A 52,120-nucleotide genomic window follows, 5' to 3' on the forward strand; every position below is an offset into this window, starting at 1 on the left:
CCCCTGCACGTCGCCCTCGTTGGCAGCCGCGCGCGGGGCGGAGACACCGATCAGTGCAACCCCGAGCAGGGCAAGCAGGATGGTTGTCTTCACAAGAGTCAGCCCGCTCTTGCGCTTGGCGGCCACCCGATACACAGCGAGAATGTAACCAGCCCGGCTGTTGGAATACTCGGGAACCGGGAAATCGATCCCGTCCGACGCCTGATGCTCACAGTGATGCGGTCAACCGCAGCGATGCCACCTCGCACCGCCACGTCCACCAGGGCAGGCGCCGGACCCTGACCCCTGAGCGCAGACCCGCCGTTCCGGCTCGGACCGCGGCCGGTCGTGCTGGGAGCAGTCTCGACCGCCACGGTCACGGTGATCGCGAGCATCGGGGTGCTGGCGATCGGCTGAGCCGACCGCCCCCCGGGGCTGGTGCGGGCGCGCCTGTCGGCTTGCCCTCAGCCGCCCAGCGCGGCGCCGACGACCTCCTTGGCCTCGGCCTGCACCTGGGCGAGGTGCTCCTCGCCCTTGAAGCTCTCGGCGTAGATCTTGTAGACGTCCTCGGTGCCGCTCGGCCGCGCCGCGAACCACGCGGAGTCGGTGACGACCTTGAGCCCACCGACCGCGGCGCCGTTGCCCGGCGCCTCGGTGAGCTTGGCGGTGATCGCCTCGCCCGCAAGGGTCTCGGCCGTGACCGCGTCGGGGGTGAGCGCGCCCAGCCTGGCCTTCTGCTCGCGGTTGGCGGGCGCGTCGATCCGGGCGTACGCCGGCACGCCGTGCTTCGCGGTGAGCTCGGCGTAGTGCTCGCTCGGGCTCTTGCCGGTGGCGGCGAGGATCTCGGAGGCGAGCAGCGCGAGGAGGATGCCGTCCTTGTCGGTCGTCCAGACCGAGCCGTCCATGCGCAGGAACGACGCACCCGCCGACTCCTCGCCGCCGAACGGTCCGGAGCCGTCGAGCAGCCCTGGGACGAACCACTTGAAGCCGACCGGCACCTCGACGAGCCGGCGCCCCAGGTCGGCGGCGACGCGGTCGATCATCGAGCTCGACACGAGCGTCTTGCCGACGAACCCGTCGTCGCGCCACTGCGGGCGTGCGCCGCCGTAGAGGTACTGGATCGCCACCGACAGGTAGTGGTTGGGGTTCATCAGCCCCGCGTCCGGGGTGACGATGCCGTGCCGGTCGGAGTCCGCGTCGTTGCCGGTGGCGATGTCGTAGTCGTCCTTGCGCGTGATGAGCGAGGCCATCGCGCTGGGGGAGGAGCAGTCCATCCGGATCTTGCCGTCCCAGTCGAGCGTCATGAAGCGCCACGTGGCGTCGACGAGCGGGTTGACGACGGTGAGGTCGAGGCCGTGACGGTCGGCGATCGCGCCCCAGTAGTCGACGGCCGCGCCACCGAGGGGGTCGGCGCCGATCCGGATGCCCGCGTCCTTGATGCGGGCGATGTCGATGACCGAGGGCAGGTCGTCGACGTAGGTCCCCATGAAGTCGTATGCCGTCGCGCCGGCTCGCGCTCGCGAGAACGGGATGCGCTTGACGTCCTTGAGGCCGCCCTTGATGAGCTCGTTGGCACGGGCGGCGATGACCTTGGTCGCGTCCGAGTCGGCCGGGCCACCGTGCGGCGGGTTGTACTTGAACCCACCGTCCGAGGGCGGGTTGTGCGACGGCGTGACGACGATCCCGTCCGCAAGACCGGCACCGGACGGCATACCGTCCACACCGGTGACCTTGCCGCGGTTGGCGACGAGGATCGCGTGCGACACCGCGGGGGTCGGCGTGTAGCGGTCGGCGGAGTCGACGAGCACGGTGACGTCGTTGGCCGCGAGGACCTCGAGCGCCGAGGACCACGCCGGCTCGGAGAGGCCGTGGGTGTCGCGTCCGAGGAAGAGCGGCCCGTCGAAGCCCTGCGCCCTGCGGTAGTCGACGATCGCCTGGGTCGTCGCGAGGATGTGGTCCTCGTTGAAGGCGGTGTTGAGCGAGCTGCCGCGGTGGCCCGAGGTGCCGAACGCGACCTGCTGGTCGATGTCGTCGGGGTCGGGCTTGTTGGCGTAGTAGGCCGTGACCAGGTGTGGCAGGTCGACGAGGTCGGCGGGCTGGGCGGGCTGGCCCGCGCGGGAGTCGGTCATCGGTCGTCCTCCTCGGTGGGGGTGGTGCTCGGCCTGGCCACTGCCGGGTTCACGGCGGGTGGCTCGGCCACCGGCTGCTCGTCGACCGGCGAGTCCGACTTCGGCGGCGCGGTGTCGACGGGACCCGCGTCGAGGTGCGCGTCCTCGGCCTGCGGGACCTCGCCGTCGACGACGGGTGCGAGGTAGATCGCGGTCAGGCCGGCGAGGCGCACGACGACGTGGAACGGCTGGTTGTTCCAGCCCTCCTCGACGGCGTCGAGGACGAGGTCGGCCTGGCTCGGCGTGCCGTGCTGGTCGTAGCCGCTCGTGTCGAGCACGACGCGCCACCTGCCGCCGAACGGCACACCGACACGCAGCCACTCCTTGGGGTCGCCGCCGAAGTTCACGACACACGCGACGACGTCACCGCCCTGGCGTGACGGCTCCGAGAACCGCACGAACGAGTAGGTGTTGCCGGTGTTGTCGTCGGCGTCGAGCCACTCGAACCCGGCCGGCTGGCTGTCGAGCGCCCACAGCGCCGGGTGCTCGCGGTAGACGCGGTTGAGCTCCTTGACGAGGTTGTGCACGCGGTAGTGCGCGGGCTGGTCGAGCAGCCACCAGTCGAGCGACTTCCCGTCGGCCCACTCGCTCGGCTGGGCGAACTCGCAGCCCATGAAGAGCAGCTGCTTGCCGGGGTGCGCCCACATGTAGGCGAGGAACGCACGCACGGTCGCGAGCTGGTCGGTCCGGTTGCCCGGCGCCTTGTTGACGAGCGAGCCCTTGCCGTGGACGACCTCGTCGTGGCTGATCGGCAGCAGGTAGTTCTCGCTGAACGCGTACATGAGCGCGAACGTCAGCAGCCCGTGGTGGTGCTGGCGGTTGTAGGGGTTCTCGCCGAGGTAGCGCAGCGAGTCGTTCATCCACCCCATGTTCCACTTGAGCCCGAAGCCCAGGCCGCCCTCGCTCGTCGCCTTGGTGACGCCGGGCCACGACGTGGACTCCTCGGCGATCGTCACGATGCCGGGGACCCGCTTGTATGCCGTGGCGTTGGTCTCCTGGAGCAGGCCGATGGCCTCGAGGTGCTCGCGGCCGCCGTGGACGTTGGGCAGCCACTCGCCGTCCTTGCGCGAGTAGTCGAGGTAGAGCATCGATGCGACGGCGTCGACGCGCAGCCCGTCGACGTGGAACTCCTCGAGCCAGTAGAGCGCGTTGGCGACGAGGAAGTTGCGGACCTCGAGCCGCCCGAAGTCGAAGATGTGCGTGCCCCAGTCGGGCTGGTCGCCGCGCCGCGGGTCCGGGTGCTCGTAGAGCGGCAGCCCGTCGAAGCGCGCCAGAGCCCACTCGTCCCGCGGGAAGTGGCCGGGCACCCAGTCGAGGATGACGCCGATGCCGGCCCGGTGCAGCGCGTCGACGAGGTACTTGAACTCGTCCGGCGTCCCGAAGCGCGAGGTCGGCGCGTAGTAGCCGGTGACCTGGTAGCCCCACGACGGGCCGTAGGGGTGCTCCATGACGGGCAGGAACTCGACGTGGGTGAACCCGAGGTCGGTGACGTAGTTGACGAGGTGCTCGGCGAGCTCGCGGTAGGAGAGCCCCTGCCGCCACGAGCCGAGGTGAACCTCGTAGGTGCTCATCGGCCCGCTGTGCGGGTTCGACTGCGCGCGCGCCGTCATCCAGTCCGAGTCGCCCCACTCGTGCCGGGCCTCGTCGACGACCGAACCGGTCCGCGGCGGCACCTCGGTGCGACGCGCCATCGGGTCGGCCTTGGTGCGGACGATGTCGTCGGCGCCGCGGATCTCGTACTTGTAGACCGCGCCCTCGCCGACGTCGGGGATGAACAGCTCCCACACGCCGCTGGAGCCGATGAGGCGCATCGGGTGGACGTGGCCGTCCCAGCCGTTGAAGTCGCCGACGACCCGCACGGCCTTGGCGCGCGGGGCCCACACGGCGAACGACGTGCCGCGCACGGTGCCCAGCGGACCGGGGTACTCGTGCACGCGTGCACCGAGGACGGTCCAGAGCTGCTCGTGCCGGCCCTCGCCGACGAGGTGCAGGTCGATCTCGCCGAGCGTCGGCGCGAACCGGTAGGGGTCGTCCTGGACGTGCTCGTAGCCGTCGCCCCAGTCGACGAGCAGCCGGTAGTCCATCGTCTCGGTGACGCCCGGGCGCACCGCCGTCCACACGCCCTCGGCCTCGTGCTCGAGGGTGAGCTCCTCGCCGTCGGCGAAGCGCACGCGCACCGTCGCGGCCATCGGGCGCATCGCGCGCACGCGCAGCCCGTCGGCCTCGAGGTGCTGGCCGAGGAGGTCGTGCGGCTGCTGGTGCCGCCCGTGGATGAGGGCGTTGATCGCACCGCTGACTTCGTGGGCGGGGGTCGGGGTCACGGGGTGTCCTCCTGGGGTGCGGTTGCGGTGGTCGAGAGATGCTCGAACCCCGAGGCCAGCCGCTCGACGGCGGCGAGCGGGATGTCGACCCACGACGGTCGGTTGCGGACTTCGTAGACGACTTCGTACATCGCCTTGTCGAGCTCGAACGCGGCGAGGAGCGCGCCCCTGCTGCGGGGGTCCTCACCGGCGGTGGCGGCGTAGCCGTCGAGGAACGCCTGCTGCGCGCTCGCCACCCAGTCACGGGCGGAGCCGCCGGTGGAGTGCTCGACGGCGCCGCCGGCGTAGTCGAAGCTGCGCAGCATGCCCGCGATGTCGCGGATCCACTGGTCGGGCTGGTTGCGCTCGGAGAGCGGCCGCAGCGGCTCGCCCTCGAAGTCGAGCAGGACCCAGCCGCCGTCGGGCGTGTGGAGCACCTGTCCGAGGTGGTAGTCGCCGTGGATGCGTTGCAGCGCAGGCCAGTCCGCGTTCTCGGCGGCATCGAGGATCGCCGAGACGGCATCATCGTGGTCGTGCAGCGCGCCGACCTCGGCAGCGGCAGCGGCATAGCGGGCCCGCATCCCGTCGAGGATCTCGCGGGCGGTGTCCGGGCTCGTCGGCGACGTGCCGAGCGACCCGGCGAGCGTCGCGTGGACCTCGGCCGTCGCCTCGCCGAGCGCACGCGCGGGGCCGCTGAAGTCCTCGCCCGCGCGCACCGCCGCGGAGGCGACCCGCCACGCGTCCTCGACGCCCGGCAGGAACTCCTGGGCGAACGCGAAGTGCCCGTATGCCGTGTGCCCACCCTCCGTGGACGGCTCACCCGAGGCGTCGGGCTCGGGCCACTGCCCGGCGACGGAGCCGACGACGGCGGGCACGCGCACGCACCCGGCCTCGCGCAGCGCGGACTGGAGCACGACGTCCGGGTTCTCGCCGGTCGACAGCATCCGGAACACCTTGACGATGACCGGCACGGACGCGCCGTCGGCGTCCTCGCAGTCGAGGATCACCGAGGTGTTCGACTGCTCGCCGGACAGGACCTTGGAGCCCACGACCCGCACCTCACGCGACCACGCGGCGCCGGGAGTCGCGACGACCGTGTCGTCGGTCGCGTCGCTGGCGGCCGACGACTCGGCACGCACCCGGCCCTGGACGAGCTCGAGCAGCTGGGCGGCATACACGGGGTCGTGCGGGGCGTCGTAGACCCAGCGCGGTCCGAGGACCGAGTGCTCCATCGTCCCGACGAGGGCGTGCTCCGCGCCCTCGAGCGGGGCGCCGCGATAGGTGAGCGGCACCTGGTAGACGACAGGGGACGGGCCGGAGGAGTCGGCCACGACGAGGACCTCGACGCCGACCTCGCCGGCCGGGTCGCCGAGTCTCCACGACGCGAGGCGGGTGACGACCGGGGAGGTGCCCTTGGCGGCATACCAGCGTTGGGAACCCATCCACGCCGCGACGAGCTCCGCCTTGGTCGGCGTGATCGTTGCGCCCTTGTGGATCTCAGCCACGGTGCTGAGCCTCCGACCGGCTCTCCTGGCCGACGCGCAGCCAGAAGAAGTCGCGGCTGCCCATCGTGATCGTCACGCGGCCGTCGGCGGCGATCCACGGGAAGTTCGCGCCACCGAAGAGGTCGAACAGCTCGTTCTCGCCCAGGTGCTCGGGGAGCTGGATCGTCGCGGCCTGCGGCTTGTCCGAGAGGTTGTTGATGCAGAGCACCGTCTCACCCGGGTGGTCGCGGTCGCCGTCCCACGCACGGGTGTAGGCGAGGATCGACTCGTTGTCGGTGGGGGCGATGGTGAAGTCGCCGAGGCCGAAGGCGGGGTGGAGCCGGCGCACGCCGAGCATGCCGCGCAGCCAGTGCAGCAGCGAGTGGCCGGTCGCCATCTGCGCCTCGACGTTGACGCCGTTGTAGTGGTAGACGAGCGAGGAGATGACGGGCAGGTAGAGCTTGCCCGGGTCGGCGCCCGAGAACCCCGCGTTGCGGTCCGGGGTCCACTGCATCGGGGTGCGCACCGCGTCGCGGTCGTTGAGCCAGATGTTGTCGCCCATGCCGATCTCGTCGCCGTAGTAGAGGCACGGCGAGCCGGGCAGCGAGAGGACGAGCGCGTGGATGAGCTCGATCTCGGCGCGGCTGTTGTCGAGCAGGGGTGCGAGGCGGCGCCGGATGCCGACGTTGGCGCGCATGCGCGGGTCCGGGGCGTACCAGCCGTACATCGCGGCCCGCTGCTCCGGTGTCACCATCTCGAGGGTGAGCTCGTCGTGGTTACGCAGGAAGGTGCCCCACTGGGTGCCCCTTGGGATGTCCGGGGTCTCGGCGAGGACATCGATGATCGGCTGGGCCCGCTGGTCGCGCAGCGCGTAGTAGAGCATCGGCATGACCGGGAAGTGGAAGCACATCTGGCACTCCGGCTCGTCCTCGCTGCCGAAGTAGTCGACGACGTCGGCCGGCGGCTGGTTGGCCTCGGCGAGCAGGATGCGCCCGGGGTACTCCTCGTCGACCATCCGGCGGAGCTTGGCGAGGAACTCGTGGGTCCTGGGGTGGTTCTCGCCGTTGTGGCCCTCCTCCTCGTAGAGGTAGGGGACGGCGTCGAGCCGGAAGCCGTCGATGCCCATGTCCATCCAGAAGCGCACGACCTCGAACATCGCGTCGTGCACGGCCGGGTTCTCGAAGTTGAGGTCGGGCTGGTGCCCGAAGAAGCGGTGCCAGAAGAACTGGCGCCGGATCGGGTCGAAGGTCCAGTTGGACGTCTCGGTGTCGATGAAGATGATGCGGGCGTCGGTGTACCTGTCGTCGGTGTCGGACCACACGTAGAAGTCGCCGTACGGGCCCTCGGGGTCGCTGCGCGAGGCCTGGAACCACGGGTGCTGGTCGCTCGTGTGGTTCATGACGAAGTCGGTGATGATCCGGATGCCGCGGGCGTGCGCCTCGGTGATGAGCTGCTGGAACTCGGGCAGCGTGCCGAACTCGGGGAGCACCTGCGTGTAGTCGGCGATGTCGTAGCCGCCGTCACGCAGCGGGCTGGCATAGAACGGTGGTAGCCAGAGGCAGTCGACACCGAGCCACTGGAGGTAGTCCAGCCGGTTGATGACGCCCTGGAAGTCGCCGGCGCCGGAGCCGTTGGAGTCACCGAAGGCGCGCACGAGCACCTCGTAGAAGACGGCCGTCTTGAACCACTCGGGGTCGTGCTTGAGCCCCGGCTGGTTGAGTCCGAGTCCTTGCGTCGCCGTCACGTTCTCAGTACCTCTTCAGCTCGATGATGTGGACCGGCTCGTGGTCCGGTCCGAGGTGGACCATGTTCTCGCGCACGAAGTCCCACCACTGGTCGGTGATGAGGTCGTGCGCGCGGAAGCCCTCGTCCGGGTGCAGCCCGAGGGAGGGCATGTCGAGGACGACGCGGCTCCAGCGGGTGCTGTGCGGGTCGAGGTTGGCGATGACGATGACGACGTCCTCGTGCTCGGGGGTGCCCGTCGCCTCGTCGGCCGGCACGACCCGGCGCTTGCTGAACGCCATGATGTTCTCGTCGTCGACGTGGTGGAACGTGATGTTGCGCAGCCAGTGCAAAGCCGGGTGCGCGCGCCGGATCTCGTTGAGCCGGCGGATGTACCACGCGAGGGACTGGCCCTCCTTGGAGCCACCGGGCTCGTAGTCCTCCCAGTGGCGGTTCTTGTACTGGTACTTCTCGTTGTCGATCTGCTCCTCGACACCGGGGCGGGCGACGTTCTCCATGAGCTCGTAGCCGGCGTAGATGCCGTAGGTCGGCACGAGCGTGCCGGCGAGGGCCGCGCGCAGCTTCCACGCCGCCGGGCCGCCGAACTGCATGTAGGGCGTGAGGATGTCGTGCGTCGTGGGCCAGAAGCTCGGCCGCATGTAGTGCGCCGTCTCGGTGGCGAGCTCCTCGACGTACTCCTGGAGCTCGGGCTTGGTGTTGCGCCACGCGTAGTAGGTGTAGCTCTGCTGGAACCCGACCTTGGCGAGGGTGCGCATCATCGCGGGCTTCGTGAACGCCTCGCTGAGCCAGATGATCTCGGGGTGGTCGCGGGCGACGTCCTGGATGAGCCACTGCCAGAACTCGACCGGCTTGGTGTGCGGGTTGTCGACGCGGAAGAGCGTGACGCCGTGGTCGATCCAGACCTGGATCATCCGGCGCATCTCGGCGTATGCCCCGGCCGGGTCGTTGTCGAAGCTCAGCGGGTAGATGTCCTGGTACTTCTTCGGCGGGTTCTCCGCGAACGCGATGGTGCCGTCGGCGCGGGTCGTGAACCACTCGGGGTGCTCCTTGACCCACGGGTGGTCGGGGGAGCACTGCAGCGCGATGTCCATCGCGACCTCGAGCCCGAGGCGGCGCGCCTCGGCGACGAAGAAGTCGAAGTCCTCGAACGTGCCGAGGTCCGGGTGGATGGCGTCGTGCCCGCCGTCGGGGGAGCCGATGGCATAGGGCACGCCGGGGTCGTCGGGACCGGCGTCGAGGGTGTTGTTGGGGCCCTTCTTGGCCGCCGAGCCGATGGGGTGGATCGGGGTGATGTAGATGACGTCGAAGCCCATGCCGGCGACGGCGGTGAGGCGCTTGGCCGCGGTGCGCAGCGTGCCCGAGCGCCAGCGGTGCGTCTCCTCGTCGTAGACCGCGCCCTCGCTGCGGGGGAAGAACTCGTACCAGGCGCCGGTGAGCGCGAGCTCGCGCTCAACGAGGAGCGGGTATGCCGTGCTCGCGCTGAGCATGTCGCGCACCGGGGTGCCGGTGAGCTCCTCGTGGACCGGTCCGTGGGTCACGGCGGACAGCCGCACCTGCGGCGGGCGGGTCTCGTCGCGCAGGGCGGCGAGCCCCGTCTCGACGACCGTCCGGCCCGCGGGGGTCCGGTCCTCGGTGTCGGCGGCGCGCTCGAGGAGCAGGGCGCCCTCGGCGAGCATGAGGTCGGTGTCGACGTCGGCCTGGATCTTGATGGTCGCGTCGTGCTCCCACGTGCCGAACGGGTCCGACCATCCCTCGACGCGGAATGTCCACATGCCGGGACGGTCCGCGGACACGACGGCCTCCCAGGCGTTGAGCCCGGGGTTGGTGCAGACCATCGGCGAGAGGTGGTCGACGCCGTCGGGATCGGTGAGGACGACGGACGCGCCGACGGCGTCGTGGCCCTCGCGCAGGACCGTCGCCGTGACGAGGAACTGCTCTCCCACCACGGACTTCGTGGGTCGGGAGCCTCCGTCGACGAGTGGTGTCACGTCGAGGACGGGGATGCGGCCGATCGGGGACTGGGGAGGAGTGCTGAGCGGCGTGGCGGTCACAGGCCGACGCTATCGTCCCGGCAGCCTGCGGCACGAGTTGTGGACGCAGTGGGAAACCGGGGGGAGTAAACGTTTCCGCGAAGGCCCGGTGTGACCTAGGGTGACGCCTCGTGAAGGCCATCCGTCGCTTCAGCGTCCGCCCCGTCCTGCCCGCCCGCATCGCCCCGCTGGGCGACCTGGCGATGAACCTGCGCTGGAGCTGGCACCCGCCGCTGCGCGACCTCTTCGAGAGCATCAACCCCGAGAGGTGGGCCTCCGTCGGCGCCGACCCGGTGGCGCTGCTCTCGGCGACGACGGTCGAGGAGCTCGACGCCCTCGCGGCCGACGACGCCTTCGTGGCCCGTGTCGAGGAGGCCAAGCAGGGTCTCGACCGCTACCTCGGCGACGACCGCTGGTACCAGCAGTGGTCGGCCGAGCAGGGGGAGGCGGGTGCGCCGTCGGCGATCGCCTACTTCAGCCCCGAGTACGGCATCGCCGCCGCGCTGCCGCAGTACTCCGGTGGTCTCGGCATCCTCGCCGGCGACCACCTCAAGTCGGCCTCCGACATCGGGGTGCCGATCGTCGGCGTCGGCCTGTTCTACAAGACCGGCTACTTCCGGCAGAGCTTCAACCGTGACGGCTGGCAGCAGGAGGACTACCCCGTCCTCGACCCCGACGGCCTGCCCCTGGCGCTCCTGCGCGAGGAGGACGGCACCCCGAGCACCATCGTGCTCAACCTCCCCGGCGGCCGTGAACTGCGCGCCCAGGTGTGGCGCGCCCAGGTCGGACGCGTCCCGCTCCTGCTCCTCGACTCCGACGTCACCGGCAACGACGACGCCGCGCGCGCCGTCACCGAGCGTCTCTACGGCGGCGGCGGCGAGCAGCGCCTCCAGCAGGAGATGCTCCTCGGCATCGGTGGCGTCCGCGCCCTGCGCCTGTGGTCCCGCCTCACCGGTGCGCCGACCCCCGACGTCTACCACTCCAACGAGGGCCACGCCGGCTTCCTCGCGGTCGAGCGGATCAGCGAGCTCGTCACGAGCGAGGGCCTGGGCTTCGACGAGGCCCTCGAGGCCGTCCGGGCCGCGACCGTCTTCACGACGCACACGCCGGTGCCCGCGGGCATCGACCGGTTCGAGCGCCGCCTCATCGAGATCTACTTCGGTGGCGACCTCGCCCCTGCCGGCGTCCCGCTCGACTCCCTCCTCGCGCTCGGCGCCGAGACCTACGACGGCGGCGACTCCTCCGTGTTCAACATGGCCGTCCTCGGTCTGCGGATCGCCCAGCGCGCCAACGGGGTCTCCAAGCTCCACGGCGTCGTGAGCCGCGAGATGTTCGACGGTCTGTGGCCGGGCTTCGACCCCGACGAGGTGCCGATCACGAGCATCACCAACGGCGTCCACGGACCGACCTGGGTGGACCGCAAGGTCTACGAGCTCGCCGACCGCCACTCCGACACCGTCAACATCGACACCACCGTGCTCGACAGCACCGAGTCGTGGAACGCCATGGCCGACCTGCCGCGCGACGAGGTCTGGGCGACCAAGCGCGAGCTGCGCGAGCAGCTCGTCCGCGAGGCCCGGGCCCGCATGCGCGCGTCGTGGATCAAGCGTGGCGCGTCGTCGGCCGAGCTCGGCTGGACCGACACCATCCTCGACCCCGACATCCTCACGATCGGGTTCGCCCGTCGCGTCCCGACCTACAAGCGCCTCACGCTCATGCTGCGTGACCCTGCCCGCCTCAAGAAGCTGCTGCTCGACCCCGAGCGCCCGATCCAGATCGTCATCGCCGGCAAGTCGCACCCGGCCGACGAGACCGGCAAGCAGCTCATCCAGCAGATGATCAAGTTCACCGACGACCCCGAGGTGCGTCACCGCATCGCGTTCCTCCCGAACTACGACATCGCGATGGCCCAGCACCTCTACCCGGGCTGCGACGTGTGGCTCAACAACCCGCTGCGCCCGTTCGAGGCGTCGGGCACGTCGGGCATGAAGGCCGCCCTCAACGGCGCCCTCAACCTCTCGATCCTCGACGGGTGGTGGGATGAGTGGTTCGACGGCAACAACGGCTGGGCGATCCCGACCGCCGACGGTGTCGAGGACCCCGAGCGCCGTGACGACATCGAGGCGGCCGCGCTCTACGACCTCATCGAGACCCAGGTCGCGCCGCGCTTCTACGACGTCGACGAGGACGACCTGCCGCAGAACTGGCTGGCGATGGTCATGCACACCGTCTCCACGCTCGGGCCCAAGGTCCGTGCGAGCCGGATGGTGCGCGAATACACCGAGCGCCTCTACGTCCCGGCCGCCCGCTCCGGCTGGGCCCTGCGTGAGGGCGACTTCGCCGGCGCACGCGACCTCGCGGCATACAAGTCGAAGGTCCGCGCCTCGTGGCCCAAGGTGAGCGTCGACCACGTCGAGTCCTCCGGTCTGGGCGACAGCCCGGAGATCGGCGAGACGCTGCACGTCAACGCCTACGTCTCGCTCGACGGGCTCGACCCGGCCGACGTCGAGGTGCAGGTCGCGCACGGCCGCACCAACCACCGCGGTGACGACCTGCACGACGTGACGACGCTGCCGCTGCAGTTCGAGGAGAGCTACGAGCAGGGCCGCCACAAGTTCTCGGGCGAGCTCGTCCTCAAGACGAGCGGGGCGTTCGGCTACACCGTGCGCATCGTCCCGAAGCACGCCGGTCTCGCCAGCCCGGCGAGCCTGGGGCTGGTGGCCACCGCCTGACACCGCCAGAGCTTTTGCTCCCCATGAGCGAAGGTTGAGGGTCCGGAGGGGACATTCCCCTCCGGACCCTCACCCTTTCCTCCGTATGCCGGCCCACGCAGAGCGTGGGACCCGCACCCCCGACCCGGTCAGCCCAGGTCGTGGTCGGTCGGCACCGGGTGGTTGGCCGCGAAGAGACCACGCGGGTCGACCACGGTGCGGATCGCGCGCAGCCGCTCGAACGTGTCGGGCGCGTAGGCCCGCTGGGTGTCCACCGGCTCCTCGGAGAAGTTGAGCACCGGTGAGCCCGTGGACCAGGGCTCGAGGGCCTCGACCAGGCGGTGCGCGTCCGCCTGTCCGGCCGCACCCATCTCCGGCGTCGCGGCGATGGCGACGAAGAACGCGGCATACGCGCCGTCGAGCCGCGGCAGCGCGCCGGCGCCCGGGTGCGGGCGGCCCAGTGCTCCGCCGAGCTGCCGGAACTCGGCGGCGAGCAGCGACGTCGTGCAGCCATGGCCGACCTGGTCGAGCACGGCGTCGATGGCCTCGTCGGGCAGCCCCGCGAGCATCGTGTGGCCCGACACGGCCGGTGTCGGACCTTCGGGGTCCATGTGCAGCCGCGACAACGACGCCGCGGGCACCCGGGCGAAGGTGTCCATCTCCGGGGCCAGGGCGCGCAGCGGGGCAAGGAGGTGCTGGGCGAGCTCGTCGTTGCCGAGGATCGCGCCGTCGATGACGACGAGCTGGCGCCCACGCAGGAAGTCCGGGAGCTCCGGCATCGGTGGGAAGCTCATGACCCGCAGCGAGGTGGTCACCGCGTCCGGCGCGGTGGCGCTCCAGCGGGCCCAGGTACGCACGACCTCGTCGGCGCGCTCGCGGTCCCAGAGGAGGAAGCCGGCATACGCGTCCTCGATCTCGTAGAGCCGGAACTCCATCGCGGTGACGACGCCGAAGCTGCCGCCACCGCCGCGCAGGGCCCAGAAGAGGTCGGCGTGCTGGTGGGCGTCGGCGCGCACGAGCTCGCCACCGGCGGTGACCAGCTCGATCGCCGTGATGCTGTTGGTGGCCAGCCCGAGCGTGCGGGCGTACCAGCCCATGCCGCCGCCGAGGCTGTAGCCCGCGACCGCGACGTCGGGCGAGCTGCCGTGCAGGGCGGCCAGACCGTGCTCGGCCGCCGCCTCGACGACGTCCTGCCACAGCGTCCCGCCGACGACCCGCGCGGTGCGCGACACCGGGTCGATGCTCACTCCGGTCATGCCGGACATCCGGACGAGGACGACGTCGTCGAGCCCGCGTGCGACGAGGGGTCCGGCGTTGTGGCCCGTGCTCTGGGGGCCGACGCGCAGCCCGGCAGCGGCGCAGGCACGCACCACCTCGGCGACGTCGGCGGCGTCGCGGGGGACGGCGACCGCGGCAGGGCGCTGCGGGACCGCGACGTTCCACGCCATGCTCGCCAGGTCGTAGCCCGGGTCTCCGGGCAGGTGGACCGCTCCGCCGCACAGCCCACGGAGGCTCTCCGCGCGCGCGTCGGTCGGTGCCGGAGCCGGTGCTTCGGTCGGTGCGCCGGTCGGTGCGGCGTTCGTCGCCGGGGTCGGCTCGAGGGTGGTCTCGATGGTCATGTCGGTCGTCCTTCGTGTCGGTCGCCCGCGGGAGTTCCCGCGCGGGCACGCTCGCGGCCGGTTCGCCGTCGAGCGGAGGTGGTGGTGGGGTGGCGCCTCGGATGGACCGGGGCGCGAAGGTGCGCGGGTGGTCAGGGCAGGGGCCGGGCGGCCAGAGCCTCGATGCAGACCACGCCGGGCACGGAGAGGCGTGAGACCTCGAGGACCGTCGTCGGCGGCCGGGCACCGGTCTCGGCGAGGTGCTCGACGAGGGTGTCCCAGACGTCGTCCAACGCGACGAGGTCGGTGGTGAAGACGCGCAGCGAGGCCAGGTCGGCGGCGGACATGCCCGCTGCAGCCAGCACGCGTTCGAGGTTGGTGAGCGCCAGGGCCAGCTGGGCCGCGACGTCACCGTCGTGGACCAGCCGGCCCTCCTCGTCGACCGAGGCCTGGGCGGCGACCGTGAGCAGTGCCAGTGGTCCCGTGCGCAGCTGTCCCTGGTCGTAGCCCAGCGGGACGGTCCACGAGTCGGGGTTCACCGGCAGCGGCGCGGTCGTCGTCGTCATGGGTCAACGGTGGCGTCCGGCCCGCCCCGGCGACCATCCCATCCGATCGGGGACCTGCGGGCCGGCAGTTCTGGGGGACCCGTGACCCCCACATTTGTGGGATGGTGCGCACCGCCCTGCTCCCGGCACACTGGCGAGCATGGCCACAGGTCTGACCGCGGAGCGTGTCCGCCGCGACGTCGAGGTCGTCGCCCGAGCCGGGCTCGACCTCGACAGCTTCCTCGGCGAGGCCGTCGAGTCGCTCGACCGTGCCGTGCCGCACTCGGCCGCCTGCCTGGCGACGATCGACCCGAGCACCCTCCTCCTCACCGGCGCCCGCAAGTACGGCGCGCTCCACGGCCGCGACGAACACGACTACGAGTGGGGGCTCATCGAGTACGGCGAGGCCGAGCAGACCGCGTTCACGTCGATGGTCCGCGACCGCACCGTCGCGACCGGGGTGCACGCGAGCACCGATGGCGACGTCCACCGCTCGCCCCGGCTCGGGCGGTTCATGGAGCCGCACTTCGGCTACACCGACGAGCTGCGCGGGCTCTTCCACGACGGCACCGACGTGTGGGGCGGGATCGCGCTCTTCCGGGGTCCGGAGGACGCACCCTTCAGCGAGGACGAGATCGCCTTCGTGGGCTCGCTGTCGACGGTGTTCGCCTCGGGTGTGCGCGCCGGGATGCTCGCGCGCCTGGCCATCGCCCCGCCGCCGTCCGGCACGGGACCGGTCGTCCTCATCGTCGGGGCCGACAACGCGATCCAGCAGACGAGCCTGGGGGCCGAGGAGCGGCTCGACGACCTGCTCGTCGGCGCCGCGAGCGGCGCTCCGGCGGCGGTCGTCGCATCTCTCGTGGGGGCCGCCCGGCGGTTCGCCCGCGGCGAGTCGACGGTGCCGCCGCGGTGCCGGGTCCGGGCCCGCAGTGGCATGTGGCTCGTGCTCCACGCCATCCCGCTCACGTCGGCCGGTGCGGGGTCACCCGACGTCGTCGTCACCATCGAGGAGGCTCGTCCGCCCGAGATCGTCCCCCTCGTCGTGGCGGCCTTCGACCTCACCCAGCGAGAGCGCGACGTCACCCAGCTCGTCCTGCAGGGCGTGGACACCAAGGAGATCGCCGCGACGATGCACGTCTCGGCCTACACCGTGCAGGACCACCTCAAGTCGGTCTTCGACAAGGCCGACGTGCGCAGCCGGCGCGAGCTCATCGCGCGCATCTACTTCGACCAGTACGTCCCGCGGATGGGTGCCGAGCTGGCGCCGTCAGGCTGGTTCGCCGGGACCTGACGGCGCCGTCGCCGTCAGCCGAGGCCGTCGAGCGCCTTCTTGGACCCGGGGTGCAGCTCGACCGGGTCGGCCTCCTTGGCCGTCGCGGGGTCGAGGTCCTTGGCCGCCGGGTGGACCTTCTCGAGGTCGGACTTCTTGTCGAAGATGAGCTTGGTGAGCGCGCACGCGTTGCCCTCGCTCATGTCCGAGCGGACGAGCAGCAGGTTGGGCACGACGACGGTCTTGGCGTCGGTGGCCGTCTTGTAGGTCGCCGATGGGATGACGTCCTCGGCGTAGACCGGGTTGGCCTCTTGGAGCTTGGGCAGCAGGGGAGTGATGTCGACGAACTGCACCTGGTCGCCCATCGACGTCATGAGGTCGGTGATGCCACCCGTGGGCAGGCCGCCGGACCACACGAGCCCGTCGATGCTGCCGTCCTTCATGCCGTCGACGGTCTTGGTGAGGTCGAGCCGCTGGGCCTTGACGTCCTTGGCCGGGTCGAGCCCCGCCGCCTCGATGAGCCGGTTGGCGATGACCTCGGTGCCGGACTTCGGTGAGCCGGTGGAGATCCGCTTGCCCTTGAAGTCCTCGACCTTGGTGATGCCGGACTTCTTGGACACGACGACCTGCGTGTAGTTCGAGTAGATGCGGGCGAGCGCCTTGACGTCGGCCTTCTTGCCCTCGAACGCGCCCTTGCCGGTCACCGCGTCGGCGGCGGTGTCGGCGAGCGAGAAGGCGATGTCGTACTTCTTGTCGACGAGCTGCTGGATGTTCTGCACCGACGCGCCGGTCTCGGCGGCGGTCGCCTTGAGGTCGGTGTTCGTGCTGATGAGCTGGGCGAGGCCACCGCCGAGCGCGTAGTAGACGCCGGTGCTGTTCCCGGTCGCGATAGTGATTTGACCAGCGGTCGCGGTGCACGAGTCAGCGCCCGACCCACCGCTCGCGGCGGTGTCGCTCGTGCGGTCCTGCTTGCCGCCGCACGCGGTGAGAGCGAGGGCCGCCGTGGCGGCCACGGCGATGACGGATGTGCGAACTCGGCTGTGCCTCATGCCTTTTCCTCCAGTGTTGTGGTCCGTGCGTCAGTCGTGGGCGTATGCCGGTCGCTCGCCTTCGTGAACCACGCGAGGGCCACTGCGGCGGCGAGGAAGACGAGGCCGGCGCCGATCGAGAACGGCTGCAGGTAGAGCAGGAGCCCGGCGGCGGGCACGCAGAGCGCACGCACGACGGGCTTGGCCGGGCCGAAGAGCCAGCCGCCGGTGACGACGGCCAGGGCAGCGACGGCGAGCATCGAGACGACGGTCGTCCACACGATTGAGATCGCGTCGCCCTGCATGAGCAGGTGCGAGCCGTTGTCGGTGATGACGAAGGCCAGGGGAGCGAGGAACGCGGGGAGCGTGTACTTCCACGCGTTCCACATCGTCTTGATCGCGTCACCGCCGGTGATGGCGGACGCGGCGACGGCGGCGAGCGCGGTCGGCGGCGACACCTCGGAGAGGACGGCGTAGTAGAAGATGAACATCGCCGTCTCGGGGGCGCTCACGCCGAACGTCTGCAGCGCCGGGCCGATGACGACCCACGCGATGATGAACGACGCGGTGACGGGCACGGCGAGACCGAGGATCGCGATGGCGACGGCGGCGAACACCGCGGTGAGGACGAGCACCCCGGTGGGGTTGTCCGTGATCGACTGCGCGGCGGAGACGAGCATCGACGCCAGCGACTGGCCGATGCCGGTCTTGACGATGACCGAGGTGATGATGCCGGCCGCGGCGCAGACGGACGCGACGGGCAGAACCGAACGCACACCCATGGCGAGACCGCGATAGAGCTCCACGGCATACCTGCGCAGTGCCTCCGGGAGCGGACGCCGCTCGGCGTCCGGGTCGAGCGGGTCCCGGCCCGAGACGACGCGCTCGACGAGACCGAAGAGCGCTGCGACGCCGGTCGCGTAGACGACGGCCTTGAACGGCGGGATGCCCAGCGCGAGGAAGCCGATGATGACGAACAGCGAGAGGAAGTGGTAGCCGAAGCGCAGGAGCAGCTGGCGGGCGCTGCGGGTGGCGAGGTGGACCTCGCGGGCGCCGAACTTCCGGGCGTCCATCTCGACGGCGAGGATGATGCCGAGGTAGTACAGGACCGTGGGGATCGTCGCCCAGAGCAGGACCTGGAGGTAGTTGACGCCGATGTACTCGGCGATGATGAACGCCGCCGCGCCGAGGGTCGGGGGCGAGAGGATCGCGCCGATGCCGGCCGCGGCGAGCATGCCGCCAGCGGCCTCGCGGGGGTAGCCGGCCTTCTTGAGGATCGGCCACGACACCGACCCCAGGCTCACGGCGGTGGCGGTGCCCGAGCCGCTCACGGTGCCAAGGAGGAAGCCGCTCAGGGCGACGGTGCGGCCGGGTGCGGACGAGCTCTTGCGGAACGCCGCGAACGAGATGTCGATGAAGAAGCGGCTCGCGCCGGTGGCCTCGAGGACGGCGCCGTAGATGGTGAACAGGACGATGTAGGTCGCGGCGACGTCGAGCGGGATGCCGAAGAAGCCGGACGCGTCGTTGTAGAGGCCGTTGATGATGTCGCCGAAGTTCATGCCCGCGTGGCTGATCGACCACGACACCGGCAGGAACCCGCCGTAGTAGGCGAAGGCGAGGAAGACGGCGCAGACGACCGGCAGCACGAGCCCGGTGGTGCGGCGGCAGGCCTCGACGACGAGGAGCAGGAGCAGGGTGCCCATGAGGACGTCGACGGTGCCGAGCGAGCCCTGCCGGTCGAGGAAGGCGTTGAAGCCGCCACCACCGTCGCCGATGGTGATCGGCAGGACGGGGTAGAGGCAGACGAGCAGCGCCAGGGCGGCGAGCGCCCAGTCGAGGACGCCCGGGTTGTCGTTGCCTTGGCTGCCGTCGGCCTGCGTGGTGCGGGCGCCGCGGCGGCGGGTGGCGCGGTAGCAGACAAAGACCAGCGGGAGGACGGCGGCGAGGAAGAGGATGAGGTAGTACTGCCCGCCCTGCCGCAGCGGCGAGAACACCTGGTAGAGGACGAACACCGAGACCGCGAAGCAGACTGCGGTGAGGGCGTTGTCGAGGGTGGGGGAGAGGCGGCGGCCGGGGCGCTCCTCGTCGTACTCGCCGATGAGCTCCTCGACGCTGGCGGTCTGCTCGGTGGTGCGCCCGGGGGTGTGCTCGGCCGTCTCCTCGCGCTGTTCGGGCGCCCGATCTCCGGGGTCCGGTGGCACCGCCCGTTCGACGTCGTCGCCGGACCGCGTGACCTCCGTTGGTCGACCCATGACGTCCAACCTAGCCATTTCGTGGCCACTTCGGGTGGGAGGCGGGGGGCTCACTCTGCCCATGGGAGGGGCAGGGACAGGGGCTGGCGCTGCCCAATCCCGGTGCGGCACAGTGGAAGGAGGCCGTTGGTCCCTGCTGACGTGCGTGGCTGTGCTGGACGCTGGGAGTGACGATCAGGGAGGGCTCGACATGCACTGGGACCTGGGGCCGCAGGGGCTGGGGCTGCTCGCCGCCATCGCGCTGGGGTTCGGCGTGGTCGCCGCGGCCGCGGTGGGACAGGGGGTCCGGCTGCGGGTGAGGGCGATGGTCGTGACGGCCCTGTCCTGCGTCGTCGTGGGCCTGCTCGTCAGTGAGGTGCTGTTCGGACTGCCCACGGCGGAGCAGCTGCAGTCGAACGTCGACGGGCTCTCGCGCGACGAGGTCCTCCTGTTCGACGTGCTGACGAGTGCGATGGTCGTGCTGGTGCTGCACTCGGGCGCGCGCCGGACGAAGCACGAGAGGGCCCGGCGCGAGCGGCGCATGCGCGAGGTCCGGGGCGTGCGCCGCTGAGGTGGCGCTCTCGGGTTGTCGGCTTTTGGTTGCTGAGCGGTCGCGCTGTTCGAGTGGTGACCTCGGGCGGCGCTGGATACCCTCGGGTCAGGGATTCGCTCGGGGGCGTGTGGAAAACCTCGCGGTCGTCGTGGCGTTTCCTGCTTGCATGGCGGTGTCGGGGACACCGGCTCGACAGCACGAGAGCAGCGCGCCACCCGGGAAGGTGAGCGTGTGCAGTGAGGGGAGGGGACCCGCGGATGGATGCCGTGCGCACGGTCGAGGCGGAGGTCCGTGAGCTGATCCGACGCTCTGGGCTGGACCCCGCCCGCGACCCCAAGGCCGTCCAGCGGCTGTGCGCGATGCGGTGGCCGACTACGACCAGCGGTCGATGCACGGCGGCATGCCGGTCCTCAGCGACGTCGCCAAGGCCGAGAAGTCGGTGTGGGACACCGTCGCCGGCTTCGGCCCGTTGCAGCAGTACTTCGACGACCCCACGGTCGAGGAGATCTGGATCAACGAGCCGACCCGCGTCTTCATCGCGCGTGGTGGCGTGCCCGAGCTGACCACGACGCTGCTCACGAGCGACGAGGTCCGCGACCTCGTCGAGCGGATGCTCAAGTCCTCGGGTCGGCGCGTCGACCTCTCCAGCCCGTTCGTCGACGCGGTGCTGCCCGACGGCTCCCGCCTCCACGTCGTCATCCCCGACATCACCCGCGAGCACTGGCACGTCAACGTCCGCAAGTTCATCGTCAAGGCGGACAACGTCGACGACCTCGTCCGGCTCGGCACGTTGACCCGACAGTCGGCGACCTTCCTCGAGGCGGCCGTCGCGTCCGGCCTCAACGTCCTCGTCGCCGGCGGGACACAGGCCGGCAACCCCACAAACCGTCAATACACCCACCTGTGAGCGACGTGCTAGGGGATAGGGTCTGAGCGACCGTCAAGTGTTGCCGAGCGAGGGGGATCGCATGACCGATAGGCGTGCGGCTGCATTGGAGCTAGCGGAAGACCTACTTGCCGACTTTGAGTTGTCTCGGTTGGCACCAACGGCATTAGTGCGAAAGTCGAGTCGATTGGCCCGGCTTTTAGATGATCGCGACGTTCTGGAGTGGTTGACGCTCGAACTCAATGGCTATAGAGACGTCGTCACGGGCAAGATGCTTTCGGGCACCGCAAACTTCGCGCTCCGTACCGGTCGAGGGCACTATGACCAGGAGGAGAAAACGACGAAGTACTGGACGGACGGACTCGGGGCGATCGAGGCTCACGCTTCTGCCGCGACTGCCCACATGAAGGCGGCTGCGGATGCGCCCGTGAGTGTCAGCTCTGCGAATCCGCACCAAATCGTATCGGCGCCGACGGGCAATGCTAGAGAGCGAACTGCTCTGTTGACGATGATCAGCCGAAACCAAGGGCTGGTGGAGGGGATTCTCGCGGCGGTACACAGCTACGTGAGCGAGAAAGAGGTAGAACTCCGTTTCGGAGCCGCGGTTGAGAGTGCTTTCGGCCAAGTGCGTAACACAGTCGATGCGAACATTGCCGAACTCGTACCTGATGCGGCGGTGAAGTTGGCGGCAGCGTTTGAAAATGCCGGATCAGACAACGCTGAAGACTGGGCGAGTTCCGCAGCAACATGCCGTCGCTTGCTGAAAGCCGTTGCCGACGCATTGCGTCCTGCTGGTCCGAAAGTCGATGGGCGGGCAATGGGTGAGGATCAGTACATCAATCGCCTCGTTGACTGGATCGTGAACAGCAGTGCTGCCGGGGAAACGAGCAGGGAAGTAGTCAAGCGGGATTTGGAGTACCTGGGTAATAGGCTCGATGCTCTTGCAGGTGCTGGGCACAAGGGTGCGCATTCTGAGGTGACGCGGTATGAAGCTTCGCGGTTCATCACCGGCACCTATCTGCTCATTGGCGACATTCTGCAACTGCGGCCGGACGGTATCAAAGAGACAGCGGATGAGGTTGTCGAGGTGGACGGAGCGGACTGGCCGCCTCAAGATCGCCAGCCGGACGTCTTGACTTGAAATAGCAACACAACTCGTCTGGGGCTCGGGCAGGGGTGGGCGTCGTCCCATAGCGGCGGTCGTGAGGTGCCGGGGGAGCCGGTCAAGGGCGCGCAGCGGCGTAGCGGACCCTTGACGGGCGGCGGAGGCATCGGAGACTGGTGCTGGGGGACGGCAACCGCCGAAGGCGACCTAGAAGCCGTACTGAGTTGGTCCCATTACGCCGAAGTTGTCGCAGTGCGTGCAGGTGAAGGGACCCTCGTGAACTATTACGAAGGCCGCCAAGAGGCGCACCCTGGCAAAGGTGCAGGGTGGCAACCTCTTTGCTGAACGTTCGTGGCGCGCCAAAGCCCCAGTGAACCGGCGCGCGAGCGAGTCAGTCTTGCCCCCAGATCGGAGTTCGGTGGTCGTTGAGGCCCGTCAGCCGTGCAAGCCGCCGTTGTCGAGTGCACCTCGGGCCGCGTTGGCCTTCGACGGTCAAGGCCAGTAGCGCTTCACCCCGAACTGTCTTGCCCTTCGTGGCGCGGCATGGCCTTCCCGCGCGCCTAGTGGCTAGGCGCGGTCGTCTGGGCCTAGCAAGTGCCGATACTCGTCCTGCGTAAAACTGAGTTCTTCAGCACCCCGGAGTGCCTCACGCGCGAGCATGTACGCCTTGGCGCTTGTTGGCGGTGCCGCCCGTTCAAGGTGACTGAGTTCTCGAGCCAAGGCGTCCCGCCGCGCTCGAAGCTCGTCGATACCTTGGTCTCCGACCTCAGCGTCGGCGATGAGGCGGCGATACTCGTTCCTGAGCACCAGGTACGACTTAGCCGCCAATTGGTGGCTGCTTGCCTCCGACGCCGGGTCGAACGACAACTGCAATACCGTGAACACAAACCCAACCAAGCCTGCGACGAAGGCGAGCCAAGCAGCTGGCGATGAGCGGATCAGTGGCGCGATCAGTGCTGCACCTGCGGCCAGCCCGATGACTACGACGTTGGCAACTCGTATGCGCCACGCCGAAGCCTGTTTCAGTTCCGCTTGTTTCTCGTGGGTCTTGTGCGTGTACGCGACCCTGCCAAAGGTCTCTTTGGTCTCGCGCAGAACCGCATCAGGCACCGAAGGCACTGCCGAACACCCTTCTCCAGTAGGCAACGTATGACGGTCCACTGTCGTCAAAGGTGCAAGCCACCTTTGCGTCGATATGGGACCGTCGCGCAGCATCTACCCAGCCGACCCCGGTTTCGATCTCCTTGCCGCCCGGTAGTGCGTAGGTCGAATAGTAGTTCGCAATCATGTGAGCCAAAAAGTCCCTGACGAGCCAGTCGTCCCACACGTGACTGCTTTGGGTGTGGTCCCACTTGCGGCGCATAAACTCGGCTGCGACCAACTCGAGTACAACCGACTTGAAAGATGCATGGTGGGCTCTGCGCCAAGCCTTCATGTATCTGATTAGACGGGAGTACTGGTCACTTGTGGCCGCATTCATCCGGAGCGCGTTGTCGAACTCGGCTCCATAGTCGGATGCCTCCCACGAGCCTCCGTTTCGCGTGACAGGGACCAAGCAGTCGGCATGGAAGTCGTCCGCACCCTCGGAGAAGAGAACTCCGGGCACGATCTCGACACTCGGCCCGGACGAGAACTGGACCACTACTACAGGACCGTCGCCGCGGATTCTCGTACGAGGGTATCGCTCAGAGAGGACGCCGCGGACCTCCTGGAGCAACGCCGACTGTCCATTGCCAGCATGTTCGTTGATCCGCGAATAAGTTCCAGAAGGCATACGAAAGACCCCGTCGACATCCGCCATCGGGTTTATTGAGGTTCCCTTCACCACTGACCCAATCAGCGTTAAGTGCGATGCCGTGGAGTTCGGGTGGAAGTGAGCACTCAGGGCCGCTTCGCACTCGAACAGTCTCTTGATCCCGACTTGCCTCTCTGAGTGCGAGGCCGACACCCTCGTGTCAAACCTCTCGAACAACTCTGCTGTTCCCACGCTTCCCCCAGTCCCGCCGCACTTGTGTTTCAGCCATCATGCCGCCCAGATCGAGCGACGATGTCACAACTCCGCTGAACTTACGAGGGATGTGCAAAGGCTATGCGGCGTGTCGATCTGGCTCGTGTGCCACGCTCGCAGCATGTCGGACCCTCTTCAGTCCCTTCGGGATGCTCTCGCCCTGACGACCAACGCGATGCATGATCGTGAGACCGGGAGCCCGTGGACAGAGACTCTGCTGCTGGCTCGCGAGTTGGAAGCGACTGGCCGCGTTGACGAGGTTCTGTTGGCCCAATCGCACCTCACCCTCAGCCTCCTCGACTACATCGCCCAATTAACAATCGGCGCTGACGCGGAAGGGATCACCCTTAGCGGCATCCCTGGCGGCACGTCTCCGGGGAACCTGCTCAAGGAGTTCGGACGCCAGCTCCTCGAAGCCGAGCCGGGGTAGTTCCGAACTGTGAGCGGAACGGGCTAGCCACCTCGCGGCGATGCGCAACACCTACCCCACGCTAGATGGATGGCGAGAGCGCGTACGTCGAGCGTCACTGGCACAACCCGGTTCGTTGCTGGCCGCCGATGGCAAGGCGTGGCCACCAAATCCTTTGGCAGATTGCGCGGCCGCTTGCCTCACGGCCGCTGTGGATCATCTTCAGGCAGTTCGTGTCCTATCGGACGAATCCAAGTCTCTCCACCCACTAGCCACCTACAGCTTGACCCGCGGCGCTCTGCTCAGCGCGGCGACGTCCGTTTGGCTGCTCGCCCCACCTGAACCAGAAGAACGGCAGAAGCGGGGCCGCGCTTACGCCGACCACCTGCTCATGCGTCGGCAGGAATGGAACGCCGAGATCCGAACTGCTCCTGGCGTGAATTGGCGGCGTTTGGCAACCGTTCAACGTGCGCTAGTGCTCCGCCGCCATGGCGTCCGCGTATATGCCGGTAGTCACCGCGGGTTATCAATGCCCAGCCCGACCGCCCTTGTCGGCAAGGCCGCATCGACTGTGTTCGCGACCGAACCTGCGGTAGCGACTGAGATACGCGCGCAGTGGCGTGCCACTAGCAGCGACGCACATGGCCTCGTCTGGGGGCATTGACTCGCTCCCACACGGACACCGGACCATCTGGCGACTTGCATGAGTTTGCGATCGCTGGTGAGGTCGCTGAAGTTGTTTCGCACTACCGCGCCGCCTTCCTTCTGACTCGCTGGGGTTGGGCCCGCTTCCATGTGCTGGGAACGTGAACACCAACTCGATCTTGCTTGGGGCCCGACGGGTAGCTACCCGAGCACTTGGGGGCCGAGGCTCACGAGAGACCGCGACACACGCCCGATTCAGATGTTCGGTAAGTCGCGGGCCCCGTTCACTGCTATCGCCTCCCCGGCCATGTTCTTAGTGCGCTCAACGTCACCGAACTTCGCGATGTAGACGCATGACGGATGCGAAGATGCCCGGGTGAGCGATCTAGACGCCTGGGTAGACAAGCTTGAGGCAGAGGAGTTGTCGCAGGCGCGGGGCCGGGCCGATTCGGCCAAGCTTGTCGCCACGTTTGCGGCGGCTATCGCGGCAACCCTCGTAGGTACCCAGATGCAGGTGCGCGCCGCCAATGGGATGACCGTGTGGGATGTGGTGGCCGTCGCGGCCTTCGGGCTTAGCGCTCTGTTGGCACTGACTGTCGTGCTGTTGGACCAGTTGGCGATCGTCAACGTAGAGAGCGTGCTGGCCACGGAACGCACCCTGCGCAACCCAACCGATCCAGAGCTCATATCGGCCCTGCGGGTGGCGTCGTCGGCGATCACCAAGGACAACCGACGGGTTCTGCGCTGGGTGAAGGTGGCACTGTTCCTCCAACTGGCCGCGGCGAGTGGAGCGTCCGTAGTAGCCGTGCTGGTCACTTGGGGCGGATGATGAGCACATGAGTGAAGCCCGATGGCAAGAGCCAAACGAGGCTGAATCGCTGTTCCGGATCGTGGGCTGGGGCCTCAAGCGTCTGCCAGGTCAAAAGAAGCGCAGGCTACTAGCGGTGCAGGAGGCAGCTGACTTTCGCAAGTCGTTGTCGTCGTTCGCTCCCACCCCGGATGCTGAGGATCAAACCGCAGGGGAACCCGTAGCAAGCCACAGCGACGAGCCGCCTGCGCGCACGTTGATCTCCGACGAGCCGCCTGCGCACACGTTGATCTCCGACGAGCCACGTGCGCGCAGTTTGAGGCCCGGCGACCAGATATTGCAAGCACTCAAAGAGCACCTTGAGGCGACTCGGGCCCTACATGTGGACTGGGCAGAGCAACGAGGCCTGGATCTGGTGGCACTCGCCCCATCGGTGAGTCCGGCGAGCCTCCTCGCGTACCAGTACAGGGCGCCGCGTCGAAGCGAACCGGATGCCCCTCTGGTTGCGCCCGTGGACGCTTGGTATATGCCGATCCCTTACAACGCGAACACGATGTTTCTCTTTGGTGCAGGCGATGAACACTCATACGCGGTGGCCGGGAGCGGCACCGGGAACCGCTCAGAGGTCAACGCAGAGATCAGAATGCTCCGCGACTTCGAGTATCACTATCGCGAGTGGCTCACGCGGTGGGTCGACGAGACGGAGACCAGTCTGCGGACCTTTGGGGTCAAGTCGCTGCCTCCTCACTTGGTCCGCATCCGTGAACTTTTGGCGACTTGGCCGTTCGAGACAGCACCCGACGACTCCTCCAAGAAGCGCCGACGGTAGAGCTTGAGCGGGGGCCGGCGCGCCCTAGAGGGACACGTCGTTTAGGTCCTACATCACTGGTACGTCGCGGCATAGCCGAGGCTCCTGCGGTACGCGCTGAAGTGATAGGCGGAAGGTCGCCAGTCGTTCGCCCAGCAGCGCTGGCAGAACAGGCATGCGTGCACGCTTGTGACCATCAGCGCGATCTCCTTCTGCCACCGGCCTCCAAGGTCGAGCGGCGCCCCGCCTCTCCGAGAGCGTCGCACTCGGCCTGCGTCAGACAGCGTGCGGCGATCGGCAAGAGCCGTTCCTCCTCGGCGTCGAGGTGCTCGACGAGGTGGACGTAGAGGGTGTCGAGCACGTCGGCGACCTCGTCGCGCAGCGCAGCGTCGTCCGCCGCGCGAAGCCGGGGCGGGCGGCGTCGACCTTGGCGAGGAGCGCGTCGACCCGCTCGTGCTGGGACTCCATGAGGTGCACGACCGGCGCCAGTTCCTCGGGCACGCGCTCGAGCAGGACCGGCCACAGCAGCTCGTCCTCGATGGTGTGGTGCTGGTGCAGCGTGCGGCGCAGGAAGTCGAGGTGGTCGACGACGACCCCCGCACGCTCGAGGTCGCGGTCGGGGATGCCCCGCACGAGCCCGCCCGCGAGCCGGAGCTCGCGACGGAAGTAGGTGTGGATGGTCGGCATCGCACTGGTGTCGACCAGGGGACGCTCGGACGTCGGGGCGTCGTCGGCGTGGGGTGTCGTGGTCATCGGGTGCTCCTCTGGTGGGTCGGTCAGGGTGACGACTCCACGGTCGGGGGCTGGTCTTGCAGCGCGCTTGCGACGTGGTTGCAGGCTTCCGAGCCCCGGCCACGCCATGATGTGCTCGTGGACACCGCGCGGATGGCCCGCTCCTGGCACCTCCTCACCGCTGTCGTGACCTGGGCCGCGCTGCTGCTGCAGCTCGTGCTCATCGTCCGGGGCGGCACCGTGCTCGACGAGGTCGACCCGCCCGCGCTCGGGACGCGGCTCGTCCGCTTCATCTCGTACTTCACGGTCCTCACCAACATCCTCGTCGCGTTCACGGCGACGACGCTGGCGCTGCGCCAGGACCGCTACCCGACGTGGTGGAAGGTGCTGCGGCTCAACGCGATCATCGGCATCACCGTCACCGGCCTCGTCCACTGGTTCCTGCTCCGGCCGCTGCTCGACCTCAGCGGTGCCGACTACGTCGCCGACAAGCTGCTCCACGTCGTCGCGCCCCTGCTCGCCGTCATCGGCTGGGCCGTCTTCGGCCCGCGCGGCAAGGCCGACAAGGGCCTGCTCCTGCCCTCGCTCATCTACCCGCTCGGCTGGCTGGTCTACACGCTCGCGCGGGGCGCGTTCGCCGACTGGTACCCCTACCCGTTCCTCGACGTGAGCCTGCACGGGTACGCGCAGGCGCTGCTCGCCTGTGCCGGTGTCGCCGTGCTCTTCATCGTGCTCACCCAGGGCGCGATCTCGCTCGACAGGCGGCTCCCGACCCGCCCACGCTGACCCTTTCGGGTGGTCCCGAAATGACCCGCGAAACGGCGGGGAGTTTCGCCTTTCCGCAGGTGAGCGGTCTGGGCGAGGAGAACACTCGTCAGGCAGGAGTCCCGCCGCGAACCGGCGACAACGGCGTCGCCACGGCGTGGCTCCCGGAAGGGGATGCCACCATGCACCGACTCGCGTCCGACCCTCCGCAGGAGACGCCATGCGACTGACACCACTCGTCGCAGCCGGCGGCCTCGTCCTCGGCCTGGGCCTCGCACTCGCTCCAGCGGCCACCGCCGCCGAGCCCGACCCGTGCCTCATCATCCTCGGCGCCGACGCGGCGACCCTCACGGGGACACCCGGCAACGACACCCTGGTGGGCACGTCCGGGCCCGACGTCATCCTGGGAGGAGCCGGCAACGACACCATCTCGGGTCTGGGCGGTGACGACCGCATCTGCGGTGGCGCCGGCAACGACACGATCACCGCCGGCGACGGCAACGACTTCGTCATCGGCGACACGGCCGAGTCGATCCTGCTCGGCAACCCCGCGGGCATGAACGTGCCCGGTGGGGCGGACGCCATCGACGGCGGCAGCGGCGACGACCAGATCCTCGGTGAGGGCGGCAACGACACGCTGCGCGCGGGCAACGGTGACGACTTCGCGACCGGTCAGATGGGCACCGACGACGTCAGCGGCGGCAACGGCGACGACACGCTGTTCGGCGGCCCGGCGAACGACGTCGTGCGCGGTGAGAACGGCAACGACATCGTCGTCGGCAACTTCGGCAACGACACCCTGTCCGGCGGCCGTGGTGACGACATGATGACCGGCGACAACCCGGGTCCGGGTCTCAACGTCCCGTCCAGCGACGTCTGCAACGGCGACCAGGGTGCCGACTTCGCGGTCGAGGGCAGCTGCGAGGTCGCGGTGGCGATCGAGACGTTCGGGCCGTTCCCCGAGGAGGGGTGAGGACCCTCCACCGCACACCTCGGGGCGGGTGGCCGACAGGGAGGGCCACCCGCCCCGACACGCGTCCACCGCCCGAACGGCGTCGGCGCAGCCAGGCCGTGCAGCGAGCCGCGGGACGCGCGCGGTGAGCGCACGGCATACGGGCACGTAGGCTTGGCTCTTGTGGCCACCGACTTCCAGCAAGAGATCAAGGACCTGCGCACGACGATGACCTCCGTGCGCGAGGTCACCGACCTGACCGCGTTGCAGGCGCGCATCGACGACCTCGAGACGCAGGTCGCGGCCCCCGACCTCTGGGACGACCAGGAGAAGGCGCAGGCCGTCACCTCGGCGCTCTCGCGTGCCAAGTCCGAGTACGAACGCGTCACCGGCATGGACACCCTCGTCGACGACCTCGAGGCCCTCGTCGAGATGGGCCAGGAGGAGAACGACGCCGAGACCCTCGCCGAAGCCGAGAAGGAGCTCGTCAAGGTCAAGAAGGCCGTCGGCGAGCTCGAGGTCCGCACCCTGCTCAGCGGTGAGTGGGACGAGCGCGAGGCCGTCGTGACGATCCGCTCCGGCGCCGGGGGCGTCGACGCCGCCGACTTCGCCGAGATGCTCATGCGCATGTACCTCCGCTGGGCCGAGCGCCACGGCTACCCGACCAAGGTCATGGACACGTCCTACGCCGAGGAGGCCGGCATCAAGTCCGCGACCTTCGAGGTCAACGTGCCCTACGCGTTCGGCAACCTGTCGGTCGAGGGCGGCACCCACCGCCTCGTGCGGATCAGCCCCTTCGACAACCAGGGCCGCCGCCAGACGAGCTTCGCCGCCGTCGAGGTCATCCCGCTCATCGAGGGCACCGACAGCATCGAGATCCCCGACAACGACCTCAAGATCGACGTCTTCCGCTCCTCGGGCCCCGGTGGGCAGTCGGTCAACACCACCGACTCCGCCGTGCGCATGACGCACATCCCGACCGGCACCGTCGTCTCGATGCAGAACGAGAAGTCGCAGATCCAGAACCGCGCCGCCGCCCTGCGCGTCATGCAGTCGCGACTCCTCCTCATCAAGCGCGCCGAGGAGGCCGCCGTCAAGAAGGAGATGGCCGGCGACGTCAAGGCGAGCTGGGGCGACCAGATGCGGTCCTACGTCCTCAACCCGTACCAGATGGTCAAGGACCTCCGCACCGAGTACGAGACCGGCAACCCGAGCGCGGTCTTCGACGGCGACATCGACGGCTTCATCGAGGCCGGCATCCGCTGGCAGATCGCCGAGCGCAAGGCCGAGGGCTGAGTCCCGTTGCGGGACAACGAGACTCAGGACAAAACCATGACGTATGCCGTTGAGCCACCTCCCGGGGGACCGGCCGACTGGAGTGCGTGGTCGCGTGACCTCGCCGCCCGGATCCGGTCGCTGTCCGACGGCGAGGACGTCACCATCACGGTGTCGGAGCACCCGCGGCCGCACCTGCTGCGCAAGGCCCGGCTGTTCGGCGTCGTGCCCGCGCGCTACGAGGACATGGCCCCGTGGGCGCGCGTGCGCCGCGACGACAACCACGCGGTCGTCGAGCTCATCGGCAGCGAGGACTTCGGTGGTGAGTTCTTCTTCACGCAGGCCGAGGACGCCGCCCTCGAGGAGATCGGCTGGCGCCGCCCGGGCCCGATCTCGATGGAGGAGCGCGTCTGGAACCGGTGGTACCCCGACGACGTGAGCGAGACGGCATACCTCGGCAGGGACGACGCGCTCGCCGCGGCCGACCTCGTGGTCCGCACGCTGCGCGACGTCGTCTACGCCGCCGAGGCCTGACCGGACCCGCGACACACGCGGCTGCCCGCCGGAGTGGGCTCGCGGCACATGGGAGCGGCACCGCGCCGCGAGGATGCTGACGCCCATGCGCCCGACAACGACGTCTCCTCGCACAGTCCTGGTGGCCCTGGCCGCCCTCGCCATGACGGCCTCCCTCACGGTGGCCGCTCCTCAGGCCTCCGCCGACCGCCAGAGCGACAAGCCCGGCGGTGGGCACTGCGCCCGCCAGTCCAAGATCACGGTGCCCGGTGCCGAGATGCAGAAGACCGCCTGCCTCGACGACCTCACCACCGCGGGCACGGTCGCCTCGGGCCACACGAGGGCCGCCGACTACGCCGGACTGCACACCCCGGGCACGGTCAACCCGACCGGCGTCCCCGGCATCCAGGTCGACGGCTACTTCCCCGACACCTCGACGACGAACACCAACAACGGCTGGAACCACGACAGCCAGTTCGTCATCCGCATCCCCGACACCTGGAACGGGGGCCTCGTCGTCACCGGCGCACCGGGCAACCGCACGCAGTACGCCAACGACTTCATCTGGTCCGACTGGGTCCTCGCACAGGGATTTGCCTTCGCCAGCACCGACAAGGGCAACATCGGCGTCAACTTCTTCGACGACGGCTCGGCGCCGGGTGGCAGTGTGCGCGAATGGAACTCGCGCGTCACCGAGCTCACCGTCGCGACCAAAAAGGTGCTCCAGCAGGTCCGGGCGAGCAAGCCCAGGCACACGTGGATGGCCGGCATCTCCAACGGCGGCTACCTCGTCCGCTGGCAGCTCGAGAACCGTCCCGACCTCTACGACGGCGGCCTCGACTGGGAGGGCACGCTCTTCCGCGCGGACGGCCCGAACCTCCTCACCTACCTGCCGACCGCCCTCAAGAACTACCCCTCGTATGCCGCGACCGGCAGTCCCGCGGCCCACGACGCGATGATCGCGGCCGGGTTCGCCCCGGGCAGCGAGTTCCTCTGGCCGTTCCACCACCAGGTCTACTGGGACCTCACCCAGCGGATCTACCGCGAGGAGTTCGACCCGACCTTCGACGGTGACACCAAGGCGGGGACGCCCTACTGCGCGAGCGGGACGCCCCAGTGCGACGCCGACTACGACTACGCGAGCCGTCCGCAGTCGGTCAAGGACGCGATCCGCTCCGTCGAGCTGACCGGCAGGATCCGCAAGCCGCTCATCACCGTGCACGGCACGATGGACACGCTGCTGCCGATCGGGACCGACTCCGACGTCTACGACCGGCTCATCGACGACGCCGGTGCCGGTGCGCTGCACCGCTACTACCGCGTCGCCGACGGCACCCACACCGACGCGCTCGTGCCGGCGTTCCCGGACCGGCTGCGGCCGCTCCTGCCGTGCGCGCGCACCGGCTTCGACCTGCTCACGGCGTGGGTCGAGAAGGGCATGGCGCCGCCGGCCGACGCCACCGTGCCGCGACCGGCGTCCGGCGACCTGCTCAACACCTGCACCCTCGCCTGACCCTGCCGAACGACTGATTGCCCCACTGTGACACCTGGCTCAACGCTCGGCGTCCCAGTGGGGCAACCAGTCGGGGTGGTGAGGCTGGAAAGGGCAGTCAGTCGATGGGCTGCTCGAGCCCCAGCGGGTCCTTGTCGTCGTGCTTGGCGACGGTGGTGCGAAGCTCGGTGTGCGGCATGAGCCACACGGCGACGAGGGTGACGACGGCGATGGCGCCGGCGATGACGAAGATGAACCCGGTGCTGTCGCCATAGGCGTGGCGCACGATGGTGAGCACCGGCTCGGGGAGCGCGCCGAGGTCGAGCGTGCCGCTGCCGGCGCCGTCGGCCGGGACCGGGATCTTCGCGGCCCGGAGGCCGGTCGAGATGTGGTCAGTGACCCGGCTCGCGAGGATCGCACCGAGGACGGCGATCCCGACGGTGCCGCCGAGGGAGCGGAAGAAGCTCACGACCCCGCTCGCCGTGCCGATCTCGTGGACGTCGACGGTGTTCTGGACGACGAGCACGAGGTTCTGCATGAGCGCGCCCTGGCCCAGGCCCATGAGGATCATGTAGATCGAGAGGTGCCAGATCGGGGTGGTGTGGTCGGTGACGCCCATGAGGCCGAGCCCGAGGATCAGCACGACCGCGCCGCCGATCATGTAGGGCTTCCAGACACCGGTGCGGGTGATGAGCTGCCCCGAGACCGTGGCGCCCACCATGCTGCCGAGGATGAGCGGGAGCATGAGCAGACCGGCCTCGGTGGGGGAGAAGCCCTGGGCCACTTGGAAGTACTGGCTCAGGAAGACCGAGGTGCCGAACTGCGCGATGCCGACGGCGATGCTGCCGATGATCGCGAGGCTGGTCGTCCTCTCGAGGAGGATCCGCCCCGGGATGAGCGGCTCCGGGTGCCGGCGCTCGACGAGCACGAGAGCGGCGACGGCGATGGCGGTCGGCACGAGGAACAGGGCAGTCTCGACCGAGACCCAGTCATAGCTGCGACCGGCGAAGGAGACCCAGATGAGGGGGAGGCTGGCCGCGATCGAGATGAGGACGGCACCCCACCAGTCGATGGTGACCTGTCGGCGCACCCGCTCGAGGTGGAGGAACTTCTGGAGCATGCCGAGGCCGACGAGCGAGATCGGCACCGCGGCCCAGAAGCACCAGCGCCAGCCGATGCTGTCGACGAGGAGACCGCCGAGGAGAGGGCCGGACACAGTCGCGACGGCCATGACCGAGGCCATGTAGCCGGTGTAGCGGCCGCGCTCACGCGGCGGGATGATCGAGCCCATGATGGCCTGCGCCAGTGCCATCAGACCGCCGACGCCCACTCCCTGGAGCCCGCGAGCGGCGAGGAGCTGCGGGACGTTCTGCGCAAAGCCCGCAGCGAGGGCGCCGAGCAGGAAGATCACGCCGGAGACCTGGACGAGGAACTTCTTGTCGAACAGGTCGGACAGCTTGGACCAGATGGGGCTGGTCACGGTCATCGCCAGCAGGGTCGTGGTGACGACCCAGGTGTAGGAGGTCTGGCTGCCCTCGAGGTCACCGATGATCGTCGGCAGGGCGGTGCTGACGATCGTCGAGCTGACCATCGCCACGAAGAGCATGGAGAGCAGCCCGGTGAGGACCTCCAGCACCTCCTTGTGGGTGAGCGTCGGCTCTCGGGTGAGTGTTGCGGTGTCAGACATTCAGGTCCTCGGTGGAGTCGGTGGTGGTCGTGGAGACGGAGTCGGAGTCGGTGCCCGTGACGGCGCCTGGGTCGGTGGCGGCCGGGGCGTGTGTGGGGGAAGGCTGCGAGGCCGAGCCGCCGCTGCCGGCGCTGCCAGCGCTGCCGCCGAGCGCGGGGACGATGTGGTTCGAGATCTCGTCGAGCGTCCGCGCCGCCGCGAGGGCGGTCTCGGCGTCCCAATCGGTGAACTGCTCGCGCATCCCGCTCACGTAGGTCCGGCGCAGCGAGGCGAGCCGGGCGCGCCCCTCGGGGGTGAGGTCGACGAGCTCGGCGCGACCGTCGGTCGGGTCCTTGCGGCGCACCACGAGACCGTCGGCGCTCAGCGAGGCGAGCTGGCGGCTGATGACGGAGGCGCCGACGTGGAGCCGGTCGGCGATGAAGCCCGAGCGCGACTGACCGTGGTCCTCGAGCACCTTGAGGATCGTGATGTCGGTCGACTTGAGGCCGCCCGGCAGCTGGAGCCAGAGGTGCGAGGTGGCGCGCAGCGACCGCGTGAGCCGGAAGAGGCTCGTGGCGAACTGCTCGAACTCGTCGCCCCCGGGAGATTGCTTGACCATGTCAACTATTAAACGCTTGTTGGTTGCATCAAGCAACTTGATGCGGCTACACGCCGTCGGGGCCCCGGTTGCCGGGGGCTCACGGGTGCGGAACCTATGCTCCTTGTGCATCCTGCCCCCGAGCCGTGAGGCCTTTCCCCAGCGATGATTCGCTTCGACAACGTCACCAAGGTCTATCCGCGGTCGACCCGCCCGGCGCTCGACGACGTCAACGTCAACGTCGAGCGCGGCGAGTTCGTCTTCGTCGTCGGGCCCTCCGGGTCCGGCAAGTCCACGATGCTCCGCCTCGCCCTGCGCGAGGAGCGGGCGACGTCGGGCACGGTGCTCGTGGCCGGTCAGGACCTCGGCTCCCTGTCCGCGCGCAAGGTTCCCCGGTTCCGCCGCGAGATCGGCGCCGTCTTCCAGGACTTCCGGCTCCTGCCGGGCAAGACCGTCGACCAGAACGTCGCGTTCGCGCTCCAGGTCATCGGCAAGCCGTCGTCGGCGATCCGCCAGCTCGTGCCCGAGACCCTCGAGATGGTCGGGCTCGAGGGCAAGGGCAAGCGCCTGCCGCACCAGCTGTCCGGTGGTGAGCAGCAGCGCGTCGCCATCGCCCGCGCCGTCGTCAACAAGCCGCAGATCCTGCTGTGCGACGAGCCCACCGGCAACCTCGACCCCAAGATCAGCCTCGACATCGTCCACCTGCTCGACCGCATCAACCGCACGGGCACGACCGTCGTCATGGCCACCCACGACGCCGACACGGTCAACCAGCTGCGGCGCCGCGTCGTCCAGCTCGACGAGGGCCACGTCGTGCGCGACGAGCAGCACGGCACCTACCTCGCGCCGATCGGGGCCGCCACGTCGTCGCCGCCGAGCGACCCGGACGCGGTCGAGGACGCCGAGGTGGCCGAGGAGATCGGCGACCTCGATCCCGAGCGGTTCGGAGGGGAGGACCGATGAAGGCCGGCTTCATCGCCAGCGAGGTCTGGTCGGGCCTGCGCCGCAACCTCTCGATGGCCCTGTCCGTCATCCTCGTGACGATGGTGTCGATGTTCCTGCTCGGTCTGGGCCTGCTCGCCCAGCGCCAGGCCGACACCATGAAGGGCTACTGGTACGACCGGATCCAGGTCTCGATCTACCTGTGCACCGACAACTCGCTCCAGCCCAACTGCCAGAACCAGGCGGCGACCGACGCGCAGCAGCAGAGCATCGAGAGCCAGCTCAAGTCCATGCCCGAGGTCAAGGAGGTCTTCCACGAGTCCGAGGAGGAGGCCTTCAACCGCTTCAAGGAGCAGTTCCGCAACAGCCCGATCACCGGCAACGTCCAGCTCGGTGACATCCCGCAGAGCTTCCGCGTCCAGCTCAGCGACCCGACGAAGTATGCCGTCGTCACGAGCCAGTTCGAGCGTGCGCCGGGCGTCGCGAGCGTCCAGGACCAGGAGAAGGTCCTCAAGCGCTTCTTCCAGATCATCAACTGGATCACCGGCTTCTCGGTCTTCCTCGCCGGGCTCATGGTCATCTGCGCGACCCTGCTCATGGCGACGACGATCCGGCAGGCGGCCTTCATCAGACGCCGCGAGATCGGGATCATGCGGCTCGTCGGCGCCTCGAACTGGACGATCCGGATGCCGTTCATCATCGAGATGCTCGTCGTCGCGACCATGGGTGTCGCGCTCGCGGTCGGCATGCTCTGGGTCGGACTGCGTCTCATCTTCAACGCCGGCTTCAACCAGGTGGTGCTCAACAAGGCGCTCATCGGGGCCAACGACGTCTGGGCCCTCACACCATGGCTCTTCGGTGGGGTCATCCTCATCGCGGTCGTCACCAGTGTGGTCACCCTGCGCCGCTACCTCCGGGTCTGACGCCGCCACCGGTCGCGTCACTCACACCGGTATGCCGGCGGGGGAGACCCCGCATCGGCGACGATGTGGCCTCTCGATGCGGCGTGGAACCTACCCACGGGAAATTTCAGCGACGAGTTCGGCGTGAAATGTTCACAAACGGAGGTGACTCGTGTTACCAATGGTGATCATGAGGCGAACCCCTGCGCCCCGAAACGCCTCCGCGCGTCGCGCCATCGGCATGTCTGCCGCCCTGCTCTGCTCCCTCGCCCTCGTGGCGCCGGTCTCCGCGCACCCCGGATCCGACCCGGACCCGAGCAAGCAGAAGAAGCACGTCGACGCGCAGATCGACAAGCTGCGTGACGACCTCGCCGACACCAACGCAGACCTCGCCAACGCCTACATCGCGCTGCGGACCACGCAGGGCCGGCTGCCCGGCGCGCAGTCCGCGCTGACCCAGGCCCAGGCGGCCGCCTCGCGGGCCGAGACGGCCAACGCCATCGCCGCCCAGGAGCTCGAGGTCTCGCAGGCCAACGAGACCAAGGCCCAGGACGAGCTCGCGGCGACCTCCAAGGAGATCCGCGACAGCCGCGGCCAGGTGGCCCAGTTCGCCGCGCAGATCTACCAGGAGCAGGGCTTCGGCGAGCTCGACATGGCGATGACGTCGACGTCACCGCAGCAGTTCGCCGACCGGATCGCGCTCATCGGCACGGTCATGGACCTCCAGGGCCAGTCGATGGTCAAGCTCGCGACTGCCAAGGCGAGCCAGACGGCACAGGAGGACCACCTCTCCGCGCTGCGCGCCGACTCCGAGAAGGCCAAGCGCAAGGCCGAGGCGTCGCTCGCGGCCGCCAACGCCGCCCGCGACAAGGCCACCGCCGCCAAGGCCGCTCTCGACGCGCTCGCCGCCCAGCAGGCCCAGCAGGCCGCCGCGGTCAAGGCGCAGTCCGTCGCCGAGAACGCCCGCCTCGCCGCCGCCCAGGTCGAGTCCGACCGGCTCAGCGCCGTCATCAAGGCCCGTGCCGCCGCGGCCCTGCGCCGCGCCAAGATCCGCGCCGCCGCCAACGCCAAGGCCAAGGCCGAGGCCGCCGCCCGCGCCGCCCGCAACAAGAAGAAGCCCAGCAGCAGCGGCTCCACGGGTGGGTCGTCCGGCGGCTCGTCCGGCGGCTCCTCCGGTGGCAGCCCCTCCAGCGGCGGCCCGCTCAGCGCACCGACCACCCTGGGCTGGATCAGCTCCGAGTTCGGCATGCGGCTGCACCCGATCCAGCACATCTGGAAGCTCCACAGCGGCCGCGACTACGCCGCCCCCTGTGGGACGCCGATCAAGGCGGCCGCCCCGGGCGTCGTCATCGAGTCCGGCTACAACCCCGGCTACGGCAACCGCGTCATCGTCGACCACGGCGTCATCGGTGGCGTCCACCTCACGACGACCTACAACCACCTCCAGCGCATCCGCACCCACGGCGGTCGGGTCTCGCGCGGCACGGTCGTCGGCTACGAGGGCAGCACCGGCAACTCCAACGGCTGCCACCTCCACTTCGAGGTCTACGAGGACGGCACGTTCGTCGACCCGCGCAACTACCTCTGAGTCGCGGACACGGGTGGTGCCGCGCAAAACCCGGCGCGCGGACGGCATACCCTGTCGTAGCGTGTCGCACTGACTCGAGGAGGTGAAGCGCGGTGGCCAAGGGTGCCAGCAAGAAGAACGACGACGGCCGCAAGGTCGTCGCGAGCAACCGCAAGGCTCGCCACGACTACATCGTCGAGGACACCTTCGAGGCCGGTCTCGTGCTCATGGGCACCGAGGTCAAGGCGCTGCGCATGGGGCGCGCCAGCCTCGTCGACGGCTGGGCGAGCTTCACCGGTGACGAGCTCTGGCTCGAGGGCGTCCACATCCCCGAGTACGTCTCGGGCACCTGGACCAACCACACGCCGCGCCGCCGCCGCAAGCTCCTGCTCAACCGCAAGGAGCTCGACCGCATCTCGCAGCGCACCCGCGAGAGCGGCCACACGATCGTCCCGCTGCAGCTGTACTTCAAGGACGGCCGCGCCAAGGTCGAGATAGCGATCGCCAAGGGCAAGAAGGAGTACGACAAGCGCCACGCGTTGCGTGAGCGCCAGGATCGTCGTGAGACCGAGCGCGAGCTCGGCGCACACAGGGGGTAGTCGCGTGAGGGGTCGGCTTCGGAGCTGGATGGCGGGCCTCGCCGCGTCCGCGTGCATCGCGATCCCGCTCGGCGCGGTCCTCGCCGCCCCCGCCGCCACGGCGTCGCCCGCCTCACCGCCGTCGCTGGCCGGCTTCCTGCCGATGGATGACGACGCGGCCTCCTTCAACGTCCGGTATGCCGTGCAGCAGGACGGCTCGATGCGCGTCACCCAGCGCATCCGCTGGGACTTCCCCGAGGGGGAGGAGCGTCACGGCATCTACCGGACGATCCAGACCCGGGCCGGCTACCAGGACTCGACGACGCAGTACCGCCACTACGAGCTGTCCGACGTCGAGGTGACCTCGCCGACGGGGGCGCCGACCGACACCGACATCTCCGACTTCGGTGCCTACGAGCAGGTCCGGATCGGCAGCGCCGACGAGACGGTCGAGGGCGTGCAGGAGTACGTCCTCAGCTACACCCTCGCCCACGTCATCAACGACATCGGCGACGGCACCGCCGAGCTCTACTACAACCACATCGACCCCTCGAACGAGTACGTCTACCGCAACGTCAGCGCGGACGTCACCGGGCCCGTGCCCGCCACCCGGGTCGCCTGCTACTACGGCGCGCTCCAGGAGGACACGACGTGCACCGGCACCGCGGGTGCGACGTCGAGCTTCACGGTCCCCGACATCGCGCCCGGGCAGGGGGCGACCATCGTCGTGTCGTGGCCCCGCACCGCGTTCGGCGACCTCACGCCGGACCTGCGCGAGACCGGTGACGACGGCAGCTTCGGCGGCGGCTACGACCCCGGCCCCTCGCTCTCGCCGACCCAGTCCAGCTACCTCGGTGCGGCGCTCGCCGGGGGTGGCGTGCTGCTCCCACTGCTCGCCGGGGGCCTCATGGGGCTGCTCGTGTGGACCCGGGGTCGCGACGAGGTCTATGCCGGGCTCACACCCGGCCTCACCCCGGGCGCGGGGGAGAGCGCACCCGTGGTCCGCGGCAAGGCGCCGACGATCGCGGTCCAGTTCACCCCGCCTCCCGGCGTCCAGCCCGGCATGGTCGGCACGATCATGGACGAGAAGGCCGACGTCGTCGACGTCACCGCGACCCTCATCGACCTCGCCGTCCGCGGCCACCTCACGATCACCAACGAGGAGCGCGGTCGCTTCCGCAGCGACGACTGGCTGCTGCGTCGCCAGACGCCTCCCGCCGGTGGCGTGGCGCTGGCACCCTACGAGCAGCGGCTCCTCGACGGCGTCTTCGCCAAGGGTGACGAGACCAGGCTCTCGGAGCTCAAGAACACCTTCGCCGGCACCCTCAAGCAGGTGCAGGGGATGATGTACACCGAGTCCGTGCAGCGGCACTGGTTCCGGCGCTCGCCCGACGCGCAGCGTGCCGGCTGGGTCGGCTTCGGCTTCACCCTCATGGGCCTCGGCGGGTTCGCCCTCTTCTTCGGCACCGCCGGGCTCGGGTCGCTCGGTGGCGGCTCGCTCGTCGCCAAGGGCTGGGTCTTCGGCATCGGCCTCATCGTCACCGGGATCATCGTCCAGCTCCTCGGGCGCAGCATGGCCTCCCGCACGGCCGAGGGCAGCGCGGTCCTCGCCCAGTCACAGGGCTTCGAGCGCTACATCGCCACCGCCGAGGCCAACCAGATCCGGTGGGAGGAGGCGCAGGACGTCTTCTCGAAGTTCCTGCCCTACGCCATCGTGTTCGGCCTGGCCGACCGGTGGGCCGCGGTCTTCGAGGAGGTCGCGGCCGCGGCAGCCGCCGCGGGCCAGAGCATCGCGGCTCCGGTCTGGTACGCCGGGCCGATCACCGGCTGGAACTTCGGCCACGTCGCCTCGAGCATGGACTCGTTCTCGACCCAGGCCGCCGGCACCTTCGTGTCGACGCCCGGCTCGTCCGGTGGGTCGGGCCTCGGCGGTGGCGGTTTCAGCGGTGGTGGCGGGTTCTCCGGCGGTGGTGGCGGCGGTGGTGGCGGCGGCTCCTGGTAGTCGTCGCCCGCCCACCCCCCAAGGGAGGTGGCGCCACGCACCCGAACCGTGATGGTCTGGGGGCATGGCCAAGACAATCGCATTCCTGACCGCACCCGAAGGCATCGAGCGGGTCGAGCTGACCGACCCGTGGGACTCCGTGACGCAGGCCGGTCACTCCGCCACGCTGCTCAGCACCGAGTCCGGCACGGTCCAGACCTTCGACCACCTCGACAAGGCCGAGACCCGCCCCGTGGACGGTCTCGTCAAGGAGGCCTCCGTCGACGACTACGACGCGCTCGTCCTGCCCGGTGGCGTCGCCAACCCCGACGCCCTGCGCATGGACACCGACGCCGTCGCCTTCATCAAGGCGTTCGTCGAGTCCGGCAAGCCGGTGGCCGCCATCTGCCACGCACCGTGGACCCTCGTCGAGGCCGGTGTGCTCGAGGGCCGCACCCTGGCGTCGTGGCCGAGCCTGCAGACCGACATCCGCAACGCCGGCGGCACCTGGCAGGACGAGGCGGTCGTCGTCGACGGCAACCTCATCACGAGCCGCAACCCCGATGACATCCCCGCCTTCACCAAGGCGCTGCTCGACGCCCTCGGCTGAGCAGGCGCTCGCTTGGGACGAGACGCTCGGCCCAGCCGCACCTGCGCACATGACGAAGGCCGGCCCTCCGTGAGGAGGACCGGCCTTCGTGCGTGCGGGCGCTTCAGTTCTTGAAGGCGTCCTTGACGTTCTCGCCGGCCTGCTTGAGGTTGCCCTCGGTCTGCTGGGCCTTGCCCTCGGCTTCGAGGCGCTCGTTGTCGGTGGCGTCACCGACCTGCTCCTTGCCCTCGCCGACGACCTTGTCCTTCATGTTCTCGATCTTGTCTCCGATACCCATGGTGAATCTCCTTGGTTGTGCGGATGGTGATCTGCATCGAGCATGCGCCGCGTCTTGACGATTCGATGCTCCTTCAGGCTAACGCTTCAGGACGATCAAAAGGTCCCCGCCCTCGACCTGTTGATGACCGCCGATCGCGAGCCTCTCGACGGTCCCCGAGCTGGGGGCGGTGATGTTGGCCTCCATCTTCATCGCCTCGATGGTCGCCACCACCGCCCCGGCCTCGACGGTGTCGCCCTCCGCAACGGCTGGCGTCACCACTCCGGCGAAGGGTGCGGGCACGTGGCTCGGGTTGCCGGGCTCGGCCTTCTCGGCCGTCTTGACGTCGACCTGAACGGCGTTGTCCCGCACCGTGATCGGGCGGAACTGGCCGTTGAGGGTGCACATGACGGTGCGCATGCCCTTGGCGTCGGCGTCGCCGATCGAGCTGACGGCGAGGAGGAGCCTCTTGCCGGCCTCGATCTCGACCTCGTACTCGCGCGACGGGTCGAGACCGTGGAGGAACTCGACCGTGCCGAGCACCGACAGGTCGCCGTAGCGCTCCCTCGACGACAGGAAGTCCTTGGTGGGGCCGGGGAAGAGGAGCTCGTTGAGCGTCGCGCGAGGTGCGGCGTCGAGCGCCGCCTCCTGCTCGGTGGTGAGCTCGGTGACGCGGGGCTTGCCCTGGCGTCCCTGGAGCGCCTTGGTGCGGAACGGCTCGGGCCAGCCACCCGGCGGGTCTCCCAGCTCACCCTCGAGGAAGCCGATGACCGAGTCGGGGATGTCGTACCTCGTCGGGTTCTCCTCGAAGTCGTCCGGGTCCGCGCCGGCACCGACGAGGGCGAGGGCGAGGTCGCCGACGACCTTGCTGCTCGGCGTGACCTTGACGATGTTGCCCAGGATCCGGTTGGCGGCCGCGTAGGTGTCCTCGATGTCCTCGAAGCGGTCGCCGAGGCCGAGCGCGATCGCCTGCTGGCGCAGGTTGGAGAGCTGGCCGCCTGGGATCTCGTGGAAGTAGACGCGGCCGGTGGGGGAGGGCAGGCCGGACTCGAAGGGGGCGTACAGCTGGCGCACGGCCTCCCAGTAGGGCTCGAGCGCGAAGACGTTGTCGATGTCGAGCCCGGTGGGCCGGTCGGTGCCGTCGGTGGCGGCGACGAGGGCCGACAGGGACGGCTGGCTCGTCGTCCCGGCCATCGACGCGCAGGCGGCGTCGACGGCGTCCACGCCGGCGTCGATGGCGGCGAGCAGCGTGCCGACCTGGCCGCCGGCGGTGTCGTGCGTGTGCAGGTGCACGGGCAGGTCGAACCGCTCGCGCAGCGCGGTCACGAGGGTGCGGGCCGCGGGGGCGCGCAGCAGGCCGGCCATGTCCTTGATCGCGAGGACGTGGGCGCCGGTCTCGACGATCTCCTCGGCGAGCCGGAGGTAGTAGTCGAGCGTGTAGAGCGTCTCGCGGGGGTCGCTGAGGTTGCCGGTGTAGCAGAGCGCCACCTCGGCGACGGCGGTCCCCGTGCCGAGCACCGCGTCGACCGCCGGACGCATCTGGCCCACGTCGTTGAGCGAGTCGAAGATCCGGAAGATGTCGAGACCCGAGCGGGCCGCCTCGCCGACGAACGCGTCGGTGACCCTGGTCGGGTAGGGCGTGTAGCCGACGGTGTTGCGCCCACGCAGGAGCATCTGCAGCGGCACGTTGGGCATGGCGTCGCGCAGGAGCGACAGGCGCTCCCACGGGTCCTCGCTGAGGAAGCGCAGCGCGACGTCGTAGGTCGCGCCACCCCAGGCCTCCATCGACAGCAGCTCGGGGGTGAGCCGCGAGACGTGGCCCGCGACGTGGAGCAGGTCGCGGGTGCGCATCCGGGTCGCCAGCAGCGACTGGTGGGCGTCGCGGAAGGTCGTGTCGGTGACGGCGACCTCGGTGCGCGCGCGCAGCCGGCGCGCGAACTCGGCGGGCCCGACCCGCTGGAGCAGGTCGCGCGAGCCGGGCGGCAGCGGCGCCTCGAGGTCGAGCGCGGGGAGCTTGGCGCGCGGCTTGACGGTGGTCCGCGCCGGTCCGTGCGGCTGGTTGACCGTGACGTCGGCGAGGTAGGTGAGCAGCTTGGTGCCGCGGTCGGCCGGCGTGCGCGCGGTGAGGAGCTCGGGGCGTTCGTCGATGAACGACGTCGTCGCCTGCCCGGCCTGGAACACCGGGTCGGCGAGCACGCCCTCGAGGAAGCGGATGTTGGTGGAAACCCCGCGGATCCGGAACTCGGCGAGGGCTCGCCGGGCCCGGCGCACCGCCATCGGGAAGTCGCGCCCGCGGCAGGTGAGCTTGACGAGCATCGAGTCGAAGTGGGCCGAGACGCGCGCCCCGACGAACACCGTGCCGCCGTCGAGCCGCACGCCGCCGCCACCCGCCGAGCGGTAGACGGTGATCGTGCCGGCGTCGGGCCGGAACCCGTTGGCCGGGTCCTCGGTGGTGATCCGGCACTGGAGGGCGAACCCGCGCAGACGGATGTCCTCCTGGCGCAGGTCGAGGTCCTCGAAGGTCTCGCCCGACGCGATCCGCATCTGCGAGACGACGAGGTCGATGTCGGTGACCTCCTCGGTCACGGTGTGCTCGACCTGGATGCGGGGGTTCATCTCGATGAAGACGTAGCGGCCGTCCTGGCCGAGGAGAAACTCGACGGTGCCGGCGTTGACGTAGCCGATCTCGCGCGCGAAGCGCACGGCATCGGCGCACATCTGGTCGCGGGTGGCGGCGTCGAGGTTCGGGGCAGGCGCGATCTCGACGACCTTCTGGTGGCGTCGCTGCAGCGAGCAGTCCCGCTCGAAGAGGTGGAGCACGCCGCCGTCGCCCTCGGACCCGTCGCTGAGGACCTGCACCTCGATGTGGCGCGGGTCGAGCACCGCCTCCTCGATGTAGAGGGTGGGGTCGCCGAACGCCGCGTCGGCCTCGCGCTGGGCGGCCTCGAGGGCGTCGCGCAGGTGTGCGGGGTCGTCGACGCGGCGCATGCCGCGGCCGCCACCGCCGGAGACGGCCTTGACGAAGCACGGGTAGCCGATGTCCGCCGCGGCGGCCTCGAGGGTGTCGAGGTCGGTGCCGGCCTCGGACCCGCGCAGCGTCGGCAGCCCGGCCGCCTTGGCGGCGGCGATCGCCTTCGCCTTGTTGCCGGTGAGGTGGAGGACCTGCGCCGGGGGACCGATGAAGGTGATCCCGTTGGCGGCGCACTCCTCGGCGAGCAGCGGGTTCTCGGAGAGGAACCCGTAGCCCGGGTAGATGGCGTCGGCACCGCACTCGACGGCGACGCGCACGATGTTCTCGTGGTCGAGGTAGGCCCGGACCGGGTGACCCTCCTCGCCGATCTGGTAGGACTCGTCGGCCTTGAGCCGGTGCTCGGAGTTGCGGTCCTCGTGGGGGAAGACCGCGACCGTCTTGGCGCCGAGCTCGGTGGCGGCGCGGAACGCCCTGACGGCGATCTCACCTCGGTTGGCGACAAGGACCTTGCGGAACACGGCATACCTCCGGGAGGGCGGCGAACGGTCTACCGGAATGCTAGTGATCGCTCACTGAGTGAGACCGAAAGACCACAGTCCGGACGCGTTCACCTGCTCGACGCGCGCGATCCATGCTCGCGCGGGAGGGTGGAGGACATGACTCGTATGCCGTTCGCCCGCCTTCTCGTCGCCACCACCGCTGCGCTCGGCGCGGCTCTCGTCGGCCCCGCGGCGCTGCCCGCGGCCAGTGCCGCGCCCGTCACGTCCGCGGTGGTGAGCTCACCACCACGCGCGTCCGTGCAGCCGCTGGAGCGCGCACACGCCCACAACGACTACGAGCACGACCGGCCGCTGCTCGACGCACTCGACCACGGGTTCACCTCGGCCGAGGCCGACGTCTGGCTCGTCGACGACCAGCTCTACATCGGGCACGACGGGCCCGACCCGGCCCGCACGCTGCGCGACACCTACCTCGCTCCGCTCGCCCAGCGGTTCCGCGAGAACGGCGGCGCGATCCACCGACAGGGGCGCGAGCCGTTCCGGCTGCTCATCGACGTCAAGAGCGAGGGGACGGCGGCCTGGCCGGTCATCGAGCGCGAGCTCTCGGCCTACCCGCAGCTGTTCACGGCATACAAGGGTGGCAAGGTCCACGAGCGCGCCGTGACAGCGGTCATCTCCGGCAACCGCGACCTCACCGCGATGCAGGCCGCGAGCAAGCGTTTCTCGTTCTACGACGGCCGGATGGGCGACCTCGGCGGCCCGCTGCCGGCGAGCGTCATGCCGCTCGTCAGCGACAACTGGACCAAGTACTTCACCTGGCAGGGCGTCGGGGCCATGCCCGAGGCCGAGCGCGCCAGGCTGCGCACGATCGTCGCGACGGCTCACGCCCGCGGCCAGCAGGTGCGCTTCTGGGCGACGCCCGACGCCGCGCTCCCGAACCGTGAGGCCGTGTGGCGCGAGCTCGTGGCCGCCGACGTCGACGTCCTCAACACGGACGACCTGGCCGGGCTCCAGCGCTTCCTGCTCGCCGAGGACCCGGAGGAGCAGGCGGCGGCCTGACCGTCAGGCGCTCGCGGCGTCCTCGAGGATCTCGGGGGCGTTGTCGACGACCCACACCATGAGCGGGTTGAGCAGGGCGGCGAGCTCGAGCCCGCGCGGCGTGAGCGAGTACTCGACGTGCGGCGGGACGACCGGCCGTGCGTCGCGCAGGACGAAGCCGTCGGCGACGAGGGTGCGCAGGGTCTGGGCGAGCATCTTCTCGCTCACGCCCTCGGCTCGGCGGCGCAGCTCGCTCCAGCGCAGCGGCTCGCCGTCGCCGAGCGAGAGCAGGACGAGCAGGCCCCACTTGCTCATGACGTGGTCGAGGACGGTGCGGCTCGGGCAGCCGGCCGCGAAGACCGCGTCGGGGAAGCGCTCGGCCAGGGGGGTGCTCACCTTCATGTAGGTACCTTACTTCAAAGTGGGTACTAACCAACGGGAAGTATGCCGCGACCACGGTCGTTCTCCGGGTGTCAGCGCTTCGCCGCCTCACCTCGAAAGGCTCCACCCTCATGACCTCCATCCTCGTCACCGGCGCCACCGGACACCTCGGTCGCCTCGCCATCGACGCCCTCCTCGCCCGCGGCGTCGCACCGGCCGACATCGCCGCCCTCGTACGCGACCGGGCGAAGGCCGACGACCTCGCCGAGCGCGGCATCGACGTGCGGGTCGGCAGCTTCGAGGACCCGGCCTCGCTCGACGCCGCCCTCGCCGGCATCGACCGCCTCCTCTTCATCTCCGGGTCCGAGGTCGGCCAGCGCGTCGCCCAGCACCAGAACGTCGTGGACGCCGCCGTCCGCGCCGGTGTCGAGCTCGTCGCCTACACGAGCATCGTGCGCGCCGACACCTCGCCGCTCGGCCTCGCCGACGAGCACCGCGCGACCGAGCAGGCCCTCGCCGACTCCGGTCTGCCGCACGCCCTGCTCCGCAACTCCTGGTACATCGAGAACTACACGGCTCAGGTCCCGCAGCACCTCGAGCACGGCGTCGTCCTCGGTGCCGCCGGGGAGGGACGGGTGAGCGCCGCCACCCGCGCGGACTACGCCGAGGCTGCCGCCGCCGTCATCACGAGCGAGGACCAGGCCGGTCAGGTCTACGAGCTCGGTGGGGACAGCGCGTTCACCCTCGGCGAGTACGCCGCGGCCCTGTCCGAGCAGTCCGGCACGCCGGTGGCCTACCGCGACCTCTCGGTGCAGGACTACGCCGCAGCGCTCGTCGGCGCGGGCGTTCCCGAGGGCTACGCCCAGGCGCTCGCGTCCGGCGACGACGGCCTCAAGCACGGCGCGCTCCTCGTCGAGACCGGCGACCTCTCGCGGCTCATCGGGCGTCCGACGACCCCGCTCGCCGACGCCCTGCGCAGCGCCCTGGCCTGAGCCCCGCGCGAGGCGGTCCCGGAAATGATTCGGGGCCGCCACGCGTTGGCAGGTACAGTTCCAACCACAACTCAACAGCGTGGGATGAGCCCCCTCAGGGGGGTGATCGGTTTCGACATTGGTCGGCGGATCAAGGGAAGCGGGTCGAGGATGCACGGTTATCTCGTAAACGCTCCGTGCAAACCAATAGGTGCCAACTCCAAGCGCACCGACTTCGCCCTCGCCGCCTGAGCGAGCTCCGAAGTCCGTCAGCCTGAGCTCGTTCTCGTCTCAGTGTCTGGCGTCAGCTAGAGAACTTGCTGCGTCACCCTTGTCGGGGGGTGGCGCGGGACTCCAATCCGACTGGGCCTGTCAGGGAACGTGTGCGCGCGAGCCCTGGGGCCGAGAAAATCCACAGCGCACTGCACCCGGAGAAGTCTTGGTTTCCCGTCAGTGGACGCGGGTTCGATTCCCGCCACCTCCACCACCGTGGTCATCCCACGAACGACCTCACCCGGTCGGTCGGCGCGAGCCGTCCGGCCGGGTGTTCGTCTGTCCCCATGTCCGTGTGTGACGATCTCGTATGCCGTCCGCCGAGTCCCAGCGCACCCCACCCCCCGAGGACGAGCGGATCGGGGACCGGGACCTCGGCGACTGGCGGTCCGACAGCGGCCGGTTCGTCGTGCGGGCCGCGGTGCGGGGAGCGGCGGTCCTCGGCCGGCTCGGCCGGTGGTCGCTCGCCAACCTGGCTCTCGTCCTCACCGTCGGCGTGGGGCTCGGCCTCGTCTGGGCCTTCGCGGAGGTCTCGGCCGAGGTCTACGAGAACGTCGTCGACCGCGACGGGATCTCGGTCATCGACCAGCCGGTCCTCGACTGGTCCGTGGGGATGAGGACCCCCGAGTCGTCGCGGCTCGTCACCGACTTCACCGACCTCGGCGGCACGGTGGGGATGCCGCTCATCGCCCTGCTCGCCGGCGTCGGCCTCGCGATCGCGTGGCGCCGCTGGACGCCGCTCGTCCTCATGGCCATCGCCTCCGCCGGCTCGCTCGCCATCACCATCACCGGCAAGGGCCTCGCCGGGCGGGCCCGCCCGCCACAGTCCCTCGCCGTGCCGCCCTTCGAGAGTTCCGCGAGCTTCCCGTCCGGGCACACGCTCAACGCGACCGTGGTCCTGGGGCTCACGGCATACCTGCTCGTCATCTGGATCCGCAAGCGGCGCTGGCGCGCGGTCGTCATCGTCGTGCTCGGCCTGCTCATCGTCGCGATGGGCCTGTCACGCGTCTACCTGGGCCACCACTGGCTCACCGACGTCATCGCCGGATGGGCGATCGGTCTCGGCTGGCTGGCCAGCGTCATCACCGGTCACCGGGTGAGGATCACGCTGGCCCGACGGCATCCGACGGGCTCCCCGGACGCGTGACGCCGGCGATGTCGAGCGCCCAGGCGTCACCGTCGGGGCGGAACCCGAGCTTCTCGTAGTAGGCCCCGACCATCGCGTCGGGCGTGCGGACGGTCCGCCACCCGTGACCGGCGAAGAGGCCGCTGTGCCGCCACACGAACTCGCCGGGCGTGAAGTCGCGGTAGCGCTCGGTGACGTAGTCGAGCTCGATCTGGCCCACGCCGCCACCGGCGTCGCGGACGACGACGACACCGACCGTCTCGTGGCCGTGCAGGACGAGGTAGGCGAAGCGTGAGGCCGACTCGGTGACCCCGCTGAAGCCGGGGTTGAACTTCGCGATGTCGGCCCGCTGCACCTCGATGAAGTGCTGGAAGTAGGCGTCGTCCTCCTCGACCTCGATGACGGCGAAGGCGCTCGCGTCGTTCTTCTCGCGCAGCATCGTGGCGATGAACCACAGGTTGATCGCGGCGAGCACGACGTTCATCGCGACCATGGGCCAGACGCCGATGAGTGCGTTGAAGACGGTGAGGATGCCGCAGGCGATGGTGTTGAGGACGCGCAGCCGCAGGATCCGCGCCTGGAGCAGAGAGAAGACGAGGAGCGCGGACCCGAACCAGCCGAGCGCGTCGAGCCAGCTCATGCCAGCGCCCAGCGGACCGTGACGGTGCTCGTGATCGCGCGGGTGCCGCCCTCGATCGGCATGCCACCGGCGAAGGCGTCGGCGGAGCGGGCCATCATCGGACGCGGTCCCGGCTCGACGCCGCCCTCGCGGATCGTGAGGACGGGGCCCAGCTCGGCGCCGGCGAGCCGGGCGTACTGGGACGCGCGGGCGTGCGCGTCCTCGAACGCCGCCTGACGCGACGCCTCGACGGCCTCGGTGCTCTGCTCCGCGGTCATCTCGATGCCGTCGACCGCGAGTGCGTCGCCGGCCGCACCGGCGAGGGCCTGGAGGACGTCACCGACGCGTGCCCTGTCCCGGATCGTGAGCCGGAAGGCCTGGTATGCCGTGTAGCCGACGACCTTGCGGCCGTTGCTGTCGTGCCGCGGGTGGATGCCGACGTCCTCGGTGCGACGGTCGCTGCCCTCGACGCCGTGGTCGGCGGCGGCCTGGAGGGCTGCGGCGGTGCGGCTCGAGGACTCGGTGAGGGCACTCGCCACGTCGCGGGCCTCGCACTGCACGCGGGCCCGGAGGATGACGAGGTCCGGCACGACGTGGTGCGCGCCCTGGCCGGTGACTTCGACGTGCTCGCTCATGGGGGCAACTGTAGGTCCGCCGGTGCGTGGGCCACGTCGATCCACGGGGTAGGTGCCCGCGTGGCGGGCCGATTGTCGTGAACTCGCGAGTAGCAGGTTGAATCGTGCCCATGGCCCTTCCTTCCGCCGCGAACTCCGTCACCGTCCGTCTCGTCGTCCCGGCCCGAGCCACCGCTGTCAGCGAGCTCACCGGGGTCGTGGAAGAGGCCGGGGGAGTGGTCACCGGGCTCGACGTCACCGCGTCGGGGCACGACGCGGTCCGCATCGACGTCACCCTCATGACCCGCGACCCCGAGCACGCCGACGAGATCGTCGAGCGGATGCGGGTCGTGCCGGGGGTCGAGATCGGCAAGGTCTCGGACCGCACCTTCCTCATGCACCTCGGCGGCAAGCTCCGGATCGAGTCCAAGGTCCCGATCCGCAACCGTGACGACCTCTCGCTCATCTACACCCCCGGCGTGGCCCGGGTCTGCATGGCGATCCACGAGAACCCCGAGGACGCACGCCGCCTCACGATCAAGCGCAACACCGTCGCAGTCGTCACCGACGGCACCGCCGTCCTCGGTCTGGGCAACATCGGCCCGCTCGCGGCCATGCCGGTCATGGAGGGCAAGGCCGCGCTGTTCAAGCGCTTCGCCGACATCGACGCCTTCCCGATCTGCCTCGACACGACCGACACCGAGGAGATCATCACGGCCGTCAAGGCGATCTCCCCGGTCTTCGCCGGCATCAACCTCGAGGACATCTCGGCCCCCCGCTGCTTCGAGATCGAGGCGCGGCTGCGTGCCGAGCTCGACATCCCGGTGTTCCACGACGACCAGCACGGCACCGCGATCGTCGCCCTCGCCGCGATGCGCAACGCGCTCGCGGTCGTCGGCAAGAAGCTCGAGGACGTCAAGCTCGTCATGAGCGGCGCCGGGGCGGCCGGGACCGCGATCCTCAAGCTCCTGCTCTTCGCCGGTGCGCGCAACGTCGTCGTCGCCGACATGCACGGGGTCATCCACGCGGGACGCGAGGACGTCCTGTCCGGAGACCACCCCAACCACGAGTGGATCGCCGCGCACACCAACGCGGAGGGCTTCAGCGGGACCCTCGTCGAGGCGCTCGCCGGGGCCGACGTCTTCCTGGGTGTCTCCGCACCCAACATCCTCACCGGCGACGACATCGCGACGATGGCCGACGACGCCGTGGTCTTCGCCATGGCCAACCCGACCCCCGAGGTCGACCCGGTCGAGGCGTCCAAGCACGCGACCGTCGTGGCCACGGGTCGCTCGGACTTCGCCAACCAGATCAACAACGTCCTCGTCTTCCCCGGCGTCTTCCGCGGACTGCTCGACTCGGGCTCCAAGGTGCTCACCCCGGCCGTGCTGCTCGCCGCGGCCGAGGCGCTCGCGGGTGTCGTCAAGGAGGACGAGCGCAACGCGACCTACATCATCCCGAGCGTCTTCCACCCGGACGTCGCCGAGGTCGTCGCCGCCGCCGTCGCCAAGGCCGCCACGTCCGAACCTCCCGCGTGAGCAGTGCGCCGCGGCGCGGCCGCTCGCTGCTGCCCGCGGTGCTCGCGCTGGTCCTCCAGCTCGTCGTGGTCTACGCCCCGTCGGGTGGGGGAGTGGCGCCGTTCCCGAACTTCGACAAGCTCGTGCACCTCACGGTGTTCGCGCTGCCGGTGCTCTTCGCCCTGCTGGCGCGGCTCCCGCTCGTGCCCGTCGTGACCCTCATGGCGCTCCACGCACCGGTGAGCGAGGTCGTCCAGGCGACGCTGCTGCCGCACCGGTCCGGCGACCCGTGGGACGCCGTCGCGGACCTCACCGGGGTGGCCCTCGGGGTGCTGGTGGCACGGGCGGTCGTCACCGTCCGCACTCCTGGTCGGGAAGCCGACCACCTTCGCGGACGCTGACGGGCGGCGTCCGGGGGGTGTGCGGCCGCGTGCTTCGAGTTCGGGCTGAGCACGGACCGCTGGTAGCATTGACTCCTTGCGCCACGTCCGGCGCCGCGTGCAGCCCGTGAAATCTCGTTGACACAGAAGTCGTCGTGGAGGGCCGTAGACGCCACCACCACCGACTCGGATCGAGTGATTTCCCATGCCCAAGAACCCCTCCTCCAGCGGCAAGAAGCCGCGCTGGACCTCGTCGCAGAAGGCGACCGCGAAGTCCAAGGGCCCCAAGAAGGCCCACCGCGGCCAGCCCGACGGCCCCCGCACGAAGGCCCCCCGCTCCGAGCGCAGCCCGCGCTGGAGCGACGAGGACCGTGCGGACCGGGGCCGCCCGGCTCGACGCACCAACCGCGCCGGCACCGGGCGCGACGACCGCGGCAGTGACACGCGCGGTGGCTTCAAGGGCCGCGACGACCGTGGCAGTGACTCGCGCGGTGGCTACCAGGGTCGCGACACCCGTGGTGAGCGTCCGGCATACGGCCAGCGTCGGGACGACCGCGGCAGTGACTCGCGCGGTGGCTTCCTGGGTCGTGAC

At 69.7% G+C, this 52,120-nt stretch carries 42 protein-coding genes, 1 other RNA gene and 2 pseudogenes; 26 read left to right on the forward strand and 19 right to left on the reverse strand.

The genetic code is table 11. The features are described 5' to 3' along the window. Nucleotides 1-443: 443 nt before the first annotated feature. Genes pgm through KLO01_RS16250 form a run of 5 tightly spaced genes read right to left on the reverse strand, consistent with a single transcriptional unit; the run spans nucleotide 444 to nucleotide 9,725 of the window. Nucleotides 444-2,108, reverse strand: a complete 1,665-nt coding sequence (gene pgm, locus KLO01_RS16230) for a phosphoglucomutase (alpha-D-glucose-1,6-bisphosphate-dependent) (RefSeq protein WP_147067108.1) — start codon at nucleotides 2,106-2,108, stop codon at nucleotides 444-446. After that, nucleotides 2,105-4,468, reverse strand: coding sequence for a 1,4-alpha-glucan branching protein GlgB (glgB, locus tag KLO01_RS16235; RefSeq protein WP_147067110.1), 2,364 nt, complete (start codon nucleotides 4,466-4,468; stop codon nucleotides 2,105-2,107). Before glgB ends, pgm begins: the two co-directional genes overlap by 4 nt. Beyond that, a complete protein-coding gene (locus tag KLO01_RS16240; protein ID WP_147067112.1) occupies nucleotides 4,465-5,952 on the reverse strand; it encodes a maltokinase N-terminal cap-like domain-containing protein in 1,488 nt (495 codons plus the stop codon). The genes glgB and KLO01_RS16240 overlap by 4 nt, the downstream gene beginning before the upstream one ends. Further along, on the reverse strand, nucleotides 5,945-7,675 hold the full coding sequence (treS, locus tag KLO01_RS16245) for a maltose alpha-D-glucosyltransferase (protein WP_147067114.1): 1,731 nt from the start codon (nucleotides 7,673-7,675) through the stop codon (nucleotides 5,945-5,947). The genes KLO01_RS16240 and treS overlap by 8 nt, the downstream gene beginning before the upstream one ends. 4 nt (nucleotides 7,676-7,679) lie before the next feature. Continuing rightward, a complete protein-coding gene (locus KLO01_RS16250; RefSeq protein WP_147067117.1) occupies nucleotides 7,680-9,725 on the reverse strand; it encodes an alpha-1,4-glucan--maltose-1-phosphate maltosyltransferase in 2,046 nt (681 codons plus the stop codon). A gap of 110 nt (nucleotides 9,726-9,835) precedes the next feature. Between KLO01_RS16250 and glgP the strand changes: the two genes are divergently transcribed. After that, the gene (gene glgP / locus KLO01_RS16255) at nucleotides 9,836-12,436 is read left to right on the forward strand and encodes an alpha-glucan family phosphorylase (protein ID WP_147067119.1); all 2,601 of its coding nucleotides are present in this window, start codon (nucleotides 9,836-9,838) and stop codon (nucleotides 12,434-12,436) included. 128 nt (nucleotides 12,437-12,564) lie between these two features. Here glgP and KLO01_RS16260 read toward each other — a convergent pair whose 3' ends face one another. Together KLO01_RS16260 and KLO01_RS16265 are read right to left on the reverse strand one after the other, a co-directional pair. Then, the gene (locus KLO01_RS16260; RefSeq protein ID WP_147067122.1) at nucleotides 12,565-14,034 is read right to left on the reverse strand and encodes an FAD-binding oxidoreductase; all 1,470 of its coding nucleotides are present in this window, start codon (nucleotides 14,032-14,034) and stop codon (nucleotides 12,565-12,567) included. Between the two features lie 131 nt (nucleotides 14,035-14,165). Beyond that, a complete protein-coding gene (locus KLO01_RS16265) occupies nucleotides 14,166-14,579 on the reverse strand; it encodes a RidA family protein (RefSeq protein WP_147067124.1) in 414 nt (137 codons plus the stop codon). Nucleotides 14,580-14,718: 139 nt separating this feature from the next. On the opposite strand from KLO01_RS16265, the gene KLO01_RS16270 reads away from it, so the two are divergent. After that, nucleotides 14,719-15,849 carry a response regulator transcription factor gene (locus KLO01_RS16270; RefSeq protein WP_147067126.1) on the forward strand — a complete coding sequence of 377 codons (1,131 nt, stop codon included), beginning with the start codon at nucleotides 14,719-14,721 and terminating at the stop codon, nucleotides 15,847-15,849. A gap of 14 nt (nucleotides 15,850-15,863) precedes the next feature. Here the strand turns inward: KLO01_RS16270 and KLO01_RS16275 are convergent, their stop codons facing one another. Both KLO01_RS16275 and KLO01_RS16280 read right to left on the reverse strand, forming a co-directional pair. After that, entirely contained in the window at nucleotides 15,864-16,877 is a 1,014-nt protein-coding gene (locus KLO01_RS16275; protein WP_147067128.1) for a TAXI family TRAP transporter solute-binding subunit, read from the reverse strand. Continuing rightward, nucleotides 16,874-19,108: a TRAP transporter permease gene (locus KLO01_RS16280; RefSeq protein WP_147067130.1), complete on the reverse strand. Its 2,235-nt coding sequence runs from the start codon at nucleotides 19,106-19,108 to the stop codon at nucleotides 16,874-16,876. Before KLO01_RS16280 ends, KLO01_RS16275 begins: the two co-directional genes overlap by 4 nt. Nucleotides 19,109-19,298: 190 nt before the next feature. Here KLO01_RS16280 and KLO01_RS16285 point away from each other — a divergent pair, with 190 nt between their 5' ends. The 3 genes and pseudogenes from KLO01_RS16285 (at nucleotide 19,299) to KLO01_RS16295 (ending at nucleotide 21,667) form a co-directional block, all read left to right on the forward strand. After that, nucleotides 19,299-19,658, forward strand: a complete 360-nt coding sequence (locus KLO01_RS16285) for a hypothetical protein (protein WP_147067132.1) — start codon at nucleotides 19,299-19,301, stop codon at nucleotides 19,656-19,658. A gap of 239 nt (nucleotides 19,659-19,897) precedes the next feature. After that, nucleotides 19,898-20,523, forward strand: a pseudogene (locus KLO01_RS16290) (ATPase, T2SS/T4P/T4SS family); the annotation flags it as partial. Between the two features lie 85 nt (nucleotides 20,524-20,608). Further along, nucleotides 20,609-21,667, forward strand: a complete 1,059-nt coding sequence (locus KLO01_RS16295) for an AbiTii domain-containing protein (protein WP_147067134.1) — start codon at nucleotides 20,609-20,611, stop codon at nucleotides 21,665-21,667. Nucleotides 21,668-22,198: 531 nt separating this feature from the next. On the opposite strand, the gene KLO01_RS16300 is transcribed toward KLO01_RS16295, so the two are convergent. Then, nucleotides 22,199-22,750, reverse strand: a complete 552-nt coding sequence (locus KLO01_RS16300) for an SLATT domain-containing protein (protein ID WP_186828092.1) — start codon at nucleotides 22,748-22,750, stop codon at nucleotides 22,199-22,201. After that, on the reverse strand, nucleotides 22,734-23,618 hold the full coding sequence (locus tag KLO01_RS16305; protein WP_147067138.1) for an SMODS domain-containing nucleotidyltransferase: 885 nt from the start codon (nucleotides 23,616-23,618) through the stop codon (nucleotides 22,734-22,736). The genes KLO01_RS16300 and KLO01_RS16305 overlap by 17 nt, the downstream gene beginning before the upstream one ends. A gap of 286 nt (nucleotides 23,619-23,904) precedes the next feature. On the opposite strand from KLO01_RS16305, the gene KLO01_RS17250 reads away from it, so the two are divergent. From KLO01_RS17250 to KLO01_RS16315, 3 genes are all read left to right on the forward strand, one after another. Next, nucleotides 23,905-24,069, forward strand: coding sequence for a hypothetical protein (locus KLO01_RS17250; RefSeq protein WP_186828093.1), 165 nt, complete (start codon nucleotides 23,905-23,907; stop codon nucleotides 24,067-24,069). A 1,000-nt stretch (nucleotides 24,070-25,069) separates the two neighbouring features. Next, nucleotides 25,070-25,522, forward strand: a complete 453-nt coding sequence (locus KLO01_RS16310) for a hypothetical protein (RefSeq protein WP_147067140.1) — start codon at nucleotides 25,070-25,072, stop codon at nucleotides 25,520-25,522. Between the two features lie 7 nt (nucleotides 25,523-25,529). Beyond that, the gene (locus KLO01_RS16315) at nucleotides 25,530-26,330 is read left to right on the forward strand and encodes a hypothetical protein (protein WP_147067142.1); all 801 of its coding nucleotides are present in this window, start codon (nucleotides 25,530-25,532) and stop codon (nucleotides 26,328-26,330) included. 255 nt (nucleotides 26,331-26,585) lie between these two features. Here the strand turns inward: KLO01_RS16315 and KLO01_RS17255 are convergent, their stop codons facing one another. After that, nucleotides 26,586-27,062, reverse strand: coding sequence for a hemerythrin domain-containing protein (locus KLO01_RS17255; RefSeq protein WP_186828094.1), 477 nt, complete (start codon nucleotides 27,060-27,062; stop codon nucleotides 26,586-26,588). A gap of 117 nt (nucleotides 27,063-27,179) precedes the next feature. Between KLO01_RS17255 and KLO01_RS17260 the strand changes: the two genes are divergently transcribed. The 5 genes from KLO01_RS17260 (at nucleotide 27,180) to KLO01_RS16340 (ending at nucleotide 32,059) form a co-directional block, all read left to right on the forward strand. Next, nucleotides 27,180-27,827: a Pr6Pr family membrane protein gene (locus KLO01_RS17260; RefSeq protein ID WP_186828095.1), complete on the forward strand. Its 648-nt coding sequence runs from the start codon at nucleotides 27,180-27,182 to the stop codon at nucleotides 27,825-27,827. Between the two features lie 199 nt (nucleotides 27,828-28,026). Continuing rightward, nucleotides 28,027-28,779, forward strand: a complete 753-nt coding sequence (locus KLO01_RS16325; RefSeq protein WP_147067144.1) for a calcium-binding protein — start codon at nucleotides 28,027-28,029, stop codon at nucleotides 28,777-28,779. Nucleotides 28,780-28,941: 162 nt separating this feature from the next. Further along, nucleotides 28,942-30,054 (forward strand): peptide chain release factor 2, encoded by a 1,113-nt coding sequence (gene prfB / locus KLO01_RS16330; RefSeq protein WP_147067146.1) that lies wholly within the window; start codon nucleotides 28,942-28,944, stop codon nucleotides 30,052-30,054. A gap of 36 nt (nucleotides 30,055-30,090) precedes the next feature. Then, a complete protein-coding gene (locus KLO01_RS16335) occupies nucleotides 30,091-30,567 on the forward strand; it encodes a TY-Chap domain-containing protein (protein ID WP_147067148.1) in 477 nt (158 codons plus the stop codon). A gap of 121 nt (nucleotides 30,568-30,688) precedes the next feature. Continuing rightward, a complete protein-coding gene (locus KLO01_RS16340; RefSeq protein ID WP_246136269.1) occupies nucleotides 30,689-32,059 on the forward strand; it encodes a 3-hydroxybutyrate oligomer hydrolase family protein in 1,371 nt (456 codons plus the stop codon). Between the two features lie 97 nt (nucleotides 32,060-32,156). Here the strand turns inward: KLO01_RS16340 and KLO01_RS16345 are convergent, their stop codons facing one another. Together KLO01_RS16345 and KLO01_RS16350 are read right to left on the reverse strand one after the other, a co-directional pair. Beyond that, nucleotides 32,157-33,725 carry an MDR family MFS transporter gene (locus KLO01_RS16345; RefSeq protein ID WP_147067152.1) on the reverse strand — a complete coding sequence of 523 codons (1,569 nt, stop codon included), beginning with the start codon at nucleotides 33,723-33,725 and terminating at the stop codon, nucleotides 32,157-32,159. Then, a complete protein-coding gene (locus tag KLO01_RS16350; protein WP_186828096.1) occupies nucleotides 33,718-34,359 on the reverse strand; it encodes a MarR family winged helix-turn-helix transcriptional regulator in 642 nt (213 codons plus the stop codon). The genes KLO01_RS16345 and KLO01_RS16350 overlap by 8 nt, the downstream gene beginning before the upstream one ends. Before the next feature lie 108 nt (nucleotides 34,360-34,467). Here KLO01_RS16350 and ftsE point away from each other — a divergent pair, with 108 nt between their 5' ends. The 6 genes from ftsE (at nucleotide 34,468) to KLO01_RS16380 (ending at nucleotide 40,882) form a co-directional block, all read left to right on the forward strand. Further along, nucleotides 34,468-35,265, forward strand: coding sequence for a cell division ATP-binding protein FtsE (ftsE, locus tag KLO01_RS16355; RefSeq protein ID WP_246136270.1), 798 nt, complete (start codon nucleotides 34,468-34,470; stop codon nucleotides 35,263-35,265). Then, nucleotides 35,262-36,167 carry a permease-like cell division protein FtsX gene (ftsX, locus tag KLO01_RS16360; protein ID WP_147067156.1) on the forward strand — a complete coding sequence of 302 codons (906 nt, stop codon included), beginning with the start codon at nucleotides 35,262-35,264 and terminating at the stop codon, nucleotides 36,165-36,167. Before ftsE ends, ftsX begins: the two co-directional genes overlap by 4 nt. A gap of 169 nt (nucleotides 36,168-36,336) precedes the next feature. Continuing rightward, nucleotides 36,337-37,734: a peptidoglycan DD-metalloendopeptidase family protein gene (locus KLO01_RS16365; RefSeq protein ID WP_147067158.1), complete on the forward strand. Its 1,398-nt coding sequence runs from the start codon at nucleotides 36,337-36,339 to the stop codon at nucleotides 37,732-37,734. 92 nt (nucleotides 37,735-37,826) lie between these two features. Further along, nucleotides 37,827-38,312: an SsrA-binding protein SmpB gene (gene smpB, locus KLO01_RS16370; RefSeq protein ID WP_147067160.1), complete on the forward strand. Its 486-nt coding sequence runs from the start codon at nucleotides 37,827-37,829 to the stop codon at nucleotides 38,310-38,312. Nucleotides 38,313-38,340: 28 nt separating this feature from the next. Continuing rightward, nucleotides 38,341-40,293, forward strand: coding sequence for a DUF2207 domain-containing protein (locus tag KLO01_RS16375; protein ID WP_246136271.1), 1,953 nt, complete (start codon nucleotides 38,341-38,343; stop codon nucleotides 40,291-40,293). A 64-nt stretch (nucleotides 40,294-40,357) separates the two neighbouring features. Continuing rightward, on the forward strand, nucleotides 40,358-40,882 hold the full coding sequence (locus KLO01_RS16380; protein WP_147067161.1) for a type 1 glutamine amidotransferase domain-containing protein: 525 nt from the start codon (nucleotides 40,358-40,360) through the stop codon (nucleotides 40,880-40,882). A gap of 103 nt (nucleotides 40,883-40,985) precedes the next feature. Here the strand turns inward: KLO01_RS16380 and KLO01_RS16385 are convergent, their stop codons facing one another. Next, nucleotides 40,986-41,159, reverse strand: a complete 174-nt coding sequence (locus KLO01_RS16385) for a CsbD family protein (protein ID WP_147067163.1) — start codon at nucleotides 41,157-41,159, stop codon at nucleotides 40,986-40,988. Nucleotides 41,160-41,237: 78 nt separating this feature from the next. Beyond that, on the reverse strand, nucleotides 41,238-44,627 hold the full coding sequence (locus KLO01_RS16390) for a pyruvate carboxylase (protein ID WP_147067165.1): 3,390 nt from the start codon (nucleotides 44,625-44,627) through the stop codon (nucleotides 41,238-41,240). A 138-nt stretch (nucleotides 44,628-44,765) separates the two neighbouring features. On the opposite strand from KLO01_RS16390, the gene KLO01_RS16395 reads away from it, so the two are divergent. After that, a complete protein-coding gene (locus KLO01_RS16395) occupies nucleotides 44,766-45,668 on the forward strand; it encodes a phosphatidylinositol-specific phospholipase C/glycerophosphodiester phosphodiesterase family protein (protein ID WP_307725683.1) in 903 nt (300 codons plus the stop codon). A gap of 3 nt (nucleotides 45,669-45,671) precedes the next feature. On the opposite strand, the gene KLO01_RS16400 is transcribed toward KLO01_RS16395, so the two are convergent. Continuing rightward, nucleotides 45,672-46,049, reverse strand: a complete 378-nt coding sequence (locus KLO01_RS16400) for a winged helix-turn-helix transcriptional regulator (protein WP_147067166.1) — start codon at nucleotides 46,047-46,049, stop codon at nucleotides 45,672-45,674. Nucleotides 46,050-46,159: 110 nt separating this feature from the next. Here KLO01_RS16400 and KLO01_RS16405 point away from each other — a divergent pair, with 110 nt between their 5' ends. The 3 genes from KLO01_RS16405 to KLO01_RS16415 all read left to right on the forward strand — a co-directional run bounded on the left by KLO01_RS16405 (nucleotide 46,160) and on the right by KLO01_RS16415 (nucleotide 48,419). Continuing rightward, nucleotides 46,160-47,020 (forward strand): SDR family oxidoreductase, encoded by an 861-nt coding sequence (locus KLO01_RS16405; RefSeq protein ID WP_147067169.1) that lies wholly within the window; start codon nucleotides 46,160-46,162, stop codon nucleotides 47,018-47,020. 98 nt (nucleotides 47,021-47,118) lie between these two features. After that, nucleotides 47,119-47,486, forward strand: a transfer-messenger RNA (tmRNA) gene (gene ssrA, locus KLO01_RS16410). 96 nt (nucleotides 47,487-47,582) lie between these two features. Next, nucleotides 47,583-48,419: a phosphatase PAP2 family protein gene (locus KLO01_RS16415; protein WP_147067171.1), complete on the forward strand. Its 837-nt coding sequence runs from the start codon at nucleotides 47,583-47,585 to the stop codon at nucleotides 48,417-48,419. Here the strand turns inward: KLO01_RS16415 and KLO01_RS16420 are convergent. Both KLO01_RS16420 and KLO01_RS16425 read right to left on the reverse strand, forming a co-directional pair. After that, the gene (locus tag KLO01_RS16420) at nucleotides 48,376-49,038 is read right to left on the reverse strand and encodes a YgjV family protein (protein WP_147067173.1); all 663 of its coding nucleotides are present in this window, start codon (nucleotides 49,036-49,038) and stop codon (nucleotides 48,376-48,378) included. The two genes, KLO01_RS16415 and KLO01_RS16420, sit on opposite strands and share 44 nt — an antisense overlap. Beyond that, the gene (locus KLO01_RS16425) at nucleotides 49,035-49,652 is read right to left on the reverse strand and encodes an SIMPL domain-containing protein (protein WP_147067175.1); all 618 of its coding nucleotides are present in this window, start codon (nucleotides 49,650-49,652) and stop codon (nucleotides 49,035-49,037) included. Before KLO01_RS16425 ends, KLO01_RS16420 begins: the two co-directional genes overlap by 4 nt. A gap of 110 nt (nucleotides 49,653-49,762) precedes the next feature. Between KLO01_RS16425 and KLO01_RS16430 the strand changes: the two genes are divergently transcribed. The 3 genes and pseudogenes from KLO01_RS16430 to KLO01_RS16440 all read left to right on the forward strand — a co-directional run. Next, nucleotides 49,763-51,169 carry an NAD-dependent malic enzyme gene (locus tag KLO01_RS16430; RefSeq protein WP_147067177.1) on the forward strand — a complete coding sequence of 469 codons (1,407 nt, stop codon included), beginning with the start codon at nucleotides 49,763-49,765 and terminating at the stop codon, nucleotides 51,167-51,169. Beyond that, nucleotides 51,166-51,549, forward strand: coding sequence for a VanZ family protein (locus KLO01_RS16435; RefSeq protein ID WP_147067179.1), 384 nt, complete (start codon nucleotides 51,166-51,168; stop codon nucleotides 51,547-51,549). The genes KLO01_RS16430 and KLO01_RS16435 overlap by 4 nt, the downstream gene beginning before the upstream one ends. 184 nt (nucleotides 51,550-51,733) lie before the next feature. Next, nucleotides 51,734-52,120: pseudogene (locus KLO01_RS16440) on the forward strand (DEAD/DEAH box helicase); the annotation flags it as partial.

Source organism: Knoellia locipacati (genome assembly GCF_007992835.1).
In the GTDB taxonomy this organism is placed as follows: domain Bacteria; phylum Actinomycetota; class Actinomycetes; order Actinomycetales; family Dermatophilaceae; genus Knoellia; species Knoellia locipacati.

Bases quoted from the DNA above. Each gene is read 5' to 3' on its own strand.
- KLO01_RS16295 (WP_147067134.1), top strand. From the start codon at position 20,609: ATGACCGATAGGCGTGCGGCTGCATTGGAGCTAGCGGAAGACCTACTT.
- KLO01_RS16285 (WP_147067132.1), top strand. From the start codon at position 19,299: ATGCACTGGGACCTGGGGCCGCAGGGGCTGGGGCTGCTCGCCGCCATC.
- KLO01_RS16415 (WP_147067171.1), top strand. From the start codon at position 47,583: ATGCCGTCCGCCGAGTCCCAGCGCACCCCACCCCCCGAGGACGAGCGG.
- KLO01_RS16365 (WP_147067158.1), top strand. From the start codon at position 36,337: ATGAGGCGAACCCCTGCGCCCCGAAACGCCTCCGCGCGTCGCGCCATC.
- KLO01_RS16260 (WP_147067122.1), bottom strand. From the start codon at position 14,034: ATGACCATCGAGACCACCCTCGAGCCGACCCCGGCGACGAACGCCGCA.
- KLO01_RS16270 (WP_147067126.1), top strand. From the start codon at position 14,719: ATGGCCACAGGTCTGACCGCGGAGCGTGTCCGCCGCGACGTCGAGGTC.
- KLO01_RS16335 (WP_147067148.1), top strand. From the start codon at position 30,091: ATGACGTATGCCGTTGAGCCACCTCCCGGGGGACCGGCCGACTGGAGT.
- KLO01_RS16430 (WP_147067177.1), top strand. From the start codon at position 49,763: ATGGCCCTTCCTTCCGCCGCGAACTCCGTCACCGTCCGTCTCGTCGTC.
- KLO01_RS16380 (WP_147067161.1), top strand. From the start codon at position 40,358: ATGGCCAAGACAATCGCATTCCTGACCGCACCCGAAGGCATCGAGCGG.
- KLO01_RS16315 (WP_147067142.1), top strand. From the start codon at position 25,530: ATGAGTGAAGCCCGATGGCAAGAGCCAAACGAGGCTGAATCGCTGTTC.
- KLO01_RS16420 (WP_147067173.1), bottom strand. From the start codon at position 49,038: ATGAGCTGGCTCGACGCGCTCGGCTGGTTCGGGTCCGCGCTCCTCGTC.
- KLO01_RS16385 (WP_147067163.1), bottom strand. From the start codon at position 41,159: ATGGGTATCGGAGACAAGATCGAGAACATGAAGGACAAGGTCGTCGGC.
- KLO01_RS16425 (WP_147067175.1), bottom strand. From the start codon at position 49,652: ATGAGCGAGCACGTCGAAGTCACCGGCCAGGGCGCGCACCACGTCGTG.
- KLO01_RS16405 (WP_147067169.1), top strand. From the start codon at position 46,160: ATGACCTCCATCCTCGTCACCGGCGCCACCGGACACCTCGGTCGCCTC.
- KLO01_RS16275 (WP_147067128.1), bottom strand. From the start codon at position 16,877: ATGAGGCACAGCCGAGTTCGCACATCCGTCATCGCCGTGGCCGCCACG.
- KLO01_RS16400 (WP_147067166.1), bottom strand. From the start codon at position 46,049: ATGAAGGTGAGCACCCCCCTGGCCGAGCGCTTCCCCGACGCGGTCTTC.
- KLO01_RS16325 (WP_147067144.1), top strand. From the start codon at position 28,027: ATGCGACTGACACCACTCGTCGCAGCCGGCGGCCTCGTCCTCGGCCTG.
- KLO01_RS16265 (WP_147067124.1), bottom strand. From the start codon at position 14,579: ATGACGACGACGACCGCGCCGCTGCCGGTGAACCCCGACTCGTGGACC.
- KLO01_RS16395 (WP_307725683.1), top strand. From the start codon at position 44,766: ATGACTCGTATGCCGTTCGCCCGCCTTCTCGTCGCCACCACCGCTGCG.
- ftsX (WP_147067156.1), top strand. From the start codon at position 35,262: ATGAAGGCCGGCTTCATCGCCAGCGAGGTCTGGTCGGGCCTGCGCCGC.
- pgm (WP_147067108.1), bottom strand. From the start codon at position 2,108: ATGACCGACTCCCGCGCGGGCCAGCCCGCCCAGCCCGCCGACCTCGTC.
- KLO01_RS16375 (WP_246136271.1), top strand. From the start codon at position 38,341: ATGGCGGGCCTCGCCGCGTCCGCGTGCATCGCGATCCCGCTCGGCGCG.
- KLO01_RS17255 (WP_186828094.1), bottom strand. From the start codon at position 27,062: ATGACCACGACACCCCACGCCGACGACGCCCCGACGTCCGAGCGTCCC.
- KLO01_RS16345 (WP_147067152.1), bottom strand. From the start codon at position 33,725: ATGTCTGACACCGCAACACTCACCCGAGAGCCGACGCTCACCCACAAG.
- ftsE (WP_246136270.1), top strand. From the start codon at position 34,468: ATGATTCGCTTCGACAACGTCACCAAGGTCTATCCGCGGTCGACCCGC.
- KLO01_RS16280 (WP_147067130.1), bottom strand. From the start codon at position 19,108: ATGGGTCGACCAACGGAGGTCACGCGGTCCGGCGACGACGTCGAACGG.